57 protein-coding genes and 1 tRNA gene (1 of these 58 running past the window's edge) are annotated in these 57671 nt (G+C 40.7%); 30 read left to right on the top strand and 28 right to left on the bottom strand.

Annotated elements, in window-relative coordinates; genetic code table 11:
• Together H6G76_RS19160 and rnhA are read left to right on the top strand one after the other, a co-directional pair.
• Positions 1-643, top strand: partial view of an O-antigen ligase gene (locus tag H6G76_RS19160; protein WP_190703967.1) — the 3' end only. It extends 662 nt beyond the left edge of the window; the window shows 643 of its 1305 coding nt (coding positions 663-1305); the start codon falls outside the window, past its left edge; its stop codon occupies positions 641-643.
• A gap of 752 nt (positions 644-1395) precedes the next feature.
• Positions 1396-2301 (top strand): ribonuclease HI, encoded by a 906-nt coding sequence (gene rnhA, locus H6G76_RS19155; protein WP_190703965.1) that lies wholly within the window; start codon positions 1396-1398, stop codon positions 2299-2301.
• Positions 2302-2367: 66 nt separating this feature from the next.
• Here rnhA and cruG read toward each other — a convergent pair whose 3' ends face one another.
• Positions 2368-3552, bottom strand: a complete 1185-nt coding sequence (gene cruG / locus H6G76_RS19150) for a 2'-O-glycosyltransferase CruG (protein ID WP_190703963.1) — start codon at positions 3550-3552, stop codon at positions 2368-2370.
• A 96-nt stretch (positions 3553-3648) separates the two neighbouring features.
• Positions 3649-4557 (bottom strand): gamma-carotene 1'-hydroxylase CruF, encoded by a 909-nt coding sequence (gene cruF / locus H6G76_RS19145; protein ID WP_190703961.1) that lies wholly within the window; start codon positions 4555-4557, stop codon positions 3649-3651.
• A gap of 345 nt (positions 4558-4902) precedes the next feature.
• Here cruF and H6G76_RS19140 point away from each other — a divergent pair, with 345 nt between their 5' ends.
• Entirely contained in the window at positions 4903-5349 is a 447-nt protein-coding gene (locus H6G76_RS19140) for a hypothetical protein (protein ID WP_190703958.1), read from the top strand.
• Between the two features lie 207 nt (positions 5350-5556).
• Here the strand turns inward: H6G76_RS19140 and rpmA are convergent, their stop codons facing one another.
• From rpmA to H6G76_RS19125, 3 genes are all read right to left on the bottom strand, one after another.
• The gene (rpmA, locus tag H6G76_RS19135) at positions 5557-5838 is read right to left on the bottom strand and encodes a 50S ribosomal protein L27 (protein ID WP_190703956.1); all 282 of its coding nucleotides are present in this window, start codon (positions 5836-5838) and stop codon (positions 5557-5559) included.
• 28 nt (positions 5839-5866) lie between these two features.
• Positions 5867-6265: a 50S ribosomal protein L21 gene (rplU, locus tag H6G76_RS19130; RefSeq protein ID WP_190703954.1), complete on the bottom strand. Its 399-nt coding sequence runs from the start codon at positions 6263-6265 to the stop codon at positions 5867-5869.
• 503 nt (positions 6266-6768) lie between these two features.
• Positions 6769-7449, bottom strand: coding sequence for a hypothetical protein (locus H6G76_RS19125; protein WP_190703952.1), 681 nt, complete (start codon positions 7447-7449; stop codon positions 6769-6771).
• A gap of 613 nt (positions 7450-8062) precedes the next feature.
• On the opposite strand from H6G76_RS19125, the gene lepB reads away from it, so the two are divergent.
• Positions 8063-8635, top strand: a complete 573-nt coding sequence (gene lepB, locus H6G76_RS19120; protein ID WP_190703950.1) for a signal peptidase I — start codon at positions 8063-8065, stop codon at positions 8633-8635.
• 93 nt (positions 8636-8728) lie between these two features.
• Here the strand turns inward: lepB and H6G76_RS19115 are convergent, their stop codons facing one another.
• Positions 8729-9262 (bottom strand): ComEA family DNA-binding protein, encoded by a 534-nt coding sequence (locus H6G76_RS19115; protein ID WP_190704022.1) that lies wholly within the window; start codon positions 9260-9262, stop codon positions 8729-8731.
• Positions 9263-9276: 14 nt separating this feature from the next.
• Positions 9277-9651 carry an NINE protein gene (locus tag H6G76_RS19110; protein WP_190703948.1) on the bottom strand — a complete coding sequence of 125 codons (375 nt, stop codon included), beginning with the start codon at positions 9649-9651 and terminating at the stop codon, positions 9277-9279.
• Between the two features lie 159 nt (positions 9652-9810).
• Here H6G76_RS19110 and H6G76_RS19105 point away from each other — a divergent pair, with 159 nt between their 5' ends.
• Positions 9811-10713 carry a DnaJ domain-containing protein gene (locus H6G76_RS19105; RefSeq protein WP_190703946.1) on the top strand — a complete coding sequence of 301 codons (903 nt, stop codon included), beginning with the start codon at positions 9811-9813 and terminating at the stop codon, positions 10711-10713.
• A 137-nt stretch (positions 10714-10850) separates the two neighbouring features.
• Positions 10851-11174: a DUF1825 family protein gene (locus H6G76_RS19100; RefSeq protein ID WP_190703944.1), complete on the top strand. Its 324-nt coding sequence runs from the start codon at positions 10851-10853 to the stop codon at positions 11172-11174.
• 186 nt (positions 11175-11360) lie between these two features.
• On the opposite strand, the gene H6G76_RS19095 is transcribed toward H6G76_RS19100, so the two are convergent.
• Complete coding sequence (locus H6G76_RS19095) at positions 11361-13283, bottom strand: transglycosylase domain-containing protein (RefSeq protein WP_190703942.1); 1923 nt, start codon at positions 13281-13283, stop codon at positions 11361-11363.
• A gap of 174 nt (positions 13284-13457) precedes the next feature.
• Between H6G76_RS19095 and tyrS the strand changes: the two genes are divergently transcribed.
• From tyrS to H6G76_RS19080, 3 genes are all read left to right on the top strand, one after another.
• Positions 13458-14654: a tyrosine--tRNA ligase gene (tyrS, locus tag H6G76_RS19090; protein WP_190704019.1), complete on the top strand. Its 1197-nt coding sequence runs from the start codon at positions 13458-13460 to the stop codon at positions 14652-14654.
• 94 nt (positions 14655-14748) lie between these two features.
• A complete protein-coding gene (gene pyrF, locus H6G76_RS19085) occupies positions 14749-15459 on the top strand; it encodes an orotidine-5'-phosphate decarboxylase (RefSeq protein WP_190703939.1) in 711 nt (236 codons plus the stop codon).
• A gap of 88 nt (positions 15460-15547) precedes the next feature.
• The gene (locus H6G76_RS19080; protein ID WP_190703936.1) at positions 15548-16171 is read left to right on the top strand and encodes a hypothetical protein; all 624 of its coding nucleotides are present in this window, start codon (positions 15548-15550) and stop codon (positions 16169-16171) included.
• 26 nt (positions 16172-16197) lie between these two features.
• On the opposite strand, the gene H6G76_RS19075 is transcribed toward H6G76_RS19080, so the two are convergent.
• The 7 genes from H6G76_RS19075 to bcp all read right to left on the bottom strand — a co-directional run bounded on the left by H6G76_RS19075 (position 16198) and on the right by bcp (position 20446).
• Positions 16198-16536, bottom strand: coding sequence for a type II toxin-antitoxin system PemK/MazF family toxin (locus H6G76_RS19075; protein WP_190703933.1), 339 nt, complete (start codon positions 16534-16536; stop codon positions 16198-16200).
• Positions 16523-16732, bottom strand: a complete 210-nt coding sequence (locus tag H6G76_RS19070; protein ID WP_190703930.1) for a toxin-antitoxin system, antitoxin component, Xre family protein — start codon at positions 16730-16732, stop codon at positions 16523-16525. Before H6G76_RS19070 ends, H6G76_RS19075 begins: the two co-directional genes overlap by 14 nt.
• An 82-nt stretch (positions 16733-16814) precedes the next feature.
• Positions 16815-17498 (bottom strand): uracil-DNA glycosylase family protein, encoded by a 684-nt coding sequence (locus H6G76_RS19065; protein WP_190703927.1) that lies wholly within the window; start codon positions 17496-17498, stop codon positions 16815-16817.
• 163 nt (positions 17499-17661) lie between these two features.
• Positions 17662-18744, bottom strand: coding sequence for a tetratricopeptide repeat protein (locus H6G76_RS19060; protein WP_190703924.1), 1083 nt, complete (start codon positions 18742-18744; stop codon positions 17662-17664).
• Positions 18745-18902: 158 nt separating this feature from the next.
• Positions 18903-19244, bottom strand: coding sequence for a hypothetical protein (locus H6G76_RS19055; RefSeq protein WP_190703921.1), 342 nt, complete (start codon positions 19242-19244; stop codon positions 18903-18905).
• Between the two features lie 266 nt (positions 19245-19510).
• Positions 19511-19942, bottom strand: a complete 432-nt coding sequence (locus H6G76_RS19050; protein WP_190703918.1) for an NADAR family protein — start codon at positions 19940-19942, stop codon at positions 19511-19513.
• Between the two features lie 15 nt (positions 19943-19957).
• Positions 19958-20446, bottom strand: coding sequence for a thioredoxin-dependent thiol peroxidase (gene bcp / locus H6G76_RS19045; protein WP_190703915.1), 489 nt, complete (start codon positions 20444-20446; stop codon positions 19958-19960).
• A gap of 207 nt (positions 20447-20653) precedes the next feature.
• On the opposite strand from bcp, the gene H6G76_RS19040 reads away from it, so the two are divergent.
• The 9 genes from H6G76_RS19040 (at position 20654) to H6G76_RS19000 (ending at position 28921) form a co-directional block, all read left to right on the top strand.
• Entirely contained in the window at positions 20654-21496 is an 843-nt protein-coding gene (locus H6G76_RS19040; protein ID WP_190703913.1) for an FAD-binding domain-containing protein, read from the top strand.
• Positions 21493-21909 (top strand): hypothetical protein, encoded by a 417-nt coding sequence (locus H6G76_RS19035; protein WP_190703911.1) that lies wholly within the window; start codon positions 21493-21495, stop codon positions 21907-21909. Before H6G76_RS19040 ends, H6G76_RS19035 begins: the two co-directional genes overlap by 4 nt.
• Before the next feature lie 867 nt (positions 21910-22776).
• Positions 22777-22989 (top strand): NAD(P)H-quinone oxidoreductase subunit L, encoded by a 213-nt coding sequence (gene ndhL / locus H6G76_RS19030; protein WP_190703909.1) that lies wholly within the window; start codon positions 22777-22779, stop codon positions 22987-22989.
• Between the two features lie 24 nt (positions 22990-23013).
• Positions 23014-23325 carry a DUF3007 family protein gene (locus H6G76_RS19025; protein WP_190703906.1) on the top strand — a complete coding sequence of 104 codons (312 nt, stop codon included), beginning with the start codon at positions 23014-23016 and terminating at the stop codon, positions 23323-23325.
• 252 nt (positions 23326-23577) lie between these two features.
• Positions 23578-24375, top strand: coding sequence for a tryptophan synthase subunit alpha (trpA, locus tag H6G76_RS19020; RefSeq protein WP_190703904.1), 798 nt, complete (start codon positions 23578-23580; stop codon positions 24373-24375).
• A 310-nt stretch (positions 24376-24685) separates the two neighbouring features.
• Entirely contained in the window at positions 24686-25330 is a 645-nt protein-coding gene (locus H6G76_RS19015) for a cell division protein ZapB (RefSeq protein WP_190703900.1), read from the top strand.
• 212 nt (positions 25331-25542) lie between these two features.
• The gene (locus H6G76_RS37755) at positions 25543-25665 is read left to right on the top strand and encodes a hypothetical protein (RefSeq protein WP_277883112.1); all 123 of its coding nucleotides are present in this window, start codon (positions 25543-25545) and stop codon (positions 25663-25665) included.
• A gap of 206 nt (positions 25666-25871) precedes the next feature.
• Complete coding sequence (locus tag H6G76_RS19005) at positions 25872-27575, top strand: hypothetical protein (protein ID WP_242056460.1); 1704 nt, start codon at positions 25872-25874, stop codon at positions 27573-27575.
• A 179-nt stretch (positions 27576-27754) separates the two neighbouring features.
• Positions 27755-28921 (top strand): pyridoxal phosphate-dependent aminotransferase, encoded by a 1167-nt coding sequence (locus H6G76_RS19000; RefSeq protein WP_190703898.1) that lies wholly within the window; start codon positions 27755-27757, stop codon positions 28919-28921.
• A gap of 88 nt (positions 28922-29009) precedes the next feature.
• On the opposite strand, the gene H6G76_RS18995 is transcribed toward H6G76_RS19000, so the two are convergent.
• Together H6G76_RS18995 and H6G76_RS18990 are read right to left on the bottom strand one after the other, a co-directional pair.
• The gene (locus H6G76_RS18995) at positions 29010-30974 is read right to left on the bottom strand and encodes an ATP-binding protein (protein ID WP_190703895.1); all 1965 of its coding nucleotides are present in this window, start codon (positions 30972-30974) and stop codon (positions 29010-29012) included.
• 97 nt (positions 30975-31071) lie between these two features.
• Positions 31072-32847, bottom strand: a complete 1776-nt coding sequence (locus tag H6G76_RS18990) for an SWIM zinc finger domain-containing protein (protein WP_190703892.1) — start codon at positions 32845-32847, stop codon at positions 31072-31074.
• A 510-nt stretch (positions 32848-33357) separates the two neighbouring features.
• Here H6G76_RS18990 and lpdA point away from each other — a divergent pair.
• From lpdA to H6G76_RS18975, 3 genes are all read left to right on the top strand, one after another.
• On the top strand, positions 33358-34785 hold the full coding sequence (gene lpdA, locus H6G76_RS18985) for a dihydrolipoyl dehydrogenase (RefSeq protein WP_190703890.1): 1428 nt from the start codon (positions 33358-33360) through the stop codon (positions 34783-34785).
• Between the two features lie 79 nt (positions 34786-34864).
• Complete coding sequence (gene trpC, locus H6G76_RS18980; RefSeq protein WP_190703887.1) at positions 34865-35755, top strand: indole-3-glycerol phosphate synthase TrpC; 891 nt, start codon at positions 34865-34867, stop codon at positions 35753-35755.
• Between the two features lie 184 nt (positions 35756-35939).
• Positions 35940-36191, top strand: a complete 252-nt coding sequence (locus H6G76_RS18975; RefSeq protein ID WP_190704014.1) for a DUF5340 domain-containing protein — start codon at positions 35940-35942, stop codon at positions 36189-36191.
• A 10-nt stretch (positions 36192-36201) separates the two neighbouring features.
• Here the strand turns inward: H6G76_RS18975 and H6G76_RS18970 are convergent, their stop codons facing one another.
• Together H6G76_RS18970 and H6G76_RS18965 are read right to left on the bottom strand one after the other, a co-directional pair.
• The gene (locus tag H6G76_RS18970; protein WP_190703885.1) at positions 36202-37281 is read right to left on the bottom strand and encodes a glycosyltransferase family 4 protein; all 1080 of its coding nucleotides are present in this window, start codon (positions 37279-37281) and stop codon (positions 36202-36204) included.
• A gap of 47 nt (positions 37282-37328) precedes the next feature.
• Positions 37329-38078, bottom strand: a complete 750-nt coding sequence (locus tag H6G76_RS18965; protein ID WP_190703883.1) for a bifunctional 2-polyprenyl-6-hydroxyphenol methylase/3-demethylubiquinol 3-O-methyltransferase UbiG — start codon at positions 38076-38078, stop codon at positions 37329-37331.
• Between the two features lie 280 nt (positions 38079-38358).
• Between H6G76_RS18965 and H6G76_RS18960 the strand changes: the two genes are divergently transcribed.
• Positions 38359-39651 carry an ABC transporter substrate-binding protein gene (locus H6G76_RS18960; protein ID WP_397333607.1) on the top strand — a complete coding sequence of 431 codons (1293 nt, stop codon included), beginning with the start codon at positions 38359-38361 and terminating at the stop codon, positions 39649-39651.
• 404 nt (positions 39652-40055) lie between these two features.
• Entirely contained in the window at positions 40056-41207 is a 1152-nt protein-coding gene (locus H6G76_RS18955) for an alanine--glyoxylate aminotransferase family protein (RefSeq protein WP_190703879.1), read from the top strand.
• A gap of 341 nt (positions 41208-41548) precedes the next feature.
• Here H6G76_RS18955 and H6G76_RS18950 read toward each other — a convergent pair whose 3' ends face one another.
• The gene (locus H6G76_RS18950) at positions 41549-41743 is read right to left on the bottom strand and encodes a DUF2949 domain-containing protein (RefSeq protein ID WP_313934797.1); all 195 of its coding nucleotides are present in this window, start codon (positions 41741-41743) and stop codon (positions 41549-41551) included.
• 41 nt (positions 41744-41784) lie between these two features.
• Between H6G76_RS18950 and H6G76_RS18945 the strand changes: the two genes are divergently transcribed.
• Positions 41785-41925, top strand: coding sequence for a hypothetical protein (locus H6G76_RS18945; RefSeq protein WP_190704028.1), 141 nt, complete (start codon positions 41785-41787; stop codon positions 41923-41925).
• 344 nt (positions 41926-42269) lie between these two features.
• Here the strand turns inward: H6G76_RS18945 and H6G76_RS18940 are convergent, their stop codons facing one another.
• The 5 genes from H6G76_RS18940 to H6G76_RS18920 form a co-directional block, all read right to left on the bottom strand.
• Entirely contained in the window at positions 42270-42800 is a 531-nt protein-coding gene (locus H6G76_RS18940; RefSeq protein ID WP_190703874.1) for a DUF192 domain-containing protein, read from the bottom strand.
• Positions 42801-42968: 168 nt separating this feature from the next.
• Positions 42969-43655 carry a response regulator transcription factor NblR gene (nblR, locus tag H6G76_RS18935; RefSeq protein WP_190703871.1) on the bottom strand — a complete coding sequence of 229 codons (687 nt, stop codon included), beginning with the start codon at positions 43653-43655 and terminating at the stop codon, positions 42969-42971.
• Between the two features lie 151 nt (positions 43656-43806).
• Complete coding sequence (locus H6G76_RS18930) at positions 43807-44724, bottom strand: NAD(+) kinase (protein ID WP_190703868.1); 918 nt, start codon at positions 44722-44724, stop codon at positions 43807-43809.
• A 221-nt stretch (positions 44725-44945) separates the two neighbouring features.
• Positions 44946-45935, bottom strand: a complete 990-nt coding sequence (locus H6G76_RS18925) for an SDR family oxidoreductase (protein ID WP_190703865.1) — start codon at positions 45933-45935, stop codon at positions 44946-44948.
• A gap of 162 nt (positions 45936-46097) precedes the next feature.
• Complete coding sequence (locus H6G76_RS18920) at positions 46098-46202, bottom strand: PetM family cytochrome b6-f complex subunit 7 (protein WP_190703862.1); 105 nt, start codon at positions 46200-46202, stop codon at positions 46098-46100.
• Positions 46203-46622: 420 nt separating this feature from the next.
• Here H6G76_RS18920 and pdxA point away from each other — a divergent pair, with 420 nt between their 5' ends.
• Both pdxA and H6G76_RS18910 read left to right on the top strand, forming a co-directional pair.
• On the top strand, positions 46623-47705 hold the full coding sequence (gene pdxA, locus H6G76_RS18915) for a 4-hydroxythreonine-4-phosphate dehydrogenase PdxA (protein WP_190703858.1): 1083 nt from the start codon (positions 46623-46625) through the stop codon (positions 47703-47705).
• Positions 47706-47768: 63 nt separating this feature from the next.
• Positions 47769-47842, top strand: a tRNA-Val gene (locus tag H6G76_RS18910).
• A gap of 161 nt (positions 47843-48003) precedes the next feature.
• Here the strand turns inward: H6G76_RS18910 and H6G76_RS18905 are convergent.
• From H6G76_RS18905 to H6G76_RS18895, 3 genes are read right to left on the bottom strand one after another with little or no spacing between them, the layout of a single operon-like run.
• Positions 48004-49401 (bottom strand): TniQ family protein, encoded by a 1398-nt coding sequence (locus H6G76_RS18905; protein ID WP_190703855.1) that lies wholly within the window; start codon positions 49399-49401, stop codon positions 48004-48006.
• Positions 49391-50542 carry an ATP-binding protein gene (locus H6G76_RS18900; protein ID WP_190703852.1) on the bottom strand — a complete coding sequence of 384 codons (1152 nt, stop codon included), beginning with the start codon at positions 50540-50542 and terminating at the stop codon, positions 49391-49393. The genes H6G76_RS18905 and H6G76_RS18900 overlap by 11 nt, the downstream gene beginning before the upstream one ends.
• A gap of 2 nt (positions 50543-50544) precedes the next feature.
• Complete coding sequence (locus H6G76_RS18895) at positions 50545-53241, bottom strand: TnsA endonuclease N-terminal domain-containing protein (protein ID WP_190703849.1); 2697 nt, start codon at positions 53239-53241, stop codon at positions 50545-50547.
• A 146-nt stretch (positions 53242-53387) separates the two neighbouring features.
• Here H6G76_RS18895 and H6G76_RS18890 point away from each other — a divergent pair, with 146 nt between their 5' ends.
• The 4 genes from H6G76_RS18890 (at position 53388) to H6G76_RS18875 (ending at position 57595) form a co-directional block, all read left to right on the top strand.
• Positions 53388-53675, top strand: coding sequence for a helix-turn-helix domain-containing protein (locus H6G76_RS18890; protein ID WP_190703847.1), 288 nt, complete (start codon positions 53388-53390; stop codon positions 53673-53675).
• A gap of 50 nt (positions 53676-53725) precedes the next feature.
• Complete coding sequence (locus H6G76_RS18885; RefSeq protein ID WP_190703844.1) at positions 53726-54715, top strand: TniQ family protein; 990 nt, start codon at positions 53726-53728, stop codon at positions 54713-54715.
• An 812-nt stretch (positions 54716-55527) separates the two neighbouring features.
• Complete coding sequence (locus H6G76_RS18880) at positions 55528-56847, top strand: hypothetical protein (protein WP_190703841.1); 1320 nt, start codon at positions 55528-55530, stop codon at positions 56845-56847.
• A gap of 43 nt (positions 56848-56890) precedes the next feature.
• Complete coding sequence (locus H6G76_RS18875; protein WP_190703838.1) at positions 56891-57595, top strand: caspase family protein; 705 nt, start codon at positions 56891-56893, stop codon at positions 57593-57595.
• Positions 57596-57671: the final 76 nt, after the last annotated feature.

The following is a 57671-nucleotide window of genomic DNA, read 5'->3' as shown; positions in this document are numbered from 1 at the left end:
CTCGCGTAACGGATGGGCGATCGCGATGATTGCTTGTTTAGCCTACGCACTTTATCAAGGTTGGCGTATCCTTGTTGCTGGCGTTGTCGCTATCGTTAGTAGCGTTCTCTTAGCAGCTTTTGCACCTTCATCCATTGCTCAAATTTTTCGCCAAATTGTACCTGCTTTCTTCTGGGCGCGGCTAAATGATCAAATGTATCCAGATAGACCAGTAGCTTTAATGCGGAAAACTCAATGGGAGTTTGCCTGGAACTTGGCACAGCAGCATCCTTGGACAGGTTGGGGTTTACGTAGTTTCTCTGCACTCTACAAAACAAAAATGCAAACTGACTTAGGTCATCCCCACAACTTGTTTTTAATGTTATCTGCTGAAACTGGATTTCTGACAACTCTTTTGTTTTGTGGCTTATTGGCTTGGATATTAATTGCAGGTATTCAACTTTTGCGGCAATCAAATTATTTAGCTAAATCAGATAAATTAATTTTTTTCAGTTATCTCTTGGTGTTTGGGGAGTGGGGACTTTTCAATACAGTAGATGTAACCATATTTGATTTTCGAGTAAATACGCTCTCATGGTTATTTTTAGCTGCTATTTGTGGAGTTGTATTTCATCAAAACAAGGCAATAGGCAATAGGCAATAGGCAACAGTTGTCTCTTATTTTATATTTCTGCCAAGAGTTAAAAACACTTACTTCTATAAATATCAAGTTTTAAAGGCTGACTTAATCTCTATTTCCAATGCTCTGCTGCCTATTGCCTCCTCCCTACTATGACCTGGATATTTTTCAGTGGTTACACTGGAGGCATTCAGGTTTTCTAGTTAATAAGATTACTATATTCACATTTGTGACTGTGAGTTTGGTGAATTTGCTCATCACAAATTCACCAATGTTGCTGATAGTTGGGAAGGTGTAAGGACAACCCTTTTGGGGTTTCCTACATGACGGGCATCTAAATAATTAGATGCCCTTTTGTATAACTTATTTTTTATCAGTTAAGCACTGTTTTTGAGATATTTAATTGATTAAAATTAAGTATTTCAATCGCAAAAACCTAAAATGCAGGGTGTGTTATGCTGTAGGCTAATGCACCTTAATAAATAATAAAAAGATAATGCGTTGCGCTACATAACAACGCAGCTTCATATTTTTATATGTTTAACTAAAATAGTTGTTGACTAAGGAGATTATCAAAAAAATATTTAGTGTGTCTCCAGTCCACTTGATTTTTATGGCAGTAACCTATATAGTTCTACCCATCTTTTGCCGCTAAATTTTCGTGCTTTTTATCCTACCGGAGTTCTGCGCGAAGGCTGACTCTGCAACCTGCGGGAAGCGGCTGATGTGTCCACAGAATTCTCTCGGCGTACCAATGCGGTTTCGATATCCTGATCATGTCTACCCAACGTATAATTCAAAGCATATACACCGATGGTGCTTGTACTGGAAACCCTGGCCCTGGCGGTTGGGGTGTTGTAGTTTATTTCAACGATGGCTCAGTTCACGAAATGGGCGATGCCTCACCGCACACCACCAATAATAAAATGGAGATGCAAGCGGCGATCGCAGCCTTAAAATATTTCCATGCTTGTGGACAATCTCAACCTATTACTCTTTATACCGATAGCGAATATCTGATTAACTGTGTTACCAAATGGGTAAAAGGTTGGAAAAAAAAAGGTTGGAAAAAATCAGATGGTAATCCCGTTCAAAATCAAGACCTTTTGGAAATTTTAGATGAATTAAATAATCGCTTAGTAAGTTGGCAATACGTCCGGGGACATTCTGGTAATGTTGGTAATGAACGCTGTGATGTGATCGCCCGTGGATTTGCTAATGGTAAAATTCCATCTCTCAAGGAACTATCTCTTGCCGATGCTCACAAAACTTTACTAACTTCTAATGAAATAAATGTAGCTAAAGTTTACGAAGATCAGGCACACTCGACAATAATTAACAAAATAAAACCGGAAACCATTACTTCTGCATCAGATATAACCGTTATGGAACCATCCACCGCAAACACTGCGGCTACAGACACAACAACCCCTGAAATCAGGGTTGGGCAACTCCGCAACTTGGTTGAAACTCTACGTATCGCTGATGAAATTGCTGAAAAAGGCTACTTAATTACTAGTTCTGAACTAGCAGATTTGATGGATGTCCACGCCAGTGCCGTCACTAGCAGGGGAGATCAGTGGCGCTGGCGGAACTGGATTGTGTCACGCGTCAGACGCGAAGGTAATCAAATTCTTTGGGAACTTGAACGAGGAGATCGCGTTGGAGGTGAAGAAGAATAGGGAATAGGGAGTAGGGAGTAGGGAAGAGAAAATTCCTGATCACTCATCACTCCCCATTCCCTCATCTTATGTTCCATACTTTCTTCCTCGCCATTCCTTGGGAGTGCGGAATGCAGATAAGAAGATACGCAGCACTGCTAGAGGATCAGCCAATGGTGACAACCAAAATAACCAGCCACCCTTAGCAGCTGTGCGATCATAAGAAGGTGCGATCGCCAATAACATTCCAAAGCGAATTAGCAGCAGAAAGGCATTCAACCCCAGCAATAAACGCACAGGCAGCAGGGTAGGCAGGGGAAGTATCAAGCCGCCGAGTACAATCAGTAGCGGCAGACCTTGAACTGCGGAAAGTAGCCATAAATCCCCCCAAATTTGAGCAGAATTCGATGCATCTTTCAGGTCAAGGCTGCGCCCCCATTCTTTCCAAGTTTCTAACGCTCCCTCATACATCCGTACCTTATACACCTTGGCACCATCTAAAAACCCTACCTTAAATCCCTGAGCAGCAATATATCGAGCTAAGGTGACATCATCGCAAAAAGAACTACTAGCACTACGATAACCACCCACAGCAGCTAACACAGAGCGACGGCATAAAAAACACTGTCCATTTGCCATCACTCTTTCTGGCTGTTCGGTTGTAATTCCGGCTGGGTCAAAGCGATATAACAAAGTCATTAATAAAGCTGGTTGTAATAAACACTCACCCGGATATTGCAGGATAAATTGGGGTGAGAGGGAAACCAAATCATACCCTTGGGCTTGGGCTACCTTCACCAAACCAGCAACTAAACCTGGATGTGGTTGAGTATCAGCATCCATCCCCAAAAACCACTCGCTATTTTCTGACGTGTTCAAAAAGCCGCTATGCAACGCCCAAGGACGGCCTACCCAACCAGTAGGTAGGGGGTCATCAGTCATCACCCGAAAGCGAGGATCTTTTTGCTGTGCAGCTTTTACCAAGTCAGGAGTGCCATCTTGGGAATTACTGTCTACAACAATGATTTCTCGAACCTCGTAGCTTTGCTGACTCAAACCTGATAATAAAGGACTGATGCGCCCAGCTTCGTTCAAGGTAGGAATGACAACGCTAACATTACCCAACAAATCCGGTGTTGGTTGTTGTGGTTGAATAGGCGGTAGTCTTCTTGGGCCTTTAAGCAGACGCGACAGCAGAATCGCCGTTGCTGGTAGTTGGATAAGTAGCAATATAAGCGTTATGGCGCTTTCTACTGTCAAAGCGTTGTCCACGGTAAAAATACTTTGCAATCAATTTACTAAAGCGTGAAGTGTGAAGTATGAAGTCTTATGTTTCATACTTCATACTTCATCCTTCATAATTCATACTTACTTCAAAGCTACTTTGACGCTAGCGACTGAGACTTCTTGAGTTGCTGGCTCAACCTTAATTTGAGCAGGTACAGCTGATGCTTTCCACCAAAAGGCAACAGCAGGAGCAACCCCTAGCACCAAACCAAGCAATACAGGAATAGAGAATCCAGCAGCCAAGCTCATAACTGTAGCGAAGCCAAAGTTTCCTAAATAGACTGCTAAGGGTAAATTGAGTTGCGATCGCTCAAATTTAATTGGCTGATTTCTCCACAACAAAGCTGCCACGGTCATAAACACTGTACCAGTACCCCACCAACCAGCAAAGTTTTGATAGGGCATACCAAAGAAAGCACCTGGTTGATGCCAGTACCAGAAGGGTAAAGCTGTTTGGCTCATTGCTGGGTCAAGCACAAAATCCCAAGAGGTTAGCAGCAAAGAACCCAAACCAATCGCACCCATATGTCGCCACAGGCTGGGTTTTGTATCTACTTCTAAACCTGCACGGGCTAGCAAATAAGACACACAACCCAAATAAAACCAAGATAGGGGAATTGTAAAGGGAACTAAACCTGCAATTTTATAACCTAAGCCACTTAAATAGGTGTAGTGTCCAAAAGGAAAGCCTGTGCTGGTTCCTAATAGTTCGCTGGTTAACGAGATAAATACAGCAGGCAGCATAAACGCTAAAGCACGACCAATACCCAATGTCCGCGAAGCATATAGCAATACTGCTGCGGCACCCAAAATCATATAAACTACACCACCGCCTGCCATACTCCACTGCATGGCAGTTTGTCCTACCTCAGACAGGTGAAAAACAACTTCGGCATTAGGTACAACCAGCAATATACCTACTAATCCAAACACCATTGACACGATATGACCAATGAGGCATACGCGCTCTGCAACAACAAGTTGTTTCATGACAATTCCTTAATCAAGATGTGATACTTTGCTACTCTGCTGCTAACAGTTTACAAATGTTTACGAAAATATTTAACTACTTGGTACCGCAATTCTTTGTAAATTTATGGAACTCCCGACCAGAGCATAACAGCCTATTGATTGCCTCTAGAAAAAATAGGATGATAAAGTAATAGTCTAAGTCATTGCTGTCCCCATCTATCCAACTTCAAGATAGGTTTTTTGTAGTTGGCTATAACCTTTACTCTCTCCATCAAACAGGCTTATGCAAGACAGCCATAGCAGCTGCTAAACTCCGTGCATAATTGAACATACCGCTTTAGCTGCTGAAGGCAAAACCAACTCATGTTATTTTTCAAACGACTTCCCTGGATGTCCTTACTCCTGGTACTGATTAGTTACAGTACCCTGGGCTGGGTTTTATCCGAAACCCATACTCGTTGGTATATCTGGACAGTGGTTATAATTGCCATATTATTATTGATAGGAAGTCTAACTGCTCCCTTGTCTACTGTGGCAAATTATTCCACCATATTTTTGAAATCCAGTAGTAGAAGTTTTCTGGTTGCAGTTTTCGGGGCATTTTTGTTTTTTCTGATGGTTGCGTGGTTTCGCCTCTTCTTAGATACCTTGTTAATTATTGCTGCTGCCGTACTAGCAAGAATTGATTTTCAAACATCTGGATTTAAGGAAGAACAAGCTTTTTTGTTGACATCCTTATTTTCATTGGCAGGTATGGCTGGCGGTGCGGCGGCACACATAGAGTTATCACAGCTTACACACTTGTGGTAAGTAATATTGCTATTAAAAATCTATTAAATATAGCAAAAATGAGGGTGGGAATTACCAACCCTCATTTTTATCATTGATGATGAGTAATGTATAACTAGGTCACATAGTAACAGCCAAGACAGTGAGGACATAAGGAGAGAATAAACTTAGAAATCATCAGAGTTTTCACTCTCTCATCTATCCCCTGTGACCTGTGACCTAATATCGTTAGCTAGCTACTGCTTCTGTTGTTACCGCAGGTGGGTAAACACTAACTTTTTTCCGAGATTTACCTTTTCTTTCAAAGGTAACTACACCGTCAACTAAAGCAAACAAAGTATCATCACAGCCGATACCAACATTGTTACCAGGGTGGAATTTAGTTCCGCGTTGACGCACTAGGATATTTCCAGCACGGACAACTTGACCACCGTAACGCTTTACTCCCAAACGCTGGGCATTAGAGTCGCGGCCGTTACGTGTACTACCTGTACCTTTCTTATGAGCCATAATTTCCTCTTGTTTTTGTTATAGGTAATTATTCAGCAGCAGTTTCCGCAGGAGAATCTTCAGTTACAGCAGTTTCAGCAGTTGCTGTTTCTGGGGCAGAAAATACCTGACCATTGAGAGTAATAGAATTAATTAACAGTCTGGTAATTTCTTGACGATGCCCCCGCTTTTTACGGGTTTTCTTCTTTGGCTTCATTTTGTATACTAAGACTTTGCGGCCTCTCAAATGCCGCAGAATTGTCCCTTCTACAGTTGCCCCGGTGACTAACGGCTGACCAATGCTTAGTCCGCCATCGTGCTGTACTAGTAGTACCGAATTTATTGTAACTTTTTCATCTGGTTGAGCAGTTAGTAGCTCAATGTCATAAAAACGACCTGGCTCAACTCTGAGTTGTTTACCGCCAGTTTCAATAATTGCGTAAGTCATCAATTAAATTGTCCTTGAAGTTGCCGTACAGGTAGCTAGCCATTATCTTCTGAAAAATAAAGCGATTGACCTTGGCTTGGGCGATCGCACTTTGCTAGCCTTTGTGATGTGTCTACCTGATCCGAGCAGGAATTAGACAGACAATCTAAGATTATAATTTATTCAATAGATGTAAGTCAAGGTTTTGGTAGCCAGAAACCGTGGGATTAGCGAAAATTAGTGGCTTTGAGGTCTGCGAAAAAAAATCAAAAAATTCTCAAATTATTTTTTAGAGATTTGCGTAATCCGGGTCAAGGCAGCTGAAGTTATATAGTGACACAGAACAGCACCAAAAATCTGAGCAGAGACATTTCCTGTTCAGATTTTTCCCTTGCAATGCCATTGGTCAAAGTCTAGACCCCTTGATAGCAATATAAATATCGCTCCTTTATCAGTGCTTTGCATGAACTAATAAAAGAGCGAAAGGATAAATAGCAAAAGATTGATAGTGCTACAAAAAGTTTTTATGAACCTAAAGTATTTTTACTACTATGCCGGCTAATTAGAGAACCAACTCCAGTTATACCCATAATAATTAAGCTGAGGGTGGCTGATGGTTCTGGTACTTGCTGGGGTGTTTGCAAACTAAAATTCAGTGTAGCTAACCCCTGTGAAGGTACACCAGGCGGCCCAAGTTTATCTTGTTGCGTAAAACTTATAGTACCTGTAACATTCTCAAATAAACCTGTTCCACCAAAGATAGTTATATTACCACCACCTTTAATAGTGCCTTCTGCAAAATTAATTTCTGCACTATCACTTGCTTTGCCAAATAATTCATTAGCACCGCCGTAATACCTATCAGAAAATACTTGTTGTCCCTCTAACCCAAACACGTTAGCATCTGAATTAAAGGCATATTTGGTGATAGAAGGATTTTCACTAGGTTGCAACTTGCCATAAGTGTTGCTCGTAAAAAAATCCAAACCATAAGGCGCAGGTTCTACACTTTTACCTGTAATGGTTGCTCTGACAATACCTAAGTCCGGTCTAAAAGTCGGATCAATAGTAACTGTTGTATTGTAGTTATTGCTAAATGTATAGGTATTATATGAAATCTGCGCTGTTGCACTTTGTATATTCGACCCTAAACTAACTACAGTTAGGGCTGCGGGAATAAGCCAGCCAATATTTGAACTAAACATATATTGTCCTGTTTCGTCCAGAAAGAAACGACATCACTCCCACAATTTGTAGGAACTTAAATCGTAAGTTTATTAGTAAAAACAGTTTTTAAGAACTGTTAAGAACCATATTAAATATACTTGTTTAGCTTTTCAATATATATTAGGTAATATTGATTGAATTATTTTTAGATAAATAGTGTAAATTAGATAATACAAAATAGGTAAGTTTTATGATATGTAGATTTTCACATCAGTGAAATATAGGAAAAATATTTAATCGCAGATATATAGCAATCCTATTTGATTTACAAACTACTGGTGGGGGCAGGCAATAGGTAACCCAAAAGAAGGCAAGTAACAATGTACTGATTTTATTCAAAATCAAATATGAGTCCTCTAGATGAGTAGGAACTGGTAATTAAATTTAGGCAAGGTGAATTAATGATAATTGATGAGTCATGGCTGTTATGGCGATGAATTACAAGGCAAGAACTTTACAGAGTGTCTTAGGCGATCGCAGCCAGCATAATATTAGTATTTACATGGGTTATACACAAACCCAACGAGCTTACCTTGAGTCTTAAAATAATCAAGGTAGTTGTCCCAATTTTTGAACTGGCTGAAAACCTTTATGATTCCTCAGGAAACTGATGCACAAGAAACGCCTGCGTCACCAAAAGGATGGCGTAGTTGGCGGGAAAATTTGATTTTGGTAGCGATCGCGTTATGTTTGGCAGTGTTAATCAGGACTTTTGTTGCCGAACCCCGCTACATTCCTTCGGAATCGATGGTTCCTACTTTATATGAAGGCGATCGCTTAGTAGTAGAAAAGCTTTCTTACCATTTTCAACCGCCCACAACTGGGGATATTATCGTTTTTCAGCCACCTGAAGAACTGCAACGCCGTGGTTATCCCAAAAATCAAGCTTTTATCAAGCGGGTCATTGGGCTACCTGGAGAAATTATCAAGGTAGCCAATGGTAAAGTTTATCTCAACGGTCAACTTCTGCAAGAAGACTATATTGCAGAACCACCAAATCAACCATTCCCACCCGTACAAGTCCCAGCAGACCAGTTTTTTGTCATGGGAGATAACCGCAACGACAGTAATGACTCCCGCTACTGGGGCTTTTTACCAAGACAAAATATTATTGGTCGGGCAGTATTTCGCTTTTGGCCTCTCAACCGTATTGGCTTGATTTAATTATTGAAATTTTCCCCAGCATCCAATGCATGGGGATTAAAAAACTCCGCGTTACTTTGCGTTTACCTCAGCGATCCTCCGCGTTTAAAAAGGTTAAAACCGCAAAAAATACATTAATTGAGCGATCGCCTCAGCAGGTAATTGCAATCGTCGTTGAAAATCAGCTACATTACGATATGGGCCGCTGGCTACTCTATTTTCAATCACTGCTTGGGCAAGAGACAAATCCATATATGGTATTTTTGCTAACGTCTCAACTGTCGCCGTGTTTGGGTTGACTAAATGGGTAGGATCAACCAAAGATTCGTGATCATAATAAACAAAACTCAGCAGTGGCTCTAAAGGCTTGATGCGCTGCACTGGCAAACTTAAAGCTGCTGCAATATCTTCAATACAATAAAATTTAACACCCGAACGCGACAATTCTACAAGCGATCGCGCTTGGTGAATCGACAATCCTGGTAAGCGTAACCAATCATCTACTGTCGCTTGATTAGCATCAATGCGGATACCTAATTGTGCCGCTATTTGAATTTCTTCCCCAGATTGCAATCGATAATAAGGATCATTGAGCAGTTTAGCCCGAAGTTTTTGCAACTTGAAGTTTAAAGGTAGCCAGTTGTTCATCATTTTCAATTGCATCAAGAAATTTGGTCAAGCAGCTGGCGGCGTTTTTGCTCAAATTCGTACTCAGAAATTAAACCATCTTGGCGTAGTGCATCCAACTCACGCAAAGCACTAGCTATAGTTTCTACTTGATTGCTAGTCTGCTGAGAAAACTTAACTGCTGACTTGCCTTGATTAAAATTGCGGTCAAAAGCTTCCTCATCTTGGGCTAAATACCAAACACCTTCAATCGCACTAGCCACCTTGGGGATAGGTGTCCAAGAAAGCAGAACATATAAAATTCCCCATAAAGGCTGCCCTAAATAAAACTTATGTAATCCAGAAATGGTCAGCGTCCCAGAAAAAGCTAAAATAGCAGCGATACTTCGACTTTTGCGCTTAGTTAACATAATTTACTATAAATTTACCACTTTCACAGTTTTCACAATTAAACAGCGATCGTAGCAAAATAGCTAGATAAAATCAGCATTGTGTAGTCTTGGTGAACAGCCAACATCTAAATATATTCTGATGCTATCTTAAAGTTTTCATTTGCGAATCTGACTACGATGTCTCAGAATGCGCTCCCATCAGCATGGCTAAAACTACTATCTGACCCTTTCGCTGTATTAGGAATACCTGTAACTGCTGATGAGCGTCAGATTAGTAAATGCTATCGTGCCTTAGCTAAACAACTGCATCCCGATCGCTATGTTCAAAGTAGTGATGCAAACCAAAAATTAGCCACAGCCATATTTACTAGCTTGATTAATCCAGCTTACGAACAAGTCAAGCATACACAAAAACGTGCAGAAACTGTAGCGACATTGCGTTTAGAAGCCAAAGCTTGGCAATCAAAAGCTGCGTCTGCACAAAATCTCGTGGTCGAAAAACTACTGAAAGCATCTGCACAAGCAGCCGCGAGTGTTTATGAACAAGCGATCGCTTCCTATGCTGAAAGCCAATATACATCGCTACAGCAAACCTACCAATTAACTCAACAGTTAAACCAACTGAATTTAGCTTATTTGGGCTTGCAGAAACCCCAGCCATCAATTCCTCCAGTCCCCACGGTGGTAATTTCCCAAGTTCAACATCAGTCAGATATAAATATCCCACCAGTTCCCATCAACTATGCTCAACGCCACTACCAAAGAGCCATTCAATATTGCAAACAAAAAAAATGGACACTAGCTGTAGGCGAGTTGCGCGATGCTATTAAATTAGAGCCAAACAACAGCGATTTTTATGCCTTATTAGGATTAGTACATTTCCATCAAAATCTTTTAGGCATGGCAAAAGTTTACACCCGACAAGCACTGAAACTTAACCCACAAAATCTCATAGCTTTAAAGTATGCTCATAAGCTAAAAATTAATGCCAACAACAGCATTCATCCTAAATCAATGGCGAAAGCAGTAGGTATTGCCGCTTTATTAAGCAAGTTTGTTCCCAGAATAGAAAGCAACTAAAGTCAAGTGTTGGAATTTCGGTGAAAAACCGTACATTAACCGAAGTTTGTTTTATATATATATCCCCTAGACTAGAATAAAAATATAAGCATCACTATAAGCGACTGAGGGTCAGCACTCAGTTAAGTGGAAGCAACATGGGATTCTTTGACTCTGAGATAGTTCAGCAAGAAGCAAAACATCTGTTTGAAGATTATCAAGCATTAATCAAGCTTGGTAACAATTATGGCAAATTTGACCGTGAAGGCAAAAAACTGTTTATTGAGCAAATGGAAGCCATGATGGATCGCTATCGCATCTTTATGAAGCGTTTCGAGCTATCAGAAGATTTTATGGCGCAGATGACAGTAGAACAACTAAAAACCCAGTTAGGTCAATTTGGAATTACGCCACAACAGATGTTTGATCAAATGCATTTCACCCTAGAACGGATGAAAGCGGAACTCGAAAAACAACCCTAGAGAATTTTAGATTTTAGATTAATTACGCATTATGTGGATTAGGAGCTAAAACCCTTGATTTATCGTTGTAGAGACGTTGCATTGCAACGTCTCCAAAGGAAAGATAATTCTTGATATTTCCTTGATTTGAATAATTCACATCAGACGTTAATTACCAATCCAAAATCCAAAATTTAAAATCTAAAATTAATTTGACTTAGGACGAGGAAACTTAGAAGGCGGCTTAAATTTTTCCACAGGAACACCTTTAAGTGCCTGAGTCATAAAATCCTTCCAGATGGGAGCTACCATAACACCGCCAGTAGCACCGTGGGCTAACTGTCTATTATCATCTCTACCCACCCAGACAGCAGTGGTTAGCTGAGGTACTGTACCAACAAACCAAATATCCTTTTCTGAGGATGTTGTACCTGTCTTGCCAGCAGCAGGACGACCTATGGCAGCATTTTTACCAGTCCCTTCAGTAATTACAGATGTCATGGTATCGATAATTGCTGCCGATGCCCAAGGATCAAGAACTAGCTTGGGTTTGGGTGTATTGTCTAGCAAAACATTGCCACTACTATCAGTGATCCGAGCAATAATAGTTGGTTGTGACTGCCAGCCGTAATTAGCAAAAGTGGCATAGGCACTAGCCATTTCCAATGGTGTAACGCCAATCGCACCTAAAGGTAAAGAAGTGACAGGTTCCATTGGACTCATAATGCCTAAAGTCCGGCAGGTTTCTATAACCTTAGACATCCCTACAGACTTACCCAGCTTGATTACAGGGATGTTGCGAGATACGGATAGAGCTTTACGAATTGTCATCGCGCCCCCGAAACTACCATCATAGTTTCTCGGAAAGTACCAACCGTCACCATCTCGATAGCTCACCGGCGCATCAATTACTGTTGTATCTGGCCCATACTTACCAGTAGCAAAGGCCGTATAGTAAACAAACGGCTTAAAAGAAGATCCTGGCTGACGCAGAGCTTGAGTAGCACGGTTGAATTCACTGGCCTTAGGATCTACACCACCTACTAGTGCCTTCACAAAATGGGTACGCGGATCAATCGCTACCAAAGCAATTTGATTTTTTGATAATCCTTGCCCACTGAGGGTTTTATGCCACTTTTTCACAGTATCTTCTGCCATAATTTGGAATTTGGCATCAACTGTGGTTTGTACGCGCATTCCACCTTTGAGTAAGGCATCACGACCAAACTTTTTCGCCAACTCCTGCGCCACTGTATTGCTGACATAAGGTAAGGCACTACCTTGGAAAGACCGAATTCTGCCTAGTTTGATTTCTTGCTTCAGGGCATCATCATATTCTTGCTGGGTAATCCACTTCAATTCCAGCATCCGCCCTAGCACTTCTTTTTGCTTCTGTTTTGCCAGCTTCATACTAGCAAACGGGCTGAATTCTTCTGGTGCTTGAATTAAGCCTGCCATCATGGCAGATTCAGCAATAGTTAAGGTTTCGGCTGATTTATCAAAGTAACTGCGGGCTGCTGTTTGTACACCATAATTATTGTGACCCCAATAAACTTGATTGAGGTACATTTCTAATATCTGGTCTTTGGACAAAATTTGTTCTAGGCGAATTGCCAACACGGCCTCAGCTAGTTTACGGGTAATGGCGCGTTTTTGCGACAAAAACAGATTTTTGACCAACTGCATGGTGATGGTAGAACCACCTTCTTTCACACCACCAGCTACAGCGTTAACTACGATCGCCCGACCAACACCTGTAGGATTAATACCATGATGATAATAAAAATGGCTGTCTTCACTAGCTAGTACCGCCCGTTTTAAATTGGGCGAAATTCTATCTAGTGGTACAACTTCACGGTTAGCTTCCCCGTGGACACTGGCTAACAGTTTTCCTTTAATGTCATAAATATAAGTCGTTTCTGAAGGCAAAAAGTTACGTAGTTGCCTAACATCCGGTAAATTACGGAAACTAATCGCTAAACCAACTAGCCCTCCAGCTACAATAGAGCTTGTCAGCATGGTTATTGATAAAAGAGTACCGCCAGTAATCTGACCAACTCCTTTTAAAAACTCAAAACCCGATGAAGGCCGACGTTGTGGTTGCTTATTTTCAAGAGTCCTAGACGACACGACGTTATCACTTCCTCACTTGTAGATTTAACTGTAATTCATCAAAATGCATCAAGATGGTTAATTTTTTGCAATTATATTAGTTTGGCAGATGAAAGATCGGACAAATCGCCAGTGAACATAACTAACTTAACTTCTCAAATAAAAAGTGTAGTAAAAAACGAATCTCCTATTATGGCGCATGATTTTTCTTGGCTACATCGTGGCATAGTGGAAGTATTCCCACAACCTACTGATATTGATAGCGAAATTGAAAGTTTAGAAAAGCGTCTAGCAAATACTAACAGACCTCTCAGGGTGAAGTTGGGAATTGACCCTACGGGTGCTGATATTCACTTTGGTCATAGCATACCAGTACGAAAACTGCGAGCGTTTCAAGATGCTGGTCATACAGCAGTTCTAATTATTGGTGATTTTACAGCACGCATTGGCGACCCTACAGGTAAATCGGAAGTGCGTCGTCAGCTGACAGAGGCTGATGTGGCACAAAATGCCCAGACTTACTTAGATCAAGTGCGTCCTATTTTGGATTTTGACACACCCGGACGGTTAGAGGTACGTTATAACTCCGAATGGCTTTCCCAGCTTAATTTAGGAAAAATTTTAGAGTTACTCTCTACTATGACGGTAAGCCAAATGCTTGCCAAAGAGGGATTTGCTGAACGCTACAAAAAAGAGAATCCAATTTTCTTGCATGAGTTCCTTTATCCGTTAATGCAGGGTTATGATTCTGTGGCTGTTGAGGCAGATGTGGAATTAGGGGGAACTGACCAAAAGTTTAACATTGCTGTCGGCAGAGATTTGCAACGTCACTTTGGACAAAAACCCCAATTTGGCGTACTGTTGCCAATTTTAATTGGTACAGATGGCGTACAAAAAATGTCGAAATCTCTGGGGAATTATGTTGGCTTGTCGGAACACCCAGGACAAAAATATCAGAAGTTGCAAGGGGTTCCCGATAATTTGCTGGAACAGTATTTTGAACTGCTGACAGATTTACCTTTAGATAAATTGCCAGAAAATCCGCGCGATCGCCAGATGCTTTTAGCTTGGGAAGTGGTCAAACAATACCACGGCGAACAAGCGGCAAATGAAGCCAAAGAAGCAGCTAAAAGCGGTGGTAAAGAAGGTGCTGTGCCAGAATTTTCTCTCGCTGGTGTACCCCAGTTTCCTGCCAAGTTAGCGTTTCTACTCAACGCCAGTGGCTTGTGTAAAAGCACAGGCGAAGGTCGGCGCAAAATTCAAGAAGGTGGTGTACGCTTAGATGGCGATCGCATTACCGATATTGATACTACTTTCCCAGAACCTAGTGAATTATACGGACGTGTGCTGCAAGTTGGTAAAAATAAGTTTGTGCGTTTAGTACCTTAAATCAGTTATCAGTTATCAGATAAATAATCACTGCTCACTGTTCACTGCTCACTGTTCACTGCTCACTGTTCACGCTCACTGCTCACTGTTCACTGTGATTAATAAAATAATTGTCCCTTTGGATGTGCCGGATTTAGAAAGTGCGATCGCTCTGGTAGATAAGCTAGAATCAGTCAGCTTTTGGAAGGTTGGTTTAGAGTTGTTTACCAGCGTTGGGCCGCAAATATTGGAGTTTTTAAAGTCTAGGGAAAAGCGCATTTTCTTAGATTTAAAATTCCACGACATCCCTAATACTGTGGCTGGTGCTTGTCGGAGTGCATCGCGTTACGGGGTGGACTTATTGACAATTCATGCGACAGCCGGTAAAGATGCCCTCAAAGCCGCTACCGAAGCAGCCCAAGCTGGTGCAGCCCAAGCTGGTGTGCAACCGCCGAAATTAATTGCCATTACCTTGTTGACGAGTATTTCTGCCAGACAGTTAGCTTTTGATTTAAAAATTCCTCTAGAGTTGCCAGAATTCGCTCTAGAAATGGCACTGATGGCAAAAGAATCAGGGTTAGATGGGGCTGTATGTTCGCCTCAAGAAGTGGCACAGTTGCGACAGACTTGTGGGGATGAGTTTTTGCTAGTTTGTCCTGGTGTGCGTCCAACTTGGGCAGATAAAGGCGACCAAAAGCGATCGCTCACTCCTTCACAAGCTATCCAAGCTGGTGCAGACTATTTAGTAATAGGTCGTCCTATCACTGCTGCTGCTGAACCTGAGTTAGCCTGGAAGAAAATTTCTGATGAGTTAACCACAATATGAGCTAGAAGTTAGGGATTAGGGGCTAGTTTTTGGACTCAATACTTTTTTAAGTCAGTCAATTACTTACGGGAAAATTGCAAAACTCAGCATGAAAAAAGTTTCTTCCCCTATTCCCTACTCTCTCCTCCCAATTGTTATAACTTCGGCTTTCTGGCTGGTAATTGTTAGTAGTACTAATAACTCAGCATTGTCACAAACCCTCACTCCTTCTACACAAATAAATCGGGGTGAGAAGTTTGCTTGCCATGAACAAAATTTAGAAACATTAACTACTCAACTTCTACGCGATTTACCTAGCTATACTAACCGCGCCAGCCAACGTGGTCGCCGTCTCCGCAGAAGCAGTGATCTTTACAGTTATATGTTTATTGCAGGAAGACCTGAATTTCAACCTCTACCCTTAAATCCTGCTGGCAATAGTACATACGATCAAAAAAGTGCAGAAGAAGTTGAGCAAGTTTTTTTTACTACTTTAGCTCGGCAATATAAAGATGGAAAAGCAATTGAATTAGAAGAATTTCATTGGGTATTTCTAACAAAAACTAAACTTGGTTGGCGTTTAGTATTAATGTTTACCCAAACTGGCGGCTATCCAAAACAACAACCACCAACACCGCCACGAGATAGTAGTAATGGTACAGTTGCCCAAGGGATTAAAGCTTGGTTGCGGGATTGTCAAGCAGGAAGTGTACGTATCCGAACTAGGGTTTAAGCTTTTATAGGGGATGCGATCGCTCATCATCCTAAAATAATTTGTAGAAGATTTTGTAATTCTTGGCAATCTATTTCTTCAAGCCGTCCTAATGTTTTAATCACTAGTTCTTTATCAATAGTTGTCAAAACTGGTTTAATAATGGAAGGTTTAATTAGTCCAGCTGCTTGCCACTTAGTTATATTTATTTCGCCAAAAGATGTTGCTGGGTTAGTTTGACTGGTTACAGCTATTACTATCAAATCTGAACGCTCACGTTGATACTCAATAGAACTGATAACTATCGCGGGACGTTTTTTAGTAGTAGTTTGGTCAGTAAAAGGAAAGGGTACTAAAACAATATCTCCGAAGTTAAAGTTTGTCATATTCAGCATCATCAGGATTATCCCAGATTTTTTGCAAAGCTGGTTCAGCTAGCTTTGCCGCTGCTAGGATAAGCATTTGGTCTGAATCTTTTTGAGCTAAGGAATCTATAAACTTGTCAATTAACAAAATTTGTTCAACCGACATTCGGCTGATTTTTTCTACTAGCCTTTGCTTTAAACTGTCATCAGTCTGCATTATTTACGCTCTCCAATTATTACTTTGTAGTAGAATATTGCAGGAACGGCAGTTATTGAAACAGTCAAGCTAAATTTTAGCTTCATGAAAGACTTTGCTTAATTTCATCATACTTAGCACGCACCGCCTGGATATCTTGCCACATTAACCATTTAGGACTGCCTTTTTCCTTTGATGGATTACGCAATAAGTATGAAGGGTGGAAAATTGGCATACACAAACGTCCTTCCCACTCTATCCATTGTCCACGAATTTTTGTAATTGCTTGCTTTTCGCCTGTTAAACCTTTGAGTGCTGTTGCGCCTGTTAACAAAATAATTTTGGGATCAACTAGGCGAATTTGTTCTAGTAAATATGGTAAGCAAGCTGCCATTTCGCTAGGGGTAGGAACCCGGTTATTGGGTGGTCTACATTTATTGATGTTGGCAATGTAAACATCGTCTTCAGTAGTCAGTTTGACCGATGCTAAAATTTTCTCTAATAATTGCCCAGATCTGCCGACAAATGGTAAGCCTGTTTCGTCTTCGTTTTGACCTGGTGCTTCGCCCACAATCATGATTTCGGCGTTGAGATTACCCCTTCCTACTACTGCATGAGTGCGAGTTTGCCCTAATTCGCAACGCTGACACTGGTTACAGTGCTGGGCTAACTCGCTCATGTGGGTATAGGTTCCCGCAGGTATGGGAATTTTACCATCTGTAGGAATTAGCTCTGTGGGATTTGAGCTTGACTCATCGAAGAGGCTGAGTTGAATTTCGCTGCTCATGGAAATACGCTTGTTGGGGTCAGCACCTGATGTTAATTTCAGTAAAATCTTGCTAGAGCTTTTTATTGCTGAATACTGAAGATTAGCACGAGTTCCATTTTAGCAGCGAATTACCGTTAACAGTGAAAGCAGTAATTAGAGTAAACAGTTAACTGATAACTGTTTACTGTTGATATTGCATGGCCTTAGCGTAATCACCTAAGGCATAGCAAGCAACTTTGAGGCTAGCAAGGGTTTCTTCTTCAATGCGTCGGTCTTTAATGCTCCTAGCTAGGAGTAATCTTTGTTCATAATATTTAATGGCTCTTTTATAATCTCCTAAGGCTTCACTAGTCACCCCTAAACTACCTAAAGATTGTTCTTCGCTACGCTTGTCTTTTAGTTCTCTGGCTAATTGCAAACGCTCTTCATAATAAGTAATTGCTTTGCGATAATCACTGGTGGCATAACAAGCGTTGCCTAAATTTTTGAGTACCTGAACAGCACTGCGAGGGTTGTTGAGAAGGCGTGCTATTTTGACACACTGTTCATAATAAGCGATCGCTTTGGGATAATTGTCCAAAGCATACCAAGCATTACCCAAGTTCTTCAGTACCTGTTCTATGCCCCAGTTATCTTGAAGTTCTTCGACAATTTTTAAGCTTTGCTCTTGATACTCAATGGCCTGGATAAAATTGCCCGCAGCTTTATACACTAATCCCAAATTATTTAAGGCTGCAACCTGACTTCGCTTATCTTGCAATTTTTGAGTAATTTTTAAGCAGTCTTCTAAATATTTAATAGCTTTGTTATAGTCGTTCAGATGACGGTAAGCATTACCTAAATGCGAAAATGCCTGCATCTGCACAGATAAATTGGGTGTATCTTTTTTTAAGGCTAGACACTGCTGGGCGTAAGAAATAGTGCTTTTATAATCTCCAGAAGCGTAAGTTACTACTGCTAATAAAGATAAAGCCTGCTCTTGTTGCTGTATATCACCAACTGCCTGAAATAACTCTAAAGACCTTTGCAACGACTTCAACGCCGCTATTAAGTCTCCAGCTTGCTGCTGTTGCACTCCTTGTCGGAGCAATTTAGATGCTTCTAATATTTGAGCATCATTTTTTTCAGCCAGTACCATCTCTCCAGACGCATTTTGGTCAAATTCATGGGTAATGGTGTTGCGCTTGATGGTTTTGAGCTTGGTTGCAGGCACTGGCGCGGGAGAGGTATTGTTGATGTTATTTTTCCATTCACCGTCTGACATCGACCAATTCCTGTTAAGTGGGCTAATAAATCAAGTTTGCCCAAAATTCAGGTTTATCTTTCATACACAACGGATGACTGCTGGTTTGGTATGTGTGGCAATTGTTCATCTAAGCGATCGCCATTACCATTTAAAATCATTTAGCAAATAATTAGCTATCATCCACATAACTTAAACCCGGACTGTACTACTAAGCCTAATCTATTCATGGGACTTTTTGTATTCCATACTTGTTCAAATTCTGCTCTAGTGATGCCAAATTCTTGAATATCTCTTTCTTCTATCGGCTGATCACATAACATTCCGTAATCATCTAAAAAGTGATTACTGTCATAAAACAGTACGTTGCCGTTTTCGTAGACTTCTATCTGTCTTACGGGATACAAATTATGACCAATTTCTAGAAAATAGGTGCTAGTACCCCAAGCATCGAACTCACCGCCCAGGGTTTCATCCCAAAACCACTTGCAATATTTCTTGACATTGGTTGATAAAGACATAGTTTTTTCCTCCTTTGAAGGATTCCTACTCTCAACTCAAATCTACAAAAAATACGCTTTTTGACAGTCTAAGCTAACATCTATAAAAACGTTAAAGGCTTAGTATTTGTGTATAATTCAGATGCTAGACAAAGTAGCTATCTTAATGGATGTAACACTTGGAGATAGTTATCCCTAAAATATATATTTTGCTATATCTGCAAGAACTAATAATTACAACGACAAATTATTTTACAATAAAGTTCTTGGCCTTGAGGCTGTCAGCGTCAACGCAGGATATCTCGCACCTCCATTAAAATTATCCCTAACATATTTTTACCGCTACCATCGGCCCCACAACCCCAGTAGTAATCAATAGGCGAATTTTCAATAATTTCTGCATTACCTGTATAAAGTAGAATTTCCTTGATATCCGTATGAGTTTCAAATTTGCGTAACACCGCTTGTTTCATAATATTGTCTTTTACTTGCTCCCAGTCTGGACGCAGAGGACGGCTTCTTTCGCGTCCCATATTCGCAGCATCTTTAGGCGTTTTTGCTAGACGAATTTGTTCTAAATGAACAGTACCGACAAACTTTTGTGCTTGAAAATAATGTTCACTCGTATACCAGTACAAATCATCTAATACAAAGCCGTGGGGCGAAAAGTTAGAGAAGCAGCCGTATTGTTCACGGATGCTATAAAAATAAATAGTCATAAAATGATGAATCTACTACGTTTCTAGCTTATTAATCAATTCTTGCAATTTTGTGAATACAGCTTCAGCATGAGCTTTTGCTTTTACATTTGGCCAAGCATAAACTATATTCCTATCAGGTGCTATCAGGAAAGTTGAGCGAACAATTCCCATATATTCTTTACCCATAAATTTTTTCAACTGCCAAGCACCATAAGCCTCTGCTAGTTGATGGTCTGGGTCACTTAATAAGGTTATTGACAAGCTATATTTATCAATAAATTTGCAATGAGACTTCCCTGAGTCGGGACTTACGCCTAAAATTTTTGCTCCTAATTTGCTAAATTCTGGGTTCAATTGAGTAAAGTCTTTAGCTTCTGTGGTGCAACCTGGGGTGTCATCTTTGGGATAAAAATAAAGGACAACCCACTGACCTTGAAAATCATCTAAAGTAACTAAATTGCCGTTTTGGTCTGGGTTAGAGAAATTCGGTGCAGGTTGTCCAACTTGGGGAATATTGCTCATTATCCGAGTGAGAAAAATTACGCGCCTCAAAATTTTACCTGGAGCAGGCGATCGCTTCCCTGCTAAATTCTGCTTTTAGCTTAATATTTGTTAATAATTGATATAGACGATATACAATCAAACCGCAAACACACCTGATTGAAGTCATCGTCACCTTGATTGTCCACCTAGACTTTTATATATACTTAACATCAAAAATTACAATTCATGCAACGTAAATTTACTAACCGGGATGAGTTGATAGCTTATCTGCGTGAACAGTTTCCTCAAGCCGCAGAACGAGATAACCATATCAGCGATACTATAGGGGGACGCAAAGCCGCTCAAAAAGTGTTACAAAAAGTAGACCCAGCTGCCTATAGCAAATCACGTAATTTTTTAACAGGCGCAGTCACAAAACTTTCACCCTACATTCGCTATGGAGTTTTGAGCCTAGCAGAAATTAGAGATTACGTGCTTGATAACTCTAAACATCCAGACGATACCACAAAGCTCATTAATGAATTAGGCTGGCGTGACTATTGGCAGAGGTTGTATGTCAAGCTAGGCGATAATATTTGGCAAGACCAAGAAGAATATAAAACTGGTTATACGCCCCAAGACTACACCACAGAGTTACCTCAAGATATTAAAGAAGGTAGCACAGGGAGAGTGTGCATTGATAGTTTCAGCCAGGAGATGCGTGAAACTGGCTACTTACACAACCATAGCCGGATGTGGCTGGCGGCTTATATCGTCCATTGGCGGCGCATTCGTTGGCAAACAGGTGCTAAATGGTTTTTAGAACATCTTTTAGATGGTGATCCTGCAAGTAATAATATGTCTTGGCAGTGGGTTGCTAGCACTTTTAGCCATAAACCATATTTTTTCAACCGTGAGAACTTAGAACGCTACACGAAAGGAATTTACTGTCAGAAATGTCCGCTTTATGGTCATTGTGACTTTGAAGGTAGCTATGAAGAATTAGAACAACGGCTATTTCCTAAAGGTGAATTTAATCAGAAACCTAATAGTCAAAGTTGGCAACGTGGTAAGAGAGGTAAAAAATGAGTAAACCAATTATTTGGGTACACGGAGACTGTCTTAGTCCATCCAACCCTGCACTTCAAGAATACCCCGATGCCCCGGCAATTTGGGTTTGGGATGATGCTTTGATTGAAGAATGGCAATTAAGTCTAAAACGCATTGCCTTTATTTATGAATGCTTGCTAGAGTTACCAGTAGAAATCCGGCGTGGTAATGTGGCACAGGAAATTTTAGCTTTTGCTAAAGAGCATAATGCTAATTTAGTAATCACAGCCGAAAGCCCTAGCCCCAGATTTGATAATATCTGCGCTGAAATCGAAGCTTCTTTGGAATTGGAAGTTTTAGCAGTAGAACCATTTTTTGAGTATGAAGGTTATATCGATTTAAAGCGGTTCTCACGCTATTGGAAAGTAGCTGAAAAATATGTTTTTGAATAATAACGAACCGCAAAGGGCGCAAAGTACGCGAAAGGGAAAGAAAAAGATAAGGAATAGAACCAAGTTTCACCCAGCAGAATTAATGCGATGAACAACTAGTCACTATACAATAGGTAAAGTCACAATCTAGACTATGCTAATTTTTGTTTTTTAATGGGGGTGGAGGGACTTGAACCCTCACGACCGTTTAAGGTCAACGGATTTTCATTCTCTTGCAGCTTTCACTACTGCCTAGTAGTTTTATCTACCTTGGGCTTTGAGAATTGGACTCTCCCTTTACCCTCGACTTTACGTTAGGGTAGCTCCCGTCGAGTCTCTGCACCTTCCCTTTAATTTTTGATTTTGGATTTAAATGGAGTCCAAGATCTAAAATTTTTGGGCTTGGCTCAGGATTGCCTTGTCTGGAAACAGATTTAGGTTTCCCTGAGTTTGAGAGCTGACACTTGAAAGATTTCTCGATCAAGGCTCAGTTAGCTAAGTCCGTAGCGTCTGCCATTCCGCCACACCCCCAGATTTACTTAGGAGTCAGTTATTTTTTGGAGGCAGCAAATACCTCCTTATCTATCCAACATCAATTGTGCATTTTTGGCAACTAGATTTCAGAAATTTTGTCTAGGTTATGCGATCGCTGCTTTTTTCTTAGCAATTCACATTAGACAGGTATCTTAAAATCTGAGTGAACAAGCACGCCGATTTGATACTGGCTTTGCTATTGTAGCATCATCCTGAGTTTTGTCCAGGTAAAAGTGCGGAATTTTTGGACAGTTATAAAAAAGCTTTATAGTTTGACTTTCCTGTGGCTGCACGTTCAGCCTATGATGGGAAACAGATGCACTGAATGGCCTTGTCTATAAAGAGAAAAAATCTATGATCGTAGCCCTGCTGTATCTGAGTTTGGCTGGAGCTTATCTATTAGTCATCCCCGTGGCTGTACTGTTTTACCTCAAACTGCGCTGGTATGTAGCTAGCTCATTTGAGCGTGCTTTTATGTACTTTTTGGTTTTCTTTTTCTTTCCCGGTTTGTTAGTTCTATCACCTTTTGTAAATCTCCGACCACAACCGCGAAAAATTGAAGTCTAACGAGATTGGTAGGTCATAACTCTCATGCGACGCATTGACGCTATTGGAATTGGCTTGGGTATTTTTATTGCTGGCGGCTTGGCTTATGTGGGATTACAGCTATTTGGTTTAGATAGCCAACAAGCTGGGATATGGAGCCAAGCTGTGCTAATGATTGGGTTGATTGGTTGGTTAGGCACTTATCTTTTCCGCGCTGTCAATCAAAATATGACCTACCATCAACAACGGGAAGAGTATGAACAAGCTTTTTTCCAAAAGCGGCTGGACGAACTTACACCCGAAGAACTAGAAAAAATTCAAGCTGAGATTGAACAAGAAAAGCAATCTCAGGTGTAAAGTGATCGTTTTATGAGTCAATAGTCAATAGTCATTGAAGAAGGGAACAGGGAACAGGGAACAGGCAATAGGGAAATTTTTCAGAATTTTCTACTTTTTATTCCTGATTCCGGGGATAAGACATATTGACTTCCATAAGGATTCCCAGTTTTCTAGTTTCTAATTAATTCTTTTGACTATTGAACGCCAGTCGCTACAACGGAGGAAACCTCCGCAACGCGCTGGCTCCCCTTGACTTTTGACTTTTGACTTATGACTGCCATTTCTGATCGCTTTGAAATCTTAAGACGGAATCAAGAGTGCGCTCTGATTCCGTTTATTACTGCTGGTGACCCAGATTTAGCAACCACCGCATCTGCTTTGAAAATTTTAGATAGCAGTGGTGCTGACATGATTGAATTGGGTGTTCCTTATTCTGATCCTCTGGCGGATGGGCCAGTAATTCAGGCGGCAGCTACCCGTGCTTTGCAAAAAGGAACGAAATTAGAAGCAGTGCTGGAAATGCTGCAAGAAATAACTCCCAGCCTGCAAGCACCAATTATTCTGTTTTGTTATTACAACCCGATTTTGCATCGCGGAATTGAAAATTTTCTTCAGCAAATTGCGGCGGCTGGGGTAGCAGGGTTGGTAGTACCTGATTTACCCCTTGAGGAAGCTGCTGGTTTGTTAAAGCCGGCTGGAGAGATGGGGATTGATTTAACATTATTGATAGCACCTACTAGTTCTGCTGACAGAATCGAAGCCATCGCCCGTGCTTCCCAAGGATTTATCTATTTGGTTAGTGTGACTGGTGTCACCGGGATGCGATCACAAATCGAATCGCGGGTATCAGATTTACTGCAACAAATTCGTAATGTCACTGACAAACCAATTGGTGTAGGATTTGGGATTTCCCAAATTGAACAAGCCCGTCAGGTAAAAGAATGGGGAGCCGATGCAGCAATTGTTGGTAGTGCTTTTGTCAAGCGTCTTGCAGAAGGTACTCCTGAAGAAGGACTAAGTGCGATCGCTCAATTTTGCCAAAGTTTAAAAGCTGCTCTGGTTAAATAGGGAATAGGGAGTGGGGGAAGAGGCAGGGGGGCAGAGGAGAGAAGAACAAAGGACAAATGACCACTGACCATTGACTCTTTAAGAAAAAGTAGATTAAGAAAGTATAACAGTATAGTTTTTTTACCTTGGTTTAGTAGACAATTTGACGTTTATAGTCTTGAATATTAACAGCAGATTGCAGGCTGTAAAAAAACTAGCTAATACTGCCGCTTATACTTAAAGTATTAGGTAAAGTTGAGTAAGCAAAAAACTATGAGTGTGAGAGTGTGTCAGTCACAAAAAAGAACGTCGCAGTTGAGGGGCAAAGGCGATGAGTGAGAGTATGGCATTTATCGGTGGAGTCGCTGTGGCTGGGCTGGCGGCTCTTGTTTTGCTCAAGGGAACAAATACTCCCTTACAACCTAATTTTGCTGTTGCACCCCAAATCCCCACGGTAATGGCACCTCAGGTAATGCAGCCACCCGCGCAATACCCTCCTTACGGACAGCAACCCTATCCGAATACACAGCCACCCACTGCACTTAACCCTGAGATACGGGCAGAAGTTGATCAGTTAAAAGCTGAATTGAATCGTTTAAAAACCGATAATGAACAGCTAAGAGGCGCAAACCAACGACTATTTGATAATCAGAACGCCCAGCAGTTGCTATTAGCCCAGCAAAACAACCAAAAAGTAGCATCTGAAGCGTTTCAGCCTCAAAATGCTGCTTGGTGGTCATCACCAATCGTTTGGGCTGTGGGAGGTGCAACACTCACGGTTGGTGGCGGTATAGTTGTCGCTGGAGTATTGGCTTTGTTTGGCCCACGTAACCGTCCTACCCGTACAGTACAGGTTATTCATCCTTATCAAGGCTCAACAACGCCTTTAGTTCCCGTTCGTCGCGCTGAGTTTCTGCCCCCTTCTCGTGGCGAAGCTAGACGAGTAGAAGCACCAGAATACGACGAAATGCATTAACAATAAAATATTTGGAATTTGAAAAAGCATAAGGTGAAATTTTCGCCTTGATGCTTAATTTTTTATTTATTGCTAATTATTGTACAGTGACAAGCACTTGTACAGTAAAGATTTTAGTAACCTAAGAGGGTGTTTGAAAAGTCAGGCAGGGTGTAAAAAAGCTCTCTTAGTATAAGCTGTGAATGAATAGTAAACAGCACCGAGAGAGTGAGATGAGTAAAGTTCACACCAGCAATCTGACCCGTGACCAATATGAATTTCTCAGTGACTTGATTCCAGAGGCAAAACCCGGTGAACGCAAGCGTGAAGTTGATATGTGGTCAGTCTTGCAATGAGCCGTATTATACTGAAGCGACTGGCTTATTTTTTGACTCCCTAAAACTTTTCAAACATCATCTAAATAATCGAGTGATATGATGTTTGGCTAGATGCTTGTTAGTTATTGCTAGGATTTGATATAGCAAACTTAAATGATATCCAAACCAATCTATTGCCTGCGCCACGAGTAGTTTGTAAATTAAATAGGATTGCTATATCAGTAATGTCATCTCTGCATAAATTTTTAATTGCAACAATTAAGCCTACATCTTTTGCTAACAACAGAAGTACTTCTATATCAGTTTTATTGTGGTTAATTCTCAGTTTGGGATTTGGAATATTTTACGGCTACCTGGGACTACAGAAAGCTTTCAAAAGTGAATATGTTGTTCAAGATGATGCAAGAGAATACGTATTTTGGATGCAGAGGTTTGTCGATTCTGAATTATTTCATAATGATTTAATAGCTGATTATTTCAAATCGATTACGCCGTTAGGATATGCCAGTGTTTATAAGCTAATGGCTTATCTAGGCATTAATCCTCTATTGCTGAGTAAAATCTTACCTATTTTTTTAGGTTTGATTATAACAAGCTATTGTTTTTGGCTGTGTCTGGAAATATTTCCAGTTCCACTTGCGGCTTTTATTAGTACTTTGCTACTAAATCAAAGTCTCTGGTTTAAAAGTGACTTGGTTTCTGCTACGCCTAGGTCTTTTTTATACCCTTTGATATTAGCTTTTCTTTACTATCTTGTGCGCGAATCTTGGGTTAGTATCTGTTTGGTAATTGTGTTTGCAGGATTATTTTATCCAATACTGCTATTCATTTGTCTAGGGATTTTACTCCTGCGGATGCCCAAAAATTATATTTTACTTGCCACAATCTTAGGATTAGGATTTTTAGCAATATTGCCTTACGCTTTCATGGCTGCTCAATATGGGCCAAGTGTTAGTGGTACTCAAGCCTTAACAATGCCAGAATACTGGCCAGATGGCAGGCATCCTTTTTTTAATGACAATCCCTGGAAATTTTGGTTGATTGGACAACATAGCGGTATATTACCACCGTTGCTGCCGCCTTTTATTTGGATGGGATTGTTTTTTCCAATGGTATTGCAACATTGCGATCGCTTTCCTCTAATTAGATTAGTTAACAGTAAAATCAAGCTATTATTACAAATTGTCATAGTATCTTTAATTTTATATTTTGCCGCTCATGCCTTATTACTAAAGCTGTTTTTCCCAACGCGATATATAGTTCATACAATACGAATTGTCATGGCGATCGCTAGTGGTATTACTTTAACGGTAATGTTAGATAAGTTTTTCTTGGCTAATCAACAAATGAATGCTGCGGGAAGAAAACGCAGATTTTGGAGATTAGGATTGACAATATTTGTAGCGGCTGCACTTTTTCTATATCCTAATTTGTCAGGACGTTTCCCAACTACAGATTACAGAGTATCTAGAGAGTTAAATTTATATAAATTCCTGCAACAGCAGCCTAAAGAAACCTTGGTTGCTACTCTCGCGGATGAGGCAGATAATATTCCAACTTTTGGTCAAAGACCTATTTTGGTTGGTAGAGAATATGCGCTTCCGTTCCATATCGGTTATTACTCCCAAATTCGCCAACGCAGTATCGATTTGATTCGCAGCCAATACAGTCTTGACATAACAGCAGCAAAACAATTGATTCAAAATTATGGCGTAGATTTTTGGTTACTGGAACGCACAGCTTTTCAACCTGAGTATTTAACAAAAAAAACCTGGCTAAAAAGTTTTCAACCAGTGTTTGCTGAAGCTTTAGATAATTTAGAACAAGGGAAAATTCCGGCGATCGCCAAATTAGTATCTCGCTGTTCTGTTATAGAAACAGAGAACTTTTCTGTATTAAAAGCGGACTGTATTTTAACTTCACCGTGAAGGTATGCAAGAGAGCGGGGGGATAGGGAGAATGAACAGTAACCTCTCCCCTGCGCCTCTGCTCCTCTATACCCCAATACCCTTAGTCCTATATTAAGGAATTCCCTAAAAGGCAAAACTCGGTAGGATTTCTGGGATATCCTTAAGTAAGTTAGAGATTTGCCGAAGAATAAGTAAGAATGAAACTGGCAGCAAGAGTAAGTCAGGTAAAGCCTTCTCTAACCTTAGCGATCGCAGCTAAAGCTAAGGCCATGAAGGCAGAAGGTATAGATGTTTGTAGTTTTAGTGCTGGAGAACCAGATTTTGACACCCCAGCACATATCAAAGCCGCAGCCACCAAAGCTTTGGCAGAAGGCAAAACCAAATATGGCCCCGCCGCAGGAGAACCAAAGTTAAGGGAAGCGATCGCCCAGAAGCTGAAAAATGATAATGGTTTAGATTACAAGGCAGAAAATGTCATCGTCACTAATGGCGGTAAACATTCTTTGTACAATCTGATTGTGGCGTTGATCGATCCAGGTGATGAGGTAATTATCCCGGCTCCCTATTGGCTCAGTTATCCGGAAATGGTAACTTTGGTAGGTGGTGTATCAGTAATTGTCAACACCGATGCTTCCACAGGCTATAAAATTACACCTCAACAACTGCGCCAAGCCATTACCCCCAAAACTAAGTTATTTGTCCTCAACTCCCCATCCAACCCGACTGGGATGGTTTACACGCCAGATGAAATTAAAGCTTTGGCAGAGGTAATAGTTGATGCAGATATCCTTGTGGTTTCCGATGAGATTTACGAAAAAATTCTCTACGACGGTGCAGAACACATTAGCATTGGTTCTCTAGGTAAGGAAATTTTTGACCGGACTTTTATTAGTAATGGGTTTGCCAAAGCTTACTCGATGACAGGTTGGCGACTGGGTTATTTAGCCGGGCCAGTAGAAGCTATCAAAGCAGCCAATTCCATTCAAGGCCATAGTACATCGAATGTTTGTACTTTTGCCCAATATGGTGCGATCGCAGCTTTACAAGATTCTCAAGACTGTGTAGCCGAAATGCTTCAAGCTTTCACCAAACGGCGACAAGTCATGTTAGAGAGAATCAATGCTATTCCTGGTCTCTATTGTCCCAAACCAGACGGCGCATTTTATCTGTTTCCCGACATCAGCAAAACCGGACTCAAATCTTTAGACTTTTGCAACGCCTTAATAGAAGAACATCAAGTTGCAGTTATTCCCGGAATTGCCTTTGGTGCAGATGACAATATCCGCCTTTCCTACGCCACCGATTTAGCCACCATCGAAAAAGGATTGGATAGGTTAGAAAAATTTGTGCGCTCAAGGATTTAGGGTTGTTAATATTGGTCATTTGTCATTGGTCATTTGTGATGACAGATGACCATATAAAAACCTAAAAACTTTATAAACCTGTCCCCTATCACTTATCACCTATCACCTGCTTTAAAGGAATTGCCATGACAAACTCTGTACCTTTACCAAAAGTGGAAGTAAACTGCAATTTACCCTGATGTTTTTCAGTAACAATCTGGTAACTGATAGATAAAGCTAGTCCTGTACTTTTCCCAACAGGTTTAGTAGTAAAAAAGGGATTAAATACTTGTTTTTGTAAATTTTTAGGAATTCCAATTCCATTATCAGCAATGCGAATAACTATTTGTTTATCAGCATTAAGTTCAGTTTGAATGCGAATTTGACCTTTTTTCCTAATTAATGAAGTAGACGCAATTTCTTCATCTTGATGCTGGTGGGTAGGACGATTAACAAATGACTCTTGTATGGCATCAATTGCGTTTGTTAGAAGATTGATAAACACCTGATTAAGTTCTCCAGGGTAGCATTCCACCAGTGGCAAGTCAGCATATTCTTTGATAGCTTCAATTGCTGGATAATCTGGTGTAGCTTGGAGACGGTTCTCTAAAAACATGAGTGTACTATCAATACCTTCATGGATGTTTACTTTTTTTATTTCTGCCTCATCTAAGCGTGAGAAATTTCGCAGAGATAGCACAATTTGTTTAATTCTATCGGCTCCAACTGCCATCGAAGTTAGCAATTTCGGCAAGTCTTCTATCAAAAAATTTAATTCAATAGCTTCTACCTCATCTTGAATTTCTGGTACTGGTTGGGGATAGTGATGTTGGTAAAGTTGCAGTAATCTCAGCAAATCTTGGAGGTATTCATTCGCAGGAGTAATATTACTATAAATAAAGCTGACTGGGTTATTAATTTCATGTGCTACTCCTGCTACTAACTGACTCAAGCTAGACATTTTTTCAGATTGAATCAACTGAGCTTGAGTTTGTTGTAATTCTTTTAAAGTTTGCTCCAGTTCTTGTGCTTGCTGTTGCAATGTTTTGCGTTGTTGACTAAGCAGTACAACCTGCATTTTGGCTCGTTGAGATAGTTGTATTTGTCGCCAAGCAATAATTGTTGCAATTCCCAGCAGTCCACCCAATATGGAAGCAAGTAAATTCAGCGCGTGTAGTTGAGATTCAATATTTTCACGCGGGATAACCAATGCTATCGACCAATTTGCTTGTTTGAGATGAAAATAAGCAACATATTTTTTAGTGCCATCAATAGGAATGAGTTCAATTCCTTGCTCTTTGTTCACCATCCGACTAGCAAGTGTCGCTAAGTTAGAATCAGTTGACTGTAGAAAACTGGGGGCAGGTTTTTCTTGCGTTGACATCAGCGCAGAATTAGGATGAATAATTGGCTCTCCCTTGGAGTTAAGTGCAAATGCGTAACTACCATTACCGTATTGCAGTTTATTAACTACTTGAGTAATTCGGTCTACTTTCAAGCTACCGTTTAACACTGCAATAGGACGACTTTTAATGTCATAACTTTGACGAATAGGAGCAGCAATTGCCACAGAAGGAATTCCAGTAGTCCTGCTGATGAAGGGATCTGATATGTTGACTTGTCCTGCTAGTGCTTTTTGAATAAAATCCCGATCTTTGTTGTTGGTATCAGTTTTACCTACCTCACTGTTGTAATAGGAACCGTTAGGTAGCGAAACTGCAATTTTAAAAAATCTATCAGTGTGCTTAATTTCTGCCTTTAAATATGGTTGAATAACAGCCCAATTTAAGGAACGCGCCACTTCTGTATTCGCAATAGTTTGAATTTCCGTAGAGCAAATTGCTAACCATTGATCAATCTCATCAGTTCCTTGACGTACTTGAAGCAGAGCTTTTTCCTGAAGTTGTTGAACAATTAATTCTTTGACTACCAAGTAACTAGTAATACCAACTATGCCTATTACTAAAGTAGAGCCAATCAAAATCAGTGGTGTTTTCAAATTAGGTAGTTGCTTTTTTAGCACAGATTTGTATTGCCTAACTTGAAACAAGTCACGTAATAGAGGATAGGGCATGACAGGTATTACTGAGAAACTTTAGGTATAGATATTACCTATATTTCCCATAGCATCAACTGTTTGAACATACAGTAGAAAACAGGATTGAAAGGCTTTATTCCATCTCTCTTTGCTGTAACATTCCCATCAATTTCCGCTTGCGGGCGTGGGTTGCCATTAATTTGGCTCGATATTTTGACCAGTCAGCTTGTCTATTTGATGCTAAATAAGCGGCGCGGGCTTTTTTTAACCACTCGACTGCGGCATCATAATATTCGGCTTTCCCTGCATTCATAATTGATTCGGCACGGCGAGAAGCATGGCTAATCACCCATTCAGGACGATAGGGAATGGCAGAATTCATGACACGATGAATAATATCACTCTGATATTCACTCAGTTCATTTGCGATCGCAATTGCATCATCTATCAGTCCTTCTTGTAAGAAAATATCTACCTTGACGGGGCTAGTTTCCCAACTACTATAGACACGGAGAATCTTGAGCAAGTCGGCTTTAACGGTTTCCCATTCTTCGCCAGCCAAATCTTGAATATTTTGGTAGTCTTCTAAAGATGGGTGAGCCTGAAAAGCTATCTTTTTTGCCTGTAAAGCTGTTGTTTTGTTGCCTAACTTCTGGGCTAACTCACTTGTCCAAATTCCTAAGTCATACTGACAATTACCCGATAATTGCAAGCCAAGTTGAGCAATATGTAATGCTTGCTGCAATGCTCCCTGTTCTTTGAGAGTCTTCCCTAAAGCAAAGGCTTCTTCCATTGAATTCATTTCACTTTGGGCAGCTTCTAAGGCTTCTTCTACCCTACCGAGTCTGCCTAGCATCGTTAAGTATTGTCGAGTTTGCCCTTCCGCCTCGGCAAGATACAAGTATTCTTGATAACGCTCTTGACGTTCAAGAATTTTGAGCCGAATTAAAGCCAATTCATCGGCATAATCTGGAATTGTTGCTTCCCATGCTCCCCTTTCGCAAATCTTGCCTTGGAGGACTTGTACTAATGGCGGGTAATCCCAACCTTGGCGCAAAGCCTCTAAACTTAGACTAAAATCGACCTCCCATTCATCTTGCCAAACTTCCAAATTTACCTGGGTATCAATTTTTTCTTCCGGAGTGAGTTCAGCCGAGAGAATAGCTTCACACCAAGCATTATTTAATTCCCAAGCAATTTCGTCATATTCAGCACCATACTCCGCTACTTCGTACCAATTTTCGATACAGGTAGAAGTAATTGCCTCTAAAACTGCGATCGCTTTTTTACCTTCTCCCTGCTCGCTCCAATTTACCGCACTCTGTACTAAACTCAACAATTCTTCTGAAATTGGGTCTTCTTCACACCCATCCTCAAAATAGCGCACAGCTTCGTGGATGATTTGCCGTACTTGCCGACGCACAGGATTCGTATCAATAATATTTTGACGCAGGGATTTTAGCTTTTTTGGCTGGGCAACAGTATTTGTCATCCAGGTGACATGACGATCTATCGCTTCAATCAGCTGCGGCTGTTCTGCTACTAATTCTTGCACTAGCCGTTGAGTTTGCACATGATCTAGACGATCTAGTAATTGCGCCAATGTCGGACGATGCTCAATAATTTCTGGCTGGCGGACACAAACTAGCATAGTTGCCACAATGTGTTTACACCATCCGTCAAAGTTGTAGGCACAGGTACAATTTGCCGAGGTTAAACTATGACCATCAAAACTGAGGTTGACACGGTAAGGTCTAGCTTCACTGCCATCAACTTCTGCCTGTAGCAGATTACCGCGCCGAGTAATGGTATCAACAGCACCTGACTCAAAATAAGCCTCACCTCGTTGGTAAGACTTGGCGTTAGCGTAACGACGGATGGTAAATTCACTGATTTTGGGAATAGACATCGGGCAGACGAAGTGCGAAAATCCTATGCGTAAATATGAATTTAAAATTCAGGTTGGCTTTTTGGCTTATACCCATATTTGAATTCCCAGTCATACCCATTAGGCTGTTTCGGAAATTTCAAACAATACGATACTAGTACAATAAAGCAGCCGATAAAATGATTACTTCAACATTTAATTGATTTCTACACTGATATTTCTTAGTAGTTTCTAATACTAATTAACTAAGATTTTTGGGTAATTTATTGATGTAACAAAAAATAAAAGAGTGTCAAAGGTGAGCAACTATTTTTACAACCTGAATGAGCTATTACACTCTTCAAAAAAAATTAGCTACATCAGTATAAAATTAAATAAGTAAATAATGTTTACTAAAATTGTTAATAAATTTATCTATTCGCCTGCTAGCGTGAATCATAATAGTTGATTTAGCCACTCCCAACCTCAAGGGGTTGTCAGGATTGCTAGTCAAGTTGAGAATAGATAGGCGAAGCACACGGGGAAACTAACGTGAGTCAAGGATTTGATTACGATTTAGTAATTATTGGTGCGGGTGTAGGCGGGCATGGCGCAGCCCTACACGCGGTAAGCTGCGGTTTGAAAACGGCGATTATCGAAGCAGCAGATATGGGAGGAACCTGTGTCAACAGGGGCTGTATTCCATCAAAAGCTTTGTTAGCAGCAGCAGGACGTGTGCGGGAGTTACGCAATGCCCACCACCTCAAGTCACTGGGCATTCAAATTGGCAATGTGGAGTTCGATCGCCAAGCGATCGCTAATCATGCCGGCAATCTAGTCTCGAAAATTCAAGGCGATTTAACCAATAGCCTCAAGCGTCTGGGTGTTGATATCATTCGGGGCTGGGGCAAAATCGCAGGTACACAGAAAGTCACTGTCACGGGCGATGGCAGTGAAAAAACCATCACCGCTAAAGACATTATTCTGTCGCCTGGTTCAGTTCCCTTTGTCCCTCCAGGGATTGAAGTAGACGGCAAAACAGTTTTTACCAGTGACCAAGGCGTAAAACTTGAATCTCTACCGCCTTGGGTGGCAATTATTGGTAGCGGTTACATCGGCTTGGAATTTTCTGATGTTTATTCGGCTTTGGGCAGTGAAATCACGATGATTGAAGCCCTAGATCAGCTAATGCCAGGGTTTGACCGCGACATTGCCAAACTCGCTGAACGGGTATTAATTACCCCCCGCGATATTGAAACTAAAGTCGGCATTTACGCGAAACGAGTCATTCCTGGTTCGCCAGTGGTAATTGAGTTAGCCGACTTCAAAACCAAGGAAGATTTAGAAGTCTTGGAAGTCGATGCTTGCTTGGTAGCTACAGGACGCATCCCTGCTACCCAAAACCTCGGTTTAGAATCTGTGGGTGTGGAATTAGATAGACGCAACTTTATCCCTGTAGACGATCGCATGGCAGTGCTGAGTGCAGGTGAAGTTGTGCCACATCTTTGGGCAATCGGTGATGCCAATGGCAAAATGATGTTAGCTCACGCTGCTTCTGCCCAAGGTATTGTCGCTGTCGAAAATATCGTCGGGCGATCGCGTACTGTAGATTATCGCAGCATCCCCGCCGCCGCCTTCACCCACCCAGAAGTTAGCTACGTTGGTTTAACAGAAACCGCCGCTAAAGAATTGGGACAAGCAGAAGGTTTTGAAGTTGGTACTAGTAAGAGTTACTTCAAAGGTAACTCCAAGGCGTTGGCAGAAAACGAAGCCGACGGTATTGCTAAGGTAATCTATCGCAAAGACACAGGTGAAGTTTTAGGCGTTCACATCTTCGGGATGCACGCTTCTGACTTAATTCACGAAGCCTCCGCCGCCGTCGCTAACCGTCAATCTGTCCACACCCTCGCCCATCTAGTTCATGCCCACCCCACCCTCTCGGAAGTCCTAGATGAAGCCTATAAACGGGCAGTAGCTTAAAAAAGTATGAAGGATGAAGTCTGAAATATAAACTTCATCCTTTACTTTTCATACTTCACACTTCACACTTCATAGTTATATGCAAATCCGTCGCCGTCCACCTAGCCCAGCTATAGATGTATCCATATTGCGCTATCAGGTTGCCCTGCCAGATGCAGCACCCAACAATATTTTGGAAGAAATTGTCTGGCAAAAAGAAGTTGAAGTTGACCAAATGCGAGAAAAGCAGCCGTTGATAGAGTTGCAAAAACAAGCACTTTCTGCACCGCCAACTTTGGATTTTGTTGCCGCCCTTAAACAAGGTAAGACAAAACCAGCGTTGATTGCCGAAGTCAAAAAAGCTTCACCGAGTAAGGGTGTTTTACGGGAGGATTTTGACCCTGTAGCGATCGCTCTATCCTACCAGCAAGGTGGTGCTAGTTGTATTTCTGTATTGACGGATGTTAAATTTTTTCAAGGCAGCTTTGACAACTTAGCTAAGGTACGCGCCACCGTTGATATACCTTTATTGTGTAAGGAATTTATTATTTATCCTTACCAGATGTATTTAGCCCGGATTTATGGTGCAGATGCGGTTTTATTAATTGCAGCTATCCTCAGTGACCAAGACTTACAATATTTCATCAAAATTGCTAAAGCCCTGAATATGGCAGCTTTGATTGAAGTCCACAGCTTAGAAGAACTCGATCGGGTACTAGCTTTAGATGGTGTTTCCTTAGTGGGGATTAACAACCGCAATCTAGAAGATTTCACCGTAGACTTACAAACTACGTGCCAACTTTTAGAAGCTAGGGGTGAGCAATTACGTGAACGAAATATCTTAGTTGTCAGTGAATCGGGTCTACATACCCCCGACGATTTAAGTATAGTAGAAAAAGCAGGTGCAGCTGCCGTGTTGATTGGCGAATCATTAGTCAAAAAACCAGATCCAGAAGTAGCGATCGCCCAACTCTTACCTAAAAGTTATTAAAGGCGATGCTATATTGCTCTGTGCTGACGGCAACATCATCTCTACCGTATTACTTACCTCTTTGCTAAAACTTAATTCCTAAATACATACACCCTACAACTAAAAATTTGTTTCTTGTGTAACAATTCATAGCAAGAGATAAATTTTGATGAATACAAATTATACATCTGCAATATTAAGCCACATGGAGCAAATTCCTCTGCCGTCACCCATTCACTACGAGCTGATACTGCAACTTTTAGAAAGACAAACTATGTTAGCAGTCAATCAGAATCCAGATTTACGAAATCAGGTAAATCAGCTAATTATTACTCTCCGCAAAGCCGCAGTCCAACAAAAACGGCTAGAACAAATTTGTCAGGTTTCTTCTATGCCTGTGGATCACCGTTGGTCGCTCAACCATCATATCGCGGAGAGAGTGGTTGCTCCTGATTAATGCTGACAGCTTATTTGCTCTGATGGCTCAAAATGTCAGCAAACCATTTTTCTAAGCGATCGCCCATAGCTTCTAAAGAATACTCATCTTCTGCACGCTGACGACAAGCTAGGCGATCGATTTTATCAAGACGATGAATAGCTTCTACTAAACCTGGAACGCGATCGGGTTCTACTAAAAAACCTGTGTTACCATCCTCTACAATTTCAGCTAATCCACCTCGGCGATAAGCTATTACTGGTACTCCACAAGCCATTGCTTCTAAGGCGACTGTTGGGTAAGCATCGATCCATCGGGGCGTTGCTAATAAAGCTCTACACTTACCTAAGTGCTGTTGTAGCTCATAGGTCGGCAAAAATCCCATATATTCTATTGGAGCTTCAGGATATTGTTGATGAATTTGTTGCCAATAAGCTGTATCTTGCAACAGTCCAAAAATCTTCAGAGAAATACCTGTAATTTGAGAAGCAGCGACTGCATCCTCTAAACCTTTTTCTGATGCTATCCTGCCTATCCAAGCTAAAGAATTACTAGGTTGACTACAGAACTGATAAGCAGATACATCTACGCAATTACGGACATAAACAAATTTCTCAGCAAATGTAAAAGTATCTGCCTGAACTTTGCCTTGAACAGCAACGCTACCAGGAAACTCATTCGCTACCTTTTCAATAACTCTATCCATTGCATCTGTCAATGAACTCATACTGATGAAATGAGCGATCGGACAGTTAAAAAAAGACGTTAAATACAAAGGCAACCAGTCATAAGCAAAATTCAAAATCACATCATAATTTGCTTGCGCTTGCCGGGCATAATCCCACATATTCGCCAACACAGAATTACAGGGTATTAAAACCGGGTCAACCCGCAACTGATTTTGGGCCGGTATTTGGATTGCGCCCGGAATTTCTGTAATCGGTAAAGAACAAACCGAACCCTGTGGAGCCACAATCTCTATTTGGTGTCCTCTTCGCTGTAGTTCTTTGGCGAAATTTAATACATTTAATTCTACCCCGCCTCCCAATCCACTACCGATCGCACCAACTGGTGTGGACATAATTAATATTTTGTGTGATTTGTCTGCCATTGATTTTTTGAATGAAATTAATCAAGCTACAAGCTATTTCCCTGCTGTTAATTATGCTTACGGTAGCAACGGGCTGTAATCAGATAAGGATGAAATACTTCTAATAGTTTATTTTGCAGTGTCCCAAAGAAGCGATCAATAACTTTTGGATCGTCTAAATGGAAGGGAAACTCATAGTTGAAACCTTTAAAAAAATACCAATTCATAATAATTTTTCCCTGAGCCGTCAAAGCTTGATGAAATTTTAATAACTGCTGACTAGGCTCTGGTAAATGTTCTAAAACATCAAAACATAAAATAGTATCAAATACTTCTTGTTCTTGGGCTGGCATTTTTTGATAACAAGTTATTTTGTGTAATAATCCCATTTTTTTAGCTCGATACTTTACAAAATCAAGGTTAACAGGATTCAGATCGCAATAAATTACTTGCTTTACGTTGGGCGACATTGCAGCCCCAATTGTATGAGTGCCAATTCCACCACCAAAATCTAAAACTATACCTTGGGCATGGTCGGCAATTAATCTTAAAGTATCTCCAATGTATTCATGACTTTCTAAATGCCATGCACCAAGTTCAAATAAATAAAGTTCCCCAACCTTTTCACTATAAAAAGCATTGACTTGTTCCCAGTCAAAATCTTTGTGTCCTAAATCTTGAATCTCCTCACGTTTGTTTATTAATTTATTATCGAGAATCTCTGGCTCTAAATTTAAAAATTCTTGGAGATGTTGCTTCAAATAAAACGAGTTTTGCAAATAATTGTCCAAAAAGCTAGGGGTAGGAAAATTTGGCATAAACTATCTTATAAAATTAACTTAGCAGTTATTATGTTACTATATGCGCTATATTTTTTACTTATGCATAAGATTTTTATGAATACTTAGCATATTAATAATATTTCTAAATACTTAAATTTTTAATTCTCTACAAATAGTAAAAATTAGCTAATAGCTATAGCTCAAACTTACAGAAATATCAGTAATTTACAAATAGATCAATACTGTTTGCAATAATACATTTGTTGAATCTGACTACACACCAACTATGAAACCTATTATTTTTTTATCACCATTTATGAAATTCATTCGCCGATTTCTTTATTCCACAAGCCAACTGGCGATTTTGCTCACTATATTAAGTGGATGTGTGATATTTTTATCGAGTTGCCAGAGGACTGTACAGCAAGATAACCACGTTATTCATCTGACACTATGGCACGCTATTAATCCTCCTGTAAATCGTGATGTATTTCAAAAATTGGTAGATAAATTCAACCAGACTCATACTGATGTACAGGTGGAGTCTATCTATGCTGGTCAACTCGATCAACAACTGCCAAAGATTTTAACAGCAGTTGTCGGTAAAGTACCGCCAGATATTCTCTCCTTTTACCCACAAGTTACTGGTCAGTTTGTGGAACTAGGGGCAATTCGACCTTTAGAAGGTTGGCTAGACCAATCACCTCTTAAATCAGAAATTAGCCCTAACCTGTTAGAAGAATTAACATTAGATGGACATTTATGGTCATTACCACTGTATACGAGTAATATAGGCATTTTTTACCGCCCCAAACTTTTTAAAGCTGCGGGTATTACAGATACACCCAAAACTTGGGCAGAATTGCGACAAGTAGCCAAAAAATTGACTTTAGACCGCAATGGTGACAAAAGGCCAGAACAGTATGGGATGTTGCTCCCTTTGGGTAAGGGAGAATGGACTGTTTTTAGTTGGTTTCCCTTTTTATTGAGTGCTGGTGGTGAGGTTGTCACTAATGGCCAACCCAACTTAAATAACCCTCAAACGGTTCATGCTTTACAGTTTTGGCAAGACTTGTTAAAAGATGGTTCAGCTACTCTTTCTCCTCCAGAACGTGGCTATGAAGAAGATGCTTTTATTGGGGGTCGGGTAGCGATGCAAATTACCGGGCCTTGGACTTATATCACTAAATCTAACGTTGATTATCAAGTTTTTCCTATTCCTAATGATGTTCGTCCAGCAACAGTCACAGGTACAGGCAATTTTTATGTGATGAAAACCACGCCAGAGAAAGAGAAAGCTGCACTCAAGTTTTTAGAGTATGTTTTAAGTGAAGAATTTCAAACCGAATGGGCAATTGGTACAGGATTTTTACCAGTGAATCTAAAAGCTGCCCAAAGTACAGCTTATCAGCAATACATTAACCAAAAACCTTGGATGAAAGTGTTTTTAGAGCAAATGCCTGTGGCACGTGCAAGACCTACTTTAGCTGGTTATAGTCGTTTATCTGATAGTCTTGGCCGAGCAATTGAAGCTACATTGTTAGGTGAATCTCCCCAAGGAGCTTTGAAAAAAGCACAAGAGCGTTTAGATTTAATTTGGGGAAAATAAGTGATTACACCAGTAGAGACGTAGCAATGCTACGTCTCTACAAAAATTTGATAATTCATTGTACCTGTACCCCAATTTGTGAGATTCTAGAGAATCGCCGCTATAAAACTTAAACAAACTGGGTAATAAACTTAGATGTCTCCTTGTTGTTAGCTGAAAATAAGCTTATACATATCAGATGCGAAGATTGATGCGTCTGGTGGAATTTCCTTAAAGAAGATTAGGTTATCTAGAGTTCTCAAATTGTAAAGGTCAAGCTGACCAACAATTTCTATGGATTTAAAGAATACAAAAAATACTGGAGCTAAATTAAACTGTATGTGCATATGACTATGTATAGTTTTTGCTCTAGAATTAACCATCCCGCAAACTTTTAACTTTTATTTGCTTACTAGGACAAACATATGCAAGATAAGCTGATGCTGATGATTCCTGGCCCCACCCCGGTGCCAGAAGCGGCTTTACTAGCTTTAGCCAAGCACCCTATTGGCCACCGTACCAGTGAATTTAGTAATTTACTGGCAGAAGTGTTTGCCAATCTGAAATGGTTGCACCAAACTGAAAATGATGTACTGATGCTGAATGTTAGCGGTACAGGTGCAGTCGAGGCGGGGATAGTTAACTTTCTTTCTCCAGGCGATCGCATTTTGGTTGGCTGTAATGGTAAATTTGGTGAACGTTGGGCAGAAGTCGGCCAAGCCTATGGTTTAAATGTCGAAACCATTACTGCGGAATGGGGTAAACCTTTAGACCCAGCGCAGTTTGCCGAAAAACTACAAGCAGACACCGCCAAAGAAATCAAAGCCGTCATTATTACCCATAGTGAAACATCAACTGGTGTTCTCAATGACTTAGAAACTATCAACCGCCACGTGAAAGAACATGGTCAAGCGCTAATTATTGTGGATGCGGTGACTAGTTTAGGCGCATTTAATTTGCCTGTGGATGCTTGGGGACTAGATGTAGTAGCTTCTGGTTCTCAAAAAGGATACATGATTCCCCCAGGGTTAGGTTTTGTTTCTGTGAGCAATAAAGCTTGGGAAGCATACAAAACAGCTAAATTGCCGAAATATTATCTAGATTTAGGCAAATACAAAAAATCTGCCGACAAAAATACCACACCTTTCACCCCCCCTGTCAATTTAATTGTGGCACTGCATACCACCTTGGGGATGATGAAAGAAGAAGGTTTAGAGTCCATCTTTGGGCGACATGAACGCCAAAAGAATGCTACTCGCGCTGCTATTAAAGGGTTGAATTTGCCATTGTTTGCCGCAGATAACTGTGCTAGTCCAGCAATTACAGCAGTAGCACCAGTAGGTATTGAAGCGGATAAAATTCGCTCGTTGATGAACAAGCGTTTTGATATTGCCTTAGCTGGTGGTCAAGACCATCTGAAAAATAAAATTTTCCGGATTGGTCACTTGGGCTTTGTCAGCGATCGCGATATCCTTAGCTGCATAGCATCTCTAGAAGTTGTGTTGCTAGAACTAGGTTACGAAAACTTTACCCCCGGTGCTGGTGTAGCGGCAGCAGCCAGAGTATTGGCTCAGTAGTGCTTAATTATTGGTCAGAAGTCAATACTGTTCGGTTAAGCATTTTTAACTTGTAATCTGGTGTTGGGAAAAGGTTAAAGGGTAAGGGTTAAAGGTTTTATTCTACTTTTTCCCCTTCCCCTTTCCCCTTTAGCCGAAAGGTATTGGGTCATAAGTCATCAATTAAAACTTGAGACACATAGCCAAAATCAAAGAGCGAGTTAAATCACTGTTTATAACTCGCTCTTTTAAATTGTATTTAAATAGTTAGATTGGCAAAAAACAATTTTTCTATCTCTTAACTTAGGCACCAGACAGAGTGGATGTGGCATACATCAATTATCCTGCATGAGCTTTTATATCTATACTACAGTCTCTAGCCAGTCGTAAATTTGCTCTAACTGTTCCATAGTAATCAAACCATACTGCCAAAGAATCATCGGCAAAGGCCCAGGATCTTGTTCCCGATGCCGTAAAGCGACTGCAAGAGATGCTGCCGAAATTGACAAATCTTCCTGCAAAAAATGAATCAAACGTGAATATGTAGATGATGACATTTGTAACTCACCTCCTTGTCTAGTATGTATAGTCGTCATATATGGATTTACCATTTCTCATTTTGTCCGCAGCTACTACTTCATCTGTGACTGTGCAATTACCGGATTATGATCCCAAAATATTGCTTGAGATTCCGCAAATAGAACGCTTTTTTCGAGAAAACTGGGAAATTTCAGCTTGATAATCATCGGTTTGCTCAGTTTTCTAGTAGCACGTCCTGCAAGTTAAATTGGTTTCATCCTGAAGTTGCTTCAGTGTTTTATTTAATTACACATTGAGTAACAAAGATTCCATTGCTAATGCTCTCCTATGAACTACTATTTACACTTACGTCAAAAGGAGGATTTTTCGCCATGAATCTTTTAAATTGTTATTTTACCTCTTAAGTAGTATTCTTTACTATCTTTGTCATCATATTAGATGCTTTAGATACAATTTGTTATTTCATCTTTACTTAACAGTTTTTTTTACAAAAAATATATGCATTGAAACCTTGTATAGCTAACTGTACAAGGCATTTAGCTTTTATTTGCGTAAATTACTGTTAGCTAAAAATTTGATTTTTACCTTATTACCTGGCTGTAACTTTAATTCGCTGGCTCTTCCTGCACGTAACTCAATAACAGTATCGATTGGTACATTAGGGCCATAAGTAGAGCAGGGTTCACTGGCACAAGGAGGGGCAGCCGCCTCAATATACTTCACTACTCCATTTTGTAAAAACACCATATCTAAAGCTACAGGTACATTCTTCATCCAAAACTGAACAGGCTGTGCCGAAGGGAACTTGAATAACATACCGCGATTATTTGGTAAAGCCGGTCGATACATCAAACCTTTTGCTTGTTGTTCTGGAGTCAGTGCTACTTCCAAGTCAATTGTTGTACCGTTAGGAACAACAGCCTTAGCCGAAATTGGTAGTGTTTGACCGAGGTTGGCTGGGGCTTGAACTGGGGCAGTTTGTGTATTTGCGGGGGTTTTAGCAGTTGTTTGCGTAGAACACCCCATCAGTAACAGACTCAACACTACTGGGAGTAAACTTAGCCAACTTATCATAAAATTTGCCATTTTATTATTTAAATTTTGATTTTACAGAATTTATTGCAGAAAGCCCACTTCTTTTAGTGTTCTTTTGGTAACGGAGGTAGATAGACATATTCAAAATTAAAACTCCTACCCTGTTGAAGAATAGGAGTTTTTGAGTGGCACTGTCAGGTTTAGGCTTTAAGACTCTCGCAAAACATAACCTACACCGCGCACTGTTTGAATTAGCCGCTTTTGACCTTCATCTTCAATTTTTAAGCGGAGGTAACGAATGTATACTTCTATAACATTCGACTCACCCATAAAATCGTAACCCCAGACATTTTCTAGTATTTGTTCACGAGTTAAAACTTCACGAGGATGTTCCATTAAAAATTTTAATAACTCAAATTCTTTCATTGTCAAATCAATCACCCGTCCGTTGTGAATGGCACGACGGGTTGATATGTCTAAAACTAATTCTCCAAAGCGTAACTGCTCTGTAGTATCAATATCAGGTTTTAAATATATCCGAATTAATTTTAAAAATTCTTCTGAGCGATAAGGTTTGAGAATGTAGTCATCGGCTCCGGCTTCTAGACAGGCTACACGGTCGTCAACTGTATCTCTGGCCATTAATACCAGCACAGGAGAACGCAGACCCGCACTTCTCAAATTTTTACATAATGAAAGTCCCGATTCTCCCGCTAGCATCCGGTCTAAAACTATTAAAGCAGGCTGCAAATCACGACAGTGTTGCAACCCAGTAGCGGCATCGTGAGCCAAAATTGAGTCATAACCTGCTTCTTGCAAATCACAAGATAGCTGATTTGCTAGACTCTCATCTGTTTCAATTACTAAAACACAGGGACTGTGAGCAATTGTCATAAGTAAGCCACATATGATGAGTCAATAGTCAATAGTCAAGAGCAGCAAAATGAAAAACACTATACTTGCTGTTTCCCAATTCCATTTTTAAAGTAGAAATTCGGAAAAAAACACAAGAAACAATTTTGACTACTTGACTATTGACTAAGCATTAAGGTAACTCCACTGAGGTCGGTTTGGCTATGTGCGGTAGACCCCATCCAAGTTTTTCTCGTAAGATGCGGAAAAACTCTGGTGGTTGCAGGCGAATAAATCGGACACTATATTGCGATCGCTCTAAATATACCCGATCTTCTGGGAAGACGTAACATCCTGCATTACCATCTACAACCATCACCAAACGCGGAATATTCACAGGGTAGACGCTGACTGTTTCTGTGTCTGGAAACACCAAAGCCCTAGACGCTAAGGAGTGCGGACAAATCGGTACTAATTGTAAAACAGGTACTCCAGGCGTAACTACTGGGCCACCAGCACTAAGTGAATAAGCCGTAGAACCAGTAGGTGTAGAAACAATTACCCCATCAGCAGCAATATCCACTGCTGCATGACGACCTATGGCAATTTCAAAATGGCACATACTGGTTAACGGTTCCCGATGCAACACCATTTCGTTTAAGCATAGGGCTTCCCATAATACCGACTCCCCTCGCAATACCTTCACGGTCAGCATTGCCCGTTCTTCGATTTCATACTGCCCTGTCATTGCTTGTTCAATGGCTTGGGGCAGTTGATTGAGGTAAGTTTCTGTTAAAAACCCCATATGGCCAGTATTCACCGTTAACAGTGGTATACCACTGGAGGCAACCTGACGAGAAGCTGCTAAAACAGTGCCATCTCCCCCTAGTACCACCGCAAACTCCATATCTGAGTCAAAACCAGGCGGTGTTAAACCTTCAATGGGGGTATGACATACAGGGCTTTCTGGATTTGAGTAGCCCAGTATGCCACCGATACTAGTTGTGACACATACATCCCAACCGGCTGCGGTGAGTTTGTCTTTAAGTTCGATAGCGACGCGACTCGCTATCGGTTTTACATCATTGTAGATAATGCCTGCTTTCGGCACATTCAAATATCCAAGTTTTGCAGATGCTTTGTACTATGTAATCGTTACATATTTTAGTCAAAAGTCAAAAGTCAATGGTCTAAAGTCTAGCTTCTGGGAACAAAATCGGCATTGTTAGAAATTTTGACCATTGACCAAAAAATATGAAGTATAAAAAATTTTTTGGTATATGCCCCATTACTTGATGGCTGAGGTAATTTTATACTTCAGCTGACTATTGACTATTGACTATTGACATTTTTAAAGGGAGACCTTTTATTTTTTTGCTTTTTGGTCTTGGTTTTCTCGTAGTTTAGCTCCTTAAGTTTTTTCATAATCCTATTGAAGTACTCTTGTAAGTAGCTTTCCAGGGTAGTTGTTTCTTTTGGATCTAAGCCAAAGACTTTATATACTTCATCCATTGGGCCATTTAAAGGTCTGCCACTAGCCAAAACTTCTGTAAATGCTAGTCTGTCTGCGACATTCCACCCCCACTGGAAGAAGCGGACAAATCCGCGTACTGTACGCAATAGGTTTAACGGCATCCGTGTGACTTTGGCATCTTTGCCAGATAAGCGTTCACACAAGTTAATAATTTCTTCTGCACTCCAAGCACGAGTCCCAACTACGGGAAAAGCTTGTTTTTCTGTTTCTGGCACACTCAAAGCCCGCACGGCAAATTTAGCTATGTCTTGAGTATCCATATAGGCAATAGGAGATGACTCACCAGTTACCCAAACTGGTTGCCCTTCTAAAATAGGTATGCCATATTGACCAATTAACCCTTGCATGAATCCTGCTAAACGTAAGATGGTGTAATTTAACCCAGATTCAGCTAAGAAAAGTTCTGTACACCGCTTGATTTCCATCAACGGTACTTCTGGGTATTTATCGGCATCAATTATAGAAAAGAAGATAAAACGTTCTACACCCGCAGCTTTTGCAGCTTGAATTAAAGCTACTTGGCCTTCCCAGTCTACCTGTTTGATAGTTAAGGAATCGGTAGCACGAGAAGTAGCTGCATCAATAATTGCGGTTACTCCTTCTAATGCACCTGGGAGGGTTTGAGGGTAACACAAATCTCCGACGACTAGTTCTGCACCCCACTCTTTTAAGAAAGCAGCTTTTTTAGTACTCCGGACAAGACAGCGTACTTTATACCCCTCATCGATAGCACGACGAGCCACTTGTCTTCCTAAGGTGCCAGTGGCACCGACGATTAGTAATGTCATGAGGGTTGTATTAAATCTTAAAGTTTTATGAAATGAATCTTAACAGAATTATATCCGTAAACAAAAGTTTACACTCTTCTCAGAAGTTTATTAATATTCAGAAAATAAAGAAACAGCGTTGTCCGTGGTTCGGACACGCTATTTTTTCAGACTCCAGAGAAATTATTCTTCTGCACCCTGGATTTTCAGCAATAAAGCCCCTATAGCCCAGCCAACAAAGATTAAACTAAAAGCCAGAAAAGCTGTACTAAAAATTTCGCCGCCCATTGGGATGACTCTCCTTTGTGTATGGTTTGTAATAATTCTAATGGTTTAAACCTTAGAATTCTGTTTCTCAGGCTGTGTGCTGACGTTAGACTTGTTTGCTCAAATCTAATTTTTGCCAGTCCTGCTACACAGTTAATTACCCCAGATAGCCTGGAATAGATGTGAGATCTACTTGCGCTACTCAACAACTACGGTTGAATTAGACCTGTGTAAATAATTCTAAACTAGTTTGATGGACAATCCCTAGCATTGAGGGATCAGGTTAATCAAAGGCGCGATTGACGCAGACTCAGACTGGATGATTTTTCTGTAGTAATTTTTCAAGGTGGCCGTTCATCTATTAAAGTTGGCAATATAGCTAAAAAATTTCTTTTATCTAGCCCCTAGCCTCTAATCTCTATTTCCAACTGTGCTGATTCTATGTATCCAATCAATCACAACCAAACAGAACATACTCCACGTTTAGCAGTGACTTTGGGAGACCCCGCAGGAATTGGGCCAGAAGTAATTCTCAAAGCTTTGGCAGACCCAGAATTGAGTCAACACTATGATATTACTGTGATTGGAAATCGGGATTTGCTGGCGCAGATTTATGAACAGTTGAATTTAGGCGGTAATTTAGCACCTTTGGCAAATCCAGATATTTTAAATGTGATTGATGTGCCATTAGGTCAGAATATTGTGGATGAGATTGTGATAGGTACAGGTAATGCAGCTAGTGGTAGTGCGAGTTTCGCTTATATGGAATATGCGATCGCCCAAACACTAGCTGGTAAATTTGATGCTATCGTCACAGGCCCCATCGCTAAGTCTGCTTGGAAAGCCGCAGGTTATAACTATCCCGGACAGACGGAACTTTTAGCGCAAAAATCTGGTGTGGAAAGATTTGGGATGTTATTTGTGGCGCGATCGCCCTATACTGGTTGGACACTCCGCACACTGTTAGCTACTACCCATATTCCTTTACGCCAAGTTCCAGAAGCACTTACACCGGAATTGTTAACCAAAAAACTAGATTTATTAGTAGAGTGTTTACAGCAAGATTTTGGCATTTTTGAAGCGAGAATTGCGATCGCAGGTTTAAATCCCCACAGTGGCGAACAGGGACAGTTAGGAACCGAAGAATTAGATTGGTTCATTCCGTGGTTAAAGGAGGAACAGCAAAAGCACCCACAATTGCAATTAGCTGGGCCGATACCACCAGATACAATGTGGGTCAAACCTGGTCAAGCTTGGTATGGTAACTCTCCTGTAAATAATTCAGCCGATGCTTATCTGGCACTTTACCACGACCAAGGCCTGATTCCCGTGAAACTGATGGCATTTGACCGAGCCGTTAACACTTCCATTGGTTTGCCATTTGTCCGTACCTCACCCGACCACGGCACAGCATTTGATATTGCAGGTAAGGGTATTGCTGACTCTACAAGTATGAAAGCCGCAATCCAATTAGCTGCTGATTTAGCTACTGCTAGAAGAAAACAACTAACAGATGATTTATAAATACTGAGTTTTTTATTGACTTATATTAGATAAATATGCTAATTTAGATAATTGTGTGGTTAAGGACGTATAGCTCAGTTGGTTAGAGCGCTACGTTGACATCGTAGAGGTCACTGGTTCGAATCCAGTTACGTCCATTGTTTATTTGTACAGTGACTAATTATTTTTGTGACTTTACCCATAACTTTGCCGCAATGGCAAGCTTATGGTTCCAATAAAGGGCGGCAAAGTTATGCTTCCAATTTTCCATCTGTAGAGAAAGAGGCTAACTAAGTCTACCTTTTTAAGTTTAATAGCTTTACACTCCAATTTCACGCCGTGTTTCATTTAAAGCAGCACGAACCTGTTTGTAACGGAGATATCCAGGATGAGCCATTATTTCAGACACACGAGCTTCTGAAGGGTATTCTCCTTGATGATGCAACTTAAGCACAATCTGCTTAACTTCTCTGCAAGACTGCTGTATCTTTTCTTTGTGACATGCTTTACCATAACTAAGGTATTTGGCAGAAATAGCACGGCATAAATCTGGAAAATGCCTGAAAATTGTTCGCCTATTATATCCCAGGCTTGTAGCTACTTCTTCCATTGTCGGTGGTGGCTCGTTGTTGCTTTCAAGGATTGCTAACAAAGCATCTTGTACTTGATTAGCCTCGAAAAGTTTTGGAGATACTCTCTGTGCGGCCGATCGCCGAATAGTTTTGTGTGAGATTTTCTTAAAAGATTTAGCAGCAAGTTGTTCTGGTTTTAGCAAATCTAGCAGGGATATTTCTAAGCAATAACAAATTTTGAGAAGCATATCAAGCACTGGTAAAGCTTTACCTGTTTGCCACATCCATAAAGTATTTTTTGGGATTTCCATCAAACGGGCAAACTCTGCTACATTTCCATCAGTTACTATATCTATGACCAGACTCAAAGATTTGGCAATTTCTTCTTTTGCTGGTGGAAAATTAAAAGATAGGGTAGAAGAAATTAATTCTCCAATAACTTCTACTATCCAAGTTTGCCATTGTAATTCTTCTTGAGAGACAGTTAAGCAATCCATATATTCTGAGGATGACTTGGCAGCAAGTTTCATACCAAGCCAACCACCACACTTGGAACAGTAACCTGGTTGCGATCGCCAACTTAGTAGCGGAAATTCCTGCTGACAGTGAGGACATTGGAAACACAGATATATTTTGTGTAAATGACATGCTTTTACTGAATTTATATTCCAAATTAATGGTTTATAAATTACTTGCTTAGTCAAACGCCATTCTTCATAACATAAAGCACACCAAGCACTTTGGGTACGAAACAAATTTCGCGTGGGAATGACTTCAGCCCAAAATAGCAGGGTCAGCAAGTGCAAATCTTCTATAAGCGTTAGGTTTTGAAGTGCTTGTACTAAATCTATTGCTATATCTCCTGTACCATTTATAGCTGTGGCACGGTCGAAAAGAGAACGTAAATCTCTACTAGTTCGAGATTTCAAAAATATTTGTTTTAGCAATGGTGTAATTGTTCGTGAAATTAATACCTCTGGAGGTACACAATGAGCCTCAGCTAATCTTTCTATATATCCTGTAAGGCTTTCTACCATTGGTGTTCTTAGACCAACAGGCTCTAATTGATACAAATGACTCCGAGATGGAATAGCAACCTTTTTTAAGTCCCAATATTCGTATGTTGTTAGTTCATTAGTTAACATCTTGCGGCACTCCAATGGGATCTCTTTTAGGTTTGCGTTTGCCAACCTTTCCTGGCGGACGACTAGTTTTTGGGGTTTCTTCGGGTAGCACAATTGGTTTTTCGCCAAGTCCTAATGCAGAGCGTAAGTCTTGAACATCTTGTTCTGTTTCAGATAATTGTCGTTCGCCTTCTTGAATGTCTTTGAACATTTTCTGACACTGAGCAACCGACAACTCACATTTTTGTAAGTCTTTAACAGTGATTGTTGTTGCTTCTCGAGCCAGGGCATCTTTAAGAACGCGCCTCAGCCAATCTTTCAGTATGCCAACACATCCTAAAGTACGTTCATAAAAATATTCCCAATGGCTAACTAAATCTGGAGTTTCTGCTAGTGGCATATGCTGTTGGAAAGTTAACAATACACTTTTAAAAGCCTGTACATCCTCTGGATTGTCAGCACAATAACGGCGGAAATGAATATCAACACTACGACGTGAGAGTTGACCGCTCAAATTACGGAATGTAAGTAGTTCGTATGTTCCTAATAGACAGTGCAAGATGCCTGTCATATTTGCTAAAGATTTGAGACAGTCTAATTGATCTTGTAGCTTGTATCCGCTTGCTACCTTACCAAAATGTTGTGCTTCATCTACAAAAAATACGTCTGGATGACGATGGATGAGAGCATTTTCTAAAGCTCTGCGTAGAGCAGGTGCAACTACTTTCGACTCAACATTAATTTTGCCAAAATTATCGCGAGAGATACCACGCACACCGTAATCAAACTTGTAATCTATTAAGGGTTCTTCTAAGGCGATTAAGGCGCGTGTGTAGTATTCTTTCCAGTTGAAGTATCTCGATTCTGGGGCCATAGCTTCAATACCAACAGCAGGAACACGACCGCGATCGCTTTCCAGTTTAGCTAATGCTAGTTCTGTTAATTTCTGCTCAACACGGAGTCGCAAAGTTGTTTTACCGATACCGCTAGGGCCATAAACAAAGATAAATGAGGCTCCTGCGGGTTCAGCAATTGTTCGCATGAGAATTTCATTGACTTCTTGAAGCCGAGGATGCGCTACGGTTTTCTCCTTAAAGTAAGCAAGCCTTTCTGTAGCTGGTTGCGTGAGGAGTTCAAGAGGAAATGCATCAAGTATTGTCATAATTAAAAGTCCTCATATACTACAAGTGTTTCTGGGACGATCGCTTCATATTTAGCTACTTGAGTCTCAGTATTTTCAAAAGGAACTTGAATAAGTTTTGGTTGTTCGTTACGGCTTGTTGTCGCTTTTTTGCCCTCAATTACCCTGAAGACTTCCTTAGCTTCTGTATCATAGGAACGCTGTTCTAATAGAGCTTCTTGAGCTTCTACCGATGCTAAAAATTCTGCTAGATTCTTAGCTGAAACTTGAGATTGTTGTGCATGATTTGAGGAGCGTTTGCGTAACTCGGTACTAGCTAACTTCAGTTCTTTTTCTGAACGACCTTGGAGTTCTACATAATATTGAGAGGTACACTGTACCCACTGTCCTCGAACAAAGGCGTAAGCGATACCAATATTAAACGGGTCATATCTTATCTGCACAGAGGTATTTTCAATTTGGGGATCGCGGAAACTATTAGACCAGTAGTAGATGTAGTTAATTTTTACGCCGCGTCCAACTTGAACTTTTGCTTTTCCCTCTGAGGTGGTAGGTAGCGTAAGAATCTGGAAGTTTTCATCGTAAGGAATCATGCGGTGAACCCGACTGCCACCAATCGCCATACCCGCTGCAAACGCATCCCTCGGACTTTGGAATAGTGCTGGATGTTCGTCTGTATCATAAACTTCGTAAGCCCAAGCACAAAGATATTCATAAAGTAAACCAAGTGTCCATACAGCTTGATTTTTAGGGTTAACGGACTTGGTGACTTGGCGCACATTACGAGTTATTTGCGTATTACCTAGTAAGTTATGGACAAATTGAGTGTTTGAAGTTCCAAATAGACGTTCGCAGACCGACCCAAAACGAGCCTTAGCTGGCGGTCTTTGCTTTTTTGTACATTCAAAAGTAGCTAGTAGTGTTTCAAAGTAAACGCTATGAAATTCAGTACCGTTATCTACGACTACAATTTGGGGAAGTCTACCGTGACGCTTGACACAAATTCTTAGCACCATTAAGCAAGAACGATATGAGGGTGAGTCAAACGTTAGGTAAACTGCCAGCAATCGCCGTGAGTAAGTGTCTACAAGAAATGTTGCCCAAGGTCTGCCAAGATTGCGACCTGTACGAGAGCAAACTAGCTCTACATCTAACTGGGTATGGTCGATATGTCCAATTTCAAAGGGGCGATCGCCGTGTCTTGGGGTAGTTTGGGTAAGTTCCCAATAGAAGGATTCATGTTGATACGCGGCACGGCGACCTTGGCGTTTTTTAGTCTGTTCGTAACCAGTACGGCATTTTACTTCTTTAGTAAATGCTTTGTAACTCGGAGTAATTACACCAGATTGTTCGCAAGCTCGAACTAAAGCCCCGTAAACCTCCCACATTCTTTTTTGTTTAAGCGTTTCATAGTCTTCTAAAATAAATTTCTCCATAATTGCTAAGGTGTCTTCGGGCAGTTTGCGCTGACGATTACCTTTGACACTGCGATGGGACAAAAGCCCAATGTAGCCGCAACCGTATTTTTGAATTGCAGTTAGATATTTAGCTTTCCAGTCACGAATGGTACGGGCTGGTATTGTTTTGTTTTCTGGGGGATGTCCGTTTAAGTAAGGTTCGATAGCTTTGTAGCGTTCAAGGGCTTCTGCTTGGTCTTCTGGACTAGCTTGATAAAATCGCTGCCAAGATTCTGTGCTAATAGCTGTTTTTTCTGGTGTTTGGAGACTGGTGATTTTTCCTTGACGAACCAGATTCTCAAATACAACTTTTTTGAGTTCAATTAACTGATTATTTTCTGCGCCAAGTATAACCTCTGTTTCTCCAACATGAATGATATTTAAACCTTTGCCGTCCCAACTAACAAGCGTTCCAGTGGCAATATTGATTACAGGAGAGATAGCCGGAAGATTTACACTTGGCTGCTCAACCATTAACCTATAAGCACTAGCAGTTTGTTCGTCACGAAAGATTAGGCATCTTTCTGGTTCCGCAAGTGGTGTAGCATTTAAATCAAAATAGATTCGCTCTTGAGCAATTAAGGTGTAGATATCGTCAGATTTAGCTTCTGTTGACCGATTGAGTACTTCTGCTAAAGTTATTCCTGGTTGAGATGACACAGTTGCAAGTAATGATTGAGCGATCGCTTCTTCCACTACTAGAAATTCTGAGCGATAATAATCTTCTAAAAATTGCAGATTACGTTGCACAACCCAATTGATTTCCCGATCTGAACGAATGCGGTAATAAAGCCCAAATTGGTCAGCATAGACTTCCCCAGGCGGGCAATGCCATTGATTATCTTCTTGAGAGTAAAAGTAACGATTGGGGTTTTTCTGGGCTAGTTTTTTTAAATCCTGCTCAGTTTTACACTCTTCCCAACCAGCCGAATTGGTTCGGATGACAAAGAAATCTGGGGTGTGTAAAACGCCTAATCTACGTCCGTTACTTGCTTGATAGTCAAGTTTAATTTGCGGTGGTTGATCGTAGAATTCTAGAACATCGTCATCGTGTTCTAACTGATAGATAATTGGCAGTTCAACCCGATGAGACTCAAATTGAATTGTGACTCCCATCTTGCGGCTAGGGTAGCGTCCCGAAACATTCTTACTACCGCCACCTACGCGACGGGATGGCTCAGATGAGCAAACTTTCTCAATAATTTTTTGCCCTGCCTCGGATATTTGAAGGCGAGCAACCCATTGTTCCAATTGCTCTTTCATATAGTCCTTAGTAAGCACTTTGCGCTTGATTTTATTTCTCTATGAAAATAAGACCATAAAGTTAGCAACTTGCTTATCTGATGCCATGATACTTAACTTTATAACACTTATAGTGTGCAAAAATCCACTGATAGTAGATGGATTTAATGACGATACTGGTTCAGTATTGTTTTGTGACACAGAAACACTTCAGTATTGAGTACCGCTTTGGCAAAGCAATTAGGCGGCGAAGGCGAGAGCTAGATTTATCCCAAGAAGAACTGGCTGAAAAGTCAGGGCTTCATCGCAACTACATCTCAGGTATCGAAAACGGAGAGCGTAACCCTTCGTTAAAAAATATTGTTAAGTTAGCCGCAGCTTTGGAGATATCTGTCTCCGATCTCTTTGTTAATTACGGCATTGAGGTTAAGAGTGAATTAGAAACTAATTCTTGAAATTTGGTTTTTACAACTAAAGTGCCAGCGTTTAGGTTAATCCAAGAGGTATGACTATTTACTTAGAACATTGGAACCTAAAATCTCCAGAAATACCGCAACGAAGTCGGTTATTTTCTCTTGAACCTGTGGCGGTGGGAACTCCCTACGCAGAAAGTCTTAGTAGCTATCTTCATCGTTTGGCGCAGGCGCATTGTTTAACCACTCAAAAGCTCGTTATGGGAGAAATTGCGCCACTTATCCTCAAAGATGAGGATAAATCTGAGCTATTGGCAAAAAATCTGAGTCACCTATTGGGAAATAGCGACGCTAAACCGACTATCAACGGAATGCGAGAAATGACAGCAAAGTTAGTCACTGTCTTAGAAGAGTTAACAATGCGTCAGGATTTACGCTTTTTGACCCTTTTAAGCTGGAAAGGAATGATTTATGACAAGGGCTTATTTCGCAACTATCGCGCTTGGTGTCCTTGTTGTTGGGAGGAGTGGAAGCAGGAGAACAAAACTATCTATGAACCGTTATTATGGTCATTTAAGGATGTAGAATTTTGTTTGATTCACAAACAGCGATTAATCCAAGAATGTCCTGATTGTGGTTCACGTTTACCTGTAATGACTAAGTTTTCACCTGCGGGATTTTGTTCTAGTTGTTACGGGTGGTTAGGACAGGAAATTAAAGGCCAAGAAGAAATAGAGAAATATCGAGTTAATATTCAAGGAATTAGCGAATTAATTGCACTTACTCCCCAATTAGTATATAAACCTATCCCAATCGAACTAACCCGAAAATTACAATTAATGTGGTTCGTGTTTGAACAAGCAATTGGAAAGGATTTGAAGCTATTGGGAGATTTAGGGGGAATCATGGAATCGTTGAGGATAGCCTCAACAACAAATCAAAGTCAACCTTATCATTTGGTGAAGTTGATTATTCCTGTGTGCGAGAAGGCGAAGATTACTATATCCCAGTTGTTTGGGTCAGATTTTCAGGAATTGGGCGAGATATTGTTCAGGAATTTTAGTCTGGAATTAAAGTTTTAGAATTTTAGTATAAATAAGGATTTATGGTTAAAAAAGTTTGGCATTAGTCTTATCAGAGCCTGATTACTGTTGTCACGCAGCCTTTTGAGGGAAAATCTTAGATTTTAAGCCAATGTTTATAATCTTTACCACTTCCTCGACCGCGACCTTTTTTTATGTATCGCTTATATTTTGCTTATGTCCATTCGCTTCTGCCCCTAACCATAAAAATAACCTCTGGAAGCGATCGCACTTTTACTTGGTACAACTGTACTTACTTAGAGGTTATTGTTCAATAGTTTTATGAATTGTTGAACCGAATTATTCCTCTAAAATTGTTGTAAAAATATAAAAAAGTTGTAGAATTTTTCAAACCATAGTCCTGTGTGCTTTTCAGGCAATATATTTCCGTTTAAATCATTTAAAAAACCTTTCTAAGCAGTCATAAAACTAGAGGTCAATTAGTGAGGCGGTTTAAGAGGTCAAACTCAAACTTAGCTTCCGTCTACTTATAGCTATAAAAAATCTCTTGAAGGCGATCGCATCTCTTAGATACTCAAGCTGTTGGTTCAGCTTTGCACTTGAGTGCGATCGCACTCTATTTGATGCCTATAGCATGGGGCACTCGCCTAACCTCTCAAAGCCAATTTACTTTTGCATTGGACTCCAGTCACCAGAAGGTATAAACGCAGCGCAGTAATAAAGATACTGGTAATTTTGTACGTTAAAAATAAAATTGTACGTATATTTACGGTGTTGATATGATGATTTATTTGTGTAAAAGTAGGGTACACAACTCAAGCTAATGATTTGATTTTGAGGAATTTATAAGTATGCCATTTGAATTAGTCCCTGGTACCTCGCTACATTACTATCTGGTTAACTTTGATGCTTTAGGTAACGAACGGGACGAAGCGGATGGCACGAAGATGAGTCAGACACTGATTCAGGTGTTGGCAAACGAACCAATCACTGATGTGTTCTTTATCAGCCACGGTTGGCTAGGAGATATCCCTGCGGCACGGAATCAGTACACAAAATGGATTACGGCAATGGCAGCAAATACGGCTGACATTGAGAAGCTGAAACAAGTGCGACCGAACTTCAAGCCTTTACTCATTGGGTTACACTGGCCCAGTTTGCCCTGGGGAAATGAAACTTTAACGGCTAAAACAGAGGAAGCGGTTGTTGAGTCAATCGTCTCGGAATATGCAGAGCGAATTGCCGATACCGAACCCGCACGGAATGCTTTAAGGACTATTGTCACAGAGGCACTAGAAGATGTGGCTCCAGAGCGACTATCGGGTGAGACGGTTGAAGCTTACCAAGTTTTGAATCAGGAAGCAGCACTTGGTAGCGAGGGCGAAGCAGCAGCACCCGGTAATGACCGTGAACCTTTTGATCCTGAAACGATCTACAAAGAAACTGAGATTGATGAGGACTCTGTTCCATTTGATGGGTCAGATGGTTTTATTCTCAGTCGTATATTTTCGCCACTGAGATCGCTGTCTTATTGGAAGATGAAAGCACGGGCACGTCAGTTTGGTGAGCGTGGAGGCTTTCAGTTTCTTAGCCAACTCCAGCTGGCGGCGGGTGAACAGACCCGATTTCATCTAATTGGTCACAGTTTTGGGTGTATTGTTGTTTCAGCCTCCCTGGCTGGTCTGAAGGGGAAAGGCGTTTTACCTCGTCCAGTTAACTCTCTATCGTTGATTCAAGGGGCGCTATCTCTCTGGTCATACTGTGCAGACATTCCAGTTGCCAAAGGTAAGCCGGGTTACTTCTATCCGTTTATTGCCGATGGCAAGGTTGCAGGCCCCATCATCACAACTCGGTCAGAGCATGATAGTGCGATTGGCACTCTATATCCCCTAGCTAGTGGAATTGTGATGAGCGACCCAGCTTTTGGCGATCCACCCAGGTATGGGGGAATTGGAACGTTCGGAATTCAGGGTGATGGCTTGGAAATCAGTGATATTGAGATGTTGCCTTGCGATCGCGTGTATCACTTTGAGCCAGGTAAGATTTATAACCTAGAGGCAAGTAAATATATTTGCAAAATTTCTCCAGATGCGGGTTTGGGAGGGGCGCATAGCTCCATCGATGAGCCGGAAGTAGCTCATGCAGTGTGGAGCGCGGTGATCGGAATTTAGTTTTGTTGGGTTGAGCGGCAAAAATTAAGGAGTTGATTAAAATATGATAGAGAAAGGGGTCGCCTTTTTAGTCGGAATTGACGAATACCAAGATGAACGCTTAAAGAATTTTGGAGGAGATGCGACCCCTACGGAAGATGTTAGAGATGTTATGGAATGGCTGGAGTTAAATCATAGTCAATATAAGGTCTTGCCTCAGTTTACGTTAACAAAACAACCTATCACCTGCGAAATTCTTGATCAAAAACTAGAGGAGTTGTTGACTCAGCCAGCCTACAAAAACGTTTTAATTTATTTCTCTGGTCATGGCTATCAGATTTTAGATGGGGATACGAAGAAACAAAAAAGGTACAAAGGATATTTAGGAACGTATGATTCAGAGCTTTTATTGAATAAGAACGGAGAGTTAGATCAACAAAGATATGGTCTCTCTTTTGAACGCCTGAGCGAATTGATCGGTGATGCCAAACATTTAAATAATTTGGTACTTTGGATTGACGCTTGCCATAGTGGTTTTGCTATTCAATATGAAGTTTTACGTTCGGCTTTAAGTCGGCTTTCTCCTAGTTTCAGCTATTGTATTCTGGCTTCTTCTCTTAGTTCAGAGGAATCATATAGCGGAGTCTTTACAAGTACCTTAGTAGAAAGGCTAAAAAACAAAGCGTTTGGAGCTATCACCGCAGATGTGATATCAAAATATGTTCGAGAAAAGCTAAATAATAGCTTGCGGGGGGACAAAATGGTCTAGAATGCTTATCTTACAAAGAGTGTAGCAATTTGTGGTAAAAGAAAAAGAGCATTTATTCGCAATAAGCTCTATTTAA

The organism is Nostoc sp. FACHB-152 (assembly GCF_014697475.1).
Taxonomy (GTDB): domain Bacteria; phylum Cyanobacteriota; class Cyanobacteriia; order Cyanobacteriales; family Nostocaceae; genus Nostoc_B.
This window is presented reverse-complemented; position numbering and strand designations above follow the sequence as displayed.

Coding starts and splice junctions, on each gene's coding strand:
- rnhA (WP_190703965.1), top strand. CDS start 1,396: ATGTCTACCCAACGTATAATTCAAAGCATATACACCGATGGTGCTTGT.
- cruF (WP_190703961.1), bottom strand. CDS start 4,557: ATGAAACAACTTGTTGTTGCAGAGCGCGTATGCCTCATTGGTCATATC.
- H6G76_RS19140 (WP_190703958.1), top strand. CDS start 4,903: ATGTTATTTTTCAAACGACTTCCCTGGATGTCCTTACTCCTGGTACTG.
- rpmA (WP_190703956.1), bottom strand. CDS start 5,838: ATGGCTCATAAGAAAGGTACAGGTAGTACACGTAACGGCCGCGACTCT.
- rplU (WP_190703954.1), bottom strand. CDS start 6,265: ATGACTTACGCAATTATTGAAACTGGCGGTAAACAACTCAGAGTTGAG.
- H6G76_RS19125 (WP_190703952.1), bottom strand. CDS start 7,449: ATGTTTAGTTCAAATATTGGCTGGCTTATTCCCGCAGCCCTAACTGTA.
- lepB (WP_190703950.1), top strand. CDS start 8,063: ATGATTCCTCAGGAAACTGATGCACAAGAAACGCCTGCGTCACCAAAA.
- H6G76_RS19115 (WP_190704022.1), bottom strand. CDS start 9,262: ATGAACAACTGGCTACCTTTAAACTTCAAGTTGCAAAAACTTCGGGCT.
- H6G76_RS19110 (WP_190703948.1), bottom strand. CDS start 9,651: ATGTTAACTAAGCGCAAAAGTCGAAGTATCGCTGCTATTTTAGCTTTT.
- H6G76_RS19105 (WP_190703946.1), top strand. CDS start 9,811: ATGTCTCAGAATGCGCTCCCATCAGCATGGCTAAAACTACTATCTGAC.
- H6G76_RS19100 (WP_190703944.1), top strand. CDS start 10,851: ATGGGATTCTTTGACTCTGAGATAGTTCAGCAAGAAGCAAAACATCTG.
- tyrS (WP_190704019.1), top strand. CDS start 13,458: ATGGCGCATGATTTTTCTTGGCTACATCGTGGCATAGTGGAAGTATTC.
- H6G76_RS19080 (WP_190703936.1), top strand. CDS start 15,548: ATGAAAAAAGTTTCTTCCCCTATTCCCTACTCTCTCCTCCCAATTGTT.
- H6G76_RS19075 (WP_190703933.1), bottom strand. CDS start 16,536: ATGACAAACTTTAACTTCGGAGATATTGTTTTAGTACCCTTTCCTTTT.
- H6G76_RS19070 (WP_190703930.1), bottom strand. CDS start 16,732: ATGCAGACTGATGACAGTTTAAAGCAAAGGCTAGTAGAAAAAATCAGC.
- H6G76_RS19065 (WP_190703927.1), bottom strand. CDS start 17,498: ATGAGCAGCGAAATTCAACTCAGCCTCTTCGATGAGTCAAGCTCAAAT.
- H6G76_RS19060 (WP_190703924.1), bottom strand. CDS start 18,744: ATGTCAGACGGTGAATGGAAAAATAACATCAACAATACCTCTCCCGCG.
- H6G76_RS19055 (WP_190703921.1), bottom strand. CDS start 19,244: ATGTCTTTATCAACCAATGTCAAGAAATATTGCAAGTGGTTTTGGGAT.
- H6G76_RS19050 (WP_190703918.1), bottom strand. CDS start 19,942: ATGACTATTTATTTTTATAGCATCCGTGAACAATACGGCTGCTTCTCT.
- bcp (WP_190703915.1), bottom strand. CDS start 20,446: ATGAGCAATATTCCCCAAGTTGGACAACCTGCACCGAATTTCTCTAAC.
- H6G76_RS19040 (WP_190703913.1), top strand. CDS start 20,654: ATGCAACGTAAATTTACTAACCGGGATGAGTTGATAGCTTATCTGCGT.
- H6G76_RS19035 (WP_190703911.1), top strand. CDS start 21,493: ATGAGTAAACCAATTATTTGGGTACACGGAGACTGTCTTAGTCCATCC.
- ndhL (WP_190703909.1), top strand. CDS start 22,777: ATGATCGTAGCCCTGCTGTATCTGAGTTTGGCTGGAGCTTATCTATTA.
- H6G76_RS19025 (WP_190703906.1), top strand. CDS start 23,014: ATGCGACGCATTGACGCTATTGGAATTGGCTTGGGTATTTTTATTGCT.
- trpA (WP_190703904.1), top strand. CDS start 23,578: ATGACTGCCATTTCTGATCGCTTTGAAATCTTAAGACGGAATCAAGAG.
- H6G76_RS19015 (WP_190703900.1), top strand. CDS start 24,686: ATGAGTGAGAGTATGGCATTTATCGGTGGAGTCGCTGTGGCTGGGCTG.
- H6G76_RS37755 (WP_277883112.1), top strand. CDS start 25,543: ATGAGTAAAGTTCACACCAGCAATCTGACCCGTGACCAATATGAATTT.
- H6G76_RS19005 (WP_242056460.1), top strand. CDS start 25,872: ATGTCATCTCTGCATAAATTTTTAATTGCAACAATTAAGCCTACATCT.
- H6G76_RS19000 (WP_190703898.1), top strand. CDS start 27,755: ATGAAACTGGCAGCAAGAGTAAGTCAGGTAAAGCCTTCTCTAACCTTA.
- H6G76_RS18995 (WP_190703895.1), bottom strand. CDS start 30,974: ATGCCCTATCCTCTATTACGTGACTTGTTTCAAGTTAGGCAATACAAA.
- H6G76_RS18990 (WP_190703892.1), bottom strand. CDS start 32,847: ATGTCTATTCCCAAAATCAGTGAATTTACCATCCGTCGTTACGCTAAC.
- trpC (WP_190703887.1), top strand. CDS start 34,865: ATGCAAATCCGTCGCCGTCCACCTAGCCCAGCTATAGATGTATCCATA.
- H6G76_RS18975 (WP_190704014.1), top strand. CDS start 35,940: ATGGAGCAAATTCCTCTGCCGTCACCCATTCACTACGAGCTGATACTG.
- H6G76_RS18970 (WP_190703885.1), bottom strand. CDS start 37,281: ATGGCAGACAAATCACACAAAATATTAATTATGTCCACACCAGTTGGT.
- H6G76_RS18965 (WP_190703883.1), bottom strand. CDS start 38,078: ATGCCAAATTTTCCTACCCCTAGCTTTTTGGACAATTATTTGCAAAAC.
- H6G76_RS18960 (WP_397333607.1), top strand. CDS start 38,359: ATGAAATTCATTCGCCGATTTCTTTATTCCACAAGCCAACTGGCGATT.
- H6G76_RS18955 (WP_190703879.1), top strand. CDS start 40,056: ATGCAAGATAAGCTGATGCTGATGATTCCTGGCCCCACCCCGGTGCCA.
- H6G76_RS18950 (WP_313934797.1), bottom strand. CDS start 41,743: ATGTCATCATCTACATATTCACGTTTGATTCATTTTTTGCAGGAAGAT.
- H6G76_RS18945 (WP_190704028.1), top strand. CDS start 41,785: ATGGATTTACCATTTCTCATTTTGTCCGCAGCTACTACTTCATCTGTG.
- H6G76_RS18940 (WP_190703874.1), bottom strand. CDS start 42,800: ATGATAAGTTGGCTAAGTTTACTCCCAGTAGTGTTGAGTCTGTTACTG.
- nblR (WP_190703871.1), bottom strand. CDS start 43,655: ATGACAATTGCTCACAGTCCCTGTGTTTTAGTAATTGAAACAGATGAG.
- H6G76_RS18925 (WP_190703865.1), bottom strand. CDS start 45,935: ATGACATTACTAATCGTCGGTGCCACTGGCACCTTAGGAAGACAAGTG.
- H6G76_RS18920 (WP_190703862.1), bottom strand. CDS start 46,202: ATGGGCGGCGAAATTTTTAGTACAGCTTTTCTGGCTTTTAGTTTAATC.
- pdxA (WP_190703858.1), top strand. CDS start 46,623: ATGTATCCAATCAATCACAACCAAACAGAACATACTCCACGTTTAGCA.
- H6G76_RS18905 (WP_190703855.1), bottom strand. CDS start 49,401: ATGTTAACTAATGAACTAACAACATACGAATATTGGGACTTAAAAAAG.
- H6G76_RS18900 (WP_190703852.1), bottom strand. CDS start 50,542: ATGACAATACTTGATGCATTTCCTCTTGAACTCCTCACGCAACCAGCT.
- H6G76_RS18895 (WP_190703849.1), bottom strand. CDS start 53,241: ATGAAAGAGCAATTGGAACAATGGGTTGCTCGCCTTCAAATATCCGAG.
- H6G76_RS18890 (WP_190703847.1), top strand. CDS start 53,388: ATGACGATACTGGTTCAGTATTGTTTTGTGACACAGAAACACTTCAGT.
- H6G76_RS18885 (WP_190703844.1), top strand. CDS start 53,726: ATGACTATTTACTTAGAACATTGGAACCTAAAATCTCCAGAAATACCG.
- H6G76_RS18880 (WP_190703841.1), top strand. CDS start 55,528: ATGCCATTTGAATTAGTCCCTGGTACCTCGCTACATTACTATCTGGTT.
- H6G76_RS18875 (WP_190703838.1), top strand. CDS start 56,891: ATGATAGAGAAAGGGGTCGCCTTTTTAGTCGGAATTGACGAATACCAA.